The organism is Tellurirhabdus bombi, from assembly GCF_021484805.1.
Classification (GTDB): Bacteria; Bacteroidota; Bacteroidia; order Cytophagales; family Spirosomataceae; genus Tellurirhabdus; species Tellurirhabdus bombi.
Genome location: NZ_CP090557.1, coordinates 286189 through 343859, shown reverse-complemented (window position 1 = coordinate 343859; position 57671 = coordinate 286189). Strand labels below are relative to the sequence as shown.

Annotated in this window: 49 protein-coding genes and 1 tRNA gene (2 of these 50 only partly in view); 26 read left to right on the top strand and 24 right to left on the bottom strand. The window is 48.3% G+C overall.

Annotation, left to right across the window (positions count from 1 at the left end; all coding sequences use genetic code 11):
• From L0Y31_RS01465 to L0Y31_RS01450, 4 genes are all read right to left on the bottom strand, one after another.
• Positions 1–33 carry the beginning of a hypothetical protein gene (locus L0Y31_RS01465; protein ID WP_234735294.1) on the bottom strand. Its footprint begins 246 nt before the window's first position, so 33 of the gene's 279 nt are visible here — the first part of the coding sequence; its start codon is at positions 31–33; its stop codon lies off the left edge, out of view.
• A gap of 1 nt (position 34) precedes the next feature.
• Positions 35–235, bottom strand: coding sequence for a hypothetical protein (locus L0Y31_RS01460; protein WP_234735293.1), 201 nt, complete (start codon positions 233–235; stop codon positions 35–37).
• Positions 236–357: 122 nt separating this feature from the next.
• Complete coding sequence (locus tag L0Y31_RS01455) at positions 358–1602, bottom strand: site-specific integrase (protein ID WP_234735292.1); 1245 nt, start codon at positions 1600–1602, stop codon at positions 358–360.
• A 206-nt stretch (positions 1603–1808) separates the two neighbouring features.
• Positions 1809–1885, bottom strand: a tRNA-Asp gene (locus L0Y31_RS01450).
• Between the two features lie 107 nt (positions 1886–1992).
• Between L0Y31_RS01450 and L0Y31_RS01445 the strand changes: the two genes are divergently transcribed.
• The 4 genes from L0Y31_RS01445 to L0Y31_RS01430 all read left to right on the top strand — a co-directional run bounded on the left by L0Y31_RS01445 (position 1993) and on the right by L0Y31_RS01430 (position 5978).
• Positions 1993–2514 (top strand): DinB family protein, encoded by a 522-nt coding sequence (locus L0Y31_RS01445; RefSeq protein ID WP_234735291.1) that lies wholly within the window; start codon positions 1993–1995, stop codon positions 2512–2514.
• An 11-nt stretch (positions 2515–2525) separates the two neighbouring features.
• Positions 2526–3647 carry a Nif3-like dinuclear metal center hexameric protein gene (locus tag L0Y31_RS01440; RefSeq protein ID WP_234735290.1) on the top strand — a complete coding sequence of 374 codons (1122 nt, stop codon included), beginning with the start codon at positions 2526–2528 and terminating at the stop codon, positions 3645–3647.
• Between the two features lie 18 nt (positions 3648–3665).
• On the top strand, positions 3666–4418 hold the full coding sequence (locus L0Y31_RS01435) for a zinc ribbon domain-containing protein (protein WP_234735289.1): 753 nt from the start codon (positions 3666–3668) through the stop codon (positions 4416–4418).
• A gap of 63 nt (positions 4419–4481) precedes the next feature.
• On the top strand, positions 4482–5978 hold the full coding sequence (locus L0Y31_RS01430) for a tetratricopeptide repeat protein (protein ID WP_234735288.1): 1497 nt from the start codon (positions 4482–4484) through the stop codon (positions 5976–5978).
• A gap of 49 nt (positions 5979–6027) precedes the next feature.
• On the opposite strand, the gene L0Y31_RS01425 is transcribed toward L0Y31_RS01430, so the two are convergent.
• From L0Y31_RS01425 to L0Y31_RS01415, 3 genes are all read right to left on the bottom strand, one after another.
• Positions 6028–6762, bottom strand: coding sequence for a LytR/AlgR family response regulator transcription factor (locus tag L0Y31_RS01425; protein WP_234735287.1), 735 nt, complete (start codon positions 6760–6762; stop codon positions 6028–6030).
• Position 6763: 1 nt separating this feature from the next.
• Positions 6764–7834, bottom strand: a complete 1071-nt coding sequence (locus L0Y31_RS01420) for a sensor histidine kinase (protein ID WP_234735286.1) — start codon at positions 7832–7834, stop codon at positions 6764–6766.
• A 176-nt stretch (positions 7835–8010) separates the two neighbouring features.
• Positions 8011–8652, bottom strand: coding sequence for a histidine phosphatase family protein (locus L0Y31_RS01415; RefSeq protein WP_234735285.1), 642 nt, complete (start codon positions 8650–8652; stop codon positions 8011–8013).
• An 82-nt stretch (positions 8653–8734) separates the two neighbouring features.
• On the opposite strand from L0Y31_RS01415, the gene L0Y31_RS01410 reads away from it, so the two are divergent.
• Both L0Y31_RS01410 and L0Y31_RS01405 read left to right on the top strand, forming a co-directional pair.
• Positions 8735–9157, top strand: a complete 423-nt coding sequence (locus L0Y31_RS01410) for a hotdog fold thioesterase (protein ID WP_234735284.1) — start codon at positions 8735–8737, stop codon at positions 9155–9157.
• A gap of 99 nt (positions 9158–9256) precedes the next feature.
• A complete protein-coding gene (locus tag L0Y31_RS01405) occupies positions 9257–10477 on the top strand; it encodes an isochorismate synthase (protein ID WP_234735283.1) in 1221 nt (406 codons plus the stop codon).
• A 33-nt stretch (positions 10478–10510) separates the two neighbouring features.
• On the opposite strand, the gene L0Y31_RS01400 is transcribed toward L0Y31_RS01405, so the two are convergent.
• The 3 genes from L0Y31_RS01400 to L0Y31_RS01390 all read right to left on the bottom strand — a co-directional run bounded on the left by L0Y31_RS01400 (position 10511) and on the right by L0Y31_RS01390 (position 15622).
• Positions 10511–10663 carry a hypothetical protein gene (locus L0Y31_RS01400; RefSeq protein ID WP_234735282.1) on the bottom strand — a complete coding sequence of 51 codons (153 nt, stop codon included), beginning with the start codon at positions 10661–10663 and terminating at the stop codon, positions 10511–10513.
• A gap of 41 nt (positions 10664–10704) precedes the next feature.
• A complete protein-coding gene (locus L0Y31_RS01395) occupies positions 10705–10902 on the bottom strand; it encodes a hypothetical protein (RefSeq protein ID WP_234735281.1) in 198 nt (65 codons plus the stop codon).
• 133 nt (positions 10903–11035) lie between these two features.
• Positions 11036–15622 carry a translocation/assembly module TamB domain-containing protein gene (locus L0Y31_RS01390; protein WP_234735280.1) on the bottom strand — a complete coding sequence of 1529 codons (4587 nt, stop codon included), beginning with the start codon at positions 15620–15622 and terminating at the stop codon, positions 11036–11038.
• 137 nt (positions 15623–15759) lie between these two features.
• Here L0Y31_RS01390 and tsaD point away from each other — a divergent pair, with 137 nt between their 5' ends.
• The 3 genes from tsaD (at position 15760) to L0Y31_RS01375 (ending at position 18590) form a co-directional block, all read left to right on the top strand.
• The gene (gene tsaD / locus L0Y31_RS01385) at positions 15760–16758 is read left to right on the top strand and encodes a tRNA (adenosine(37)-N6)-threonylcarbamoyltransferase complex transferase subunit TsaD (protein ID WP_234735279.1); all 999 of its coding nucleotides are present in this window, start codon (positions 15760–15762) and stop codon (positions 16756–16758) included.
• A gap of 51 nt (positions 16759–16809) precedes the next feature.
• Positions 16810–17643: an MOSC domain-containing protein gene (locus L0Y31_RS01380; RefSeq protein WP_234735278.1), complete on the top strand. Its 834-nt coding sequence runs from the start codon at positions 16810–16812 to the stop codon at positions 17641–17643.
• Positions 17644–17735: 92 nt separating this feature from the next.
• On the top strand, positions 17736–18590 hold the full coding sequence (locus tag L0Y31_RS01375; protein ID WP_234735277.1) for a hypothetical protein: 855 nt from the start codon (positions 17736–17738) through the stop codon (positions 18588–18590).
• 2 nt (positions 18591–18592) lie between these two features.
• Here L0Y31_RS01375 and L0Y31_RS01370 read toward each other — a convergent pair whose 3' ends face one another.
• Genes L0Y31_RS01370 through L0Y31_RS01360 form a run of 3 tightly spaced genes read right to left on the bottom strand, consistent with a single transcriptional unit; the run spans position 18593 to position 20270 of the window.
• Entirely contained in the window at positions 18593–18823 is a 231-nt protein-coding gene (locus L0Y31_RS01370; protein ID WP_234735276.1) for a helix-turn-helix domain-containing protein, read from the bottom strand.
• Between the two features lie 35 nt (positions 18824–18858).
• A complete protein-coding gene (locus L0Y31_RS01365; RefSeq protein ID WP_234735275.1) occupies positions 18859–19563 on the bottom strand; it encodes a hypothetical protein in 705 nt (234 codons plus the stop codon).
• A gap of 5 nt (positions 19564–19568) precedes the next feature.
• The gene (locus L0Y31_RS01360) at positions 19569–20270 is read right to left on the bottom strand and encodes a DUF2975 domain-containing protein (RefSeq protein WP_234735274.1); all 702 of its coding nucleotides are present in this window, start codon (positions 20268–20270) and stop codon (positions 19569–19571) included.
• 189 nt (positions 20271–20459) lie between these two features.
• Here L0Y31_RS01360 and L0Y31_RS01355 point away from each other — a divergent pair, with 189 nt between their 5' ends.
• The 3 genes from L0Y31_RS01355 to L0Y31_RS01345 all read left to right on the top strand — a co-directional run bounded on the left by L0Y31_RS01355 (position 20460) and on the right by L0Y31_RS01345 (position 27448).
• Positions 20460–22214, top strand: a complete 1755-nt coding sequence (locus tag L0Y31_RS01355; RefSeq protein ID WP_234735273.1) for a phospho-sugar mutase — start codon at positions 20460–20462, stop codon at positions 22212–22214.
• A 267-nt stretch (positions 22215–22481) separates the two neighbouring features.
• Positions 22482–25712, top strand: coding sequence for a SusC/RagA family TonB-linked outer membrane protein (locus L0Y31_RS01350; protein ID WP_234735272.1), 3231 nt, complete (start codon positions 22482–22484; stop codon positions 25710–25712).
• Between the two features lie 29 nt (positions 25713–25741).
• A complete protein-coding gene (locus L0Y31_RS01345) occupies positions 25742–27448 on the top strand; it encodes a RagB/SusD family nutrient uptake outer membrane protein (RefSeq protein WP_234735271.1) in 1707 nt (568 codons plus the stop codon).
• Positions 27449–27511: 63 nt separating this feature from the next.
• Here L0Y31_RS01345 and L0Y31_RS01340 read toward each other — a convergent pair whose 3' ends face one another.
• A complete protein-coding gene (locus L0Y31_RS01340; protein WP_234735270.1) occupies positions 27512–28543 on the bottom strand; it encodes an oxidoreductase in 1032 nt (343 codons plus the stop codon).
• Positions 28544–28590: 47 nt separating this feature from the next.
• On the opposite strand from L0Y31_RS01340, the gene L0Y31_RS01335 reads away from it, so the two are divergent.
• From L0Y31_RS01335 to L0Y31_RS01320, 4 genes are all read left to right on the top strand, one after another.
• A complete protein-coding gene (locus L0Y31_RS01335; RefSeq protein ID WP_234735269.1) occupies positions 28591–29898 on the top strand; it encodes a Gfo/Idh/MocA family protein in 1308 nt (435 codons plus the stop codon).
• A gap of 84 nt (positions 29899–29982) precedes the next feature.
• Positions 29983–30393 (top strand): tRNA (adenosine(37)-N6)-threonylcarbamoyltransferase complex ATPase subunit type 1 TsaE, encoded by a 411-nt coding sequence (gene tsaE / locus L0Y31_RS01330; RefSeq protein ID WP_234735268.1) that lies wholly within the window; start codon positions 29983–29985, stop codon positions 30391–30393.
• Between the two features lie 51 nt (positions 30394–30444).
• Positions 30445–31659, top strand: a complete 1215-nt coding sequence (locus tag L0Y31_RS01325) for an alanine dehydrogenase (protein ID WP_234735267.1) — start codon at positions 30445–30447, stop codon at positions 31657–31659.
• Positions 31660–31664: 5 nt separating this feature from the next.
• The gene (locus tag L0Y31_RS01320; protein WP_234735266.1) at positions 31665–32069 is read left to right on the top strand and encodes a hypothetical protein; all 405 of its coding nucleotides are present in this window, start codon (positions 31665–31667) and stop codon (positions 32067–32069) included.
• A gap of 66 nt (positions 32070–32135) precedes the next feature.
• Here the strand turns inward: L0Y31_RS01320 and L0Y31_RS01315 are convergent, their stop codons facing one another.
• The 7 genes from L0Y31_RS01315 to L0Y31_RS01285 all read right to left on the bottom strand — a co-directional run bounded on the left by L0Y31_RS01315 (position 32136) and on the right by L0Y31_RS01285 (position 43411).
• Positions 32136–33644 (bottom strand): capsule assembly Wzi family protein, encoded by a 1509-nt coding sequence (locus tag L0Y31_RS01315; protein ID WP_234735265.1) that lies wholly within the window; start codon positions 33642–33644, stop codon positions 32136–32138.
• Positions 33645–33843: 199 nt separating this feature from the next.
• Entirely contained in the window at positions 33844–34776 is a 933-nt protein-coding gene (locus L0Y31_RS01310) for a homoserine kinase (RefSeq protein WP_234735264.1), read from the bottom strand.
• A gap of 6 nt (positions 34777–34782) precedes the next feature.
• A complete protein-coding gene (gene thrA / locus L0Y31_RS01305) occupies positions 34783–37257 on the bottom strand; it encodes a bifunctional aspartate kinase/homoserine dehydrogenase I (RefSeq protein ID WP_234735263.1) in 2475 nt (824 codons plus the stop codon).
• Positions 37258–37468: 211 nt separating this feature from the next.
• The gene (locus L0Y31_RS01300) at positions 37469–40879 is read right to left on the bottom strand and encodes a ThuA domain-containing protein (RefSeq protein WP_234735262.1); all 3411 of its coding nucleotides are present in this window, start codon (positions 40877–40879) and stop codon (positions 37469–37471) included.
• A gap of 215 nt (positions 40880–41094) precedes the next feature.
• Positions 41095–42078: a sensor histidine kinase gene (locus tag L0Y31_RS01295; protein WP_234735261.1), complete on the bottom strand. Its 984-nt coding sequence runs from the start codon at positions 42076–42078 to the stop codon at positions 41095–41097.
• Between the two features lie 277 nt (positions 42079–42355).
• Positions 42356–42808, bottom strand: a complete 453-nt coding sequence (locus L0Y31_RS01290) for a hypothetical protein (RefSeq protein WP_234735260.1) — start codon at positions 42806–42808, stop codon at positions 42356–42358.
• Positions 42809–42859: 51 nt separating this feature from the next.
• Positions 42860–43411 carry an RNA methyltransferase gene (locus tag L0Y31_RS01285; RefSeq protein WP_234735259.1) on the bottom strand — a complete coding sequence of 184 codons (552 nt, stop codon included), beginning with the start codon at positions 43409–43411 and terminating at the stop codon, positions 42860–42862.
• A 55-nt stretch (positions 43412–43466) separates the two neighbouring features.
• Between L0Y31_RS01285 and mutS the strand changes: the two genes are divergently transcribed.
• From mutS to L0Y31_RS01255, 6 genes are all read left to right on the top strand, one after another.
• Positions 43467–46115 carry a DNA mismatch repair protein MutS gene (mutS, locus tag L0Y31_RS01280; protein WP_234735258.1) on the top strand — a complete coding sequence of 883 codons (2649 nt, stop codon included), beginning with the start codon at positions 43467–43469 and terminating at the stop codon, positions 46113–46115.
• A gap of 90 nt (positions 46116–46205) precedes the next feature.
• On the top strand, positions 46206–46643 hold the full coding sequence (locus L0Y31_RS01275; protein WP_234735257.1) for a response regulator: 438 nt from the start codon (positions 46206–46208) through the stop codon (positions 46641–46643).
• Positions 46644–46792: 149 nt separating this feature from the next.
• Complete coding sequence (locus L0Y31_RS01270) at positions 46793–48013, top strand: nucleoside permease (RefSeq protein WP_234735256.1); 1221 nt, start codon at positions 46793–46795, stop codon at positions 48011–48013.
• Between the two features lie 84 nt (positions 48014–48097).
• On the top strand, positions 48098–48862 hold the full coding sequence (locus tag L0Y31_RS01265; RefSeq protein ID WP_234735255.1) for an exodeoxyribonuclease III: 765 nt from the start codon (positions 48098–48100) through the stop codon (positions 48860–48862).
• A complete protein-coding gene (gene pnuC / locus L0Y31_RS01260) occupies positions 48862–49530 on the top strand; it encodes a nicotinamide riboside transporter PnuC (RefSeq protein WP_234735254.1) in 669 nt (222 codons plus the stop codon). Before L0Y31_RS01265 ends, pnuC begins: the two co-directional genes overlap by 1 nt.
• Positions 49527–50057 carry an AAA family ATPase gene (locus L0Y31_RS01255; RefSeq protein WP_234735253.1) on the top strand — a complete coding sequence of 177 codons (531 nt, stop codon included), beginning with the start codon at positions 49527–49529 and terminating at the stop codon, positions 50055–50057. Before pnuC ends, L0Y31_RS01255 begins: the two co-directional genes overlap by 4 nt.
• Here L0Y31_RS01255 and L0Y31_RS01250 read toward each other — a convergent pair.
• Positions 50054–50671, bottom strand: a complete 618-nt coding sequence (locus tag L0Y31_RS01250; protein ID WP_234735252.1) for a 3'-5' exonuclease — start codon at positions 50669–50671, stop codon at positions 50054–50056. The genes L0Y31_RS01255 and L0Y31_RS01250 overlap by 4 nt on opposite strands.
• Before the next feature lie 246 nt (positions 50672–50917).
• Positions 50918–51391, bottom strand: a complete 474-nt coding sequence (gene azu, locus L0Y31_RS01245) for an azurin (RefSeq protein WP_234735251.1) — start codon at positions 51389–51391, stop codon at positions 50918–50920.
• 487 nt (positions 51392–51878) lie between these two features.
• Here azu and L0Y31_RS01240 point away from each other — a divergent pair, with 487 nt between their 5' ends.
• From L0Y31_RS01240 to L0Y31_RS01230, 3 genes are all read left to right on the top strand, one after another.
• Positions 51879–53198 (top strand): efflux transporter outer membrane subunit, encoded by a 1320-nt coding sequence (locus tag L0Y31_RS01240; protein ID WP_234735250.1) that lies wholly within the window; start codon positions 51879–51881, stop codon positions 53196–53198.
• A gap of 94 nt (positions 53199–53292) precedes the next feature.
• Entirely contained in the window at positions 53293–54858 is a 1566-nt protein-coding gene (locus tag L0Y31_RS01235; RefSeq protein WP_234735249.1) for a M20/M25/M40 family metallo-hydrolase, read from the top strand.
• 128 nt (positions 54859–54986) lie between these two features.
• Complete coding sequence (locus tag L0Y31_RS01230; RefSeq protein WP_234735248.1) at positions 54987–56165, top strand: cation:proton antiporter; 1179 nt, start codon at positions 54987–54989, stop codon at positions 56163–56165.
• A gap of 6 nt (positions 56166–56171) precedes the next feature.
• On the opposite strand, the gene L0Y31_RS01225 is transcribed toward L0Y31_RS01230, so the two are convergent.
• Positions 56172–56483 (bottom strand): hypothetical protein, encoded by a 312-nt coding sequence (locus L0Y31_RS01225; protein ID WP_234735247.1) that lies wholly within the window; start codon positions 56481–56483, stop codon positions 56172–56174.
• A 258-nt stretch (positions 56484–56741) separates the two neighbouring features.
• Here L0Y31_RS01225 and L0Y31_RS01220 point away from each other — a divergent pair, with 258 nt between their 5' ends.
• Positions 56742–57671 carry the 5' portion of a M16 family metallopeptidase gene (locus L0Y31_RS01220; protein ID WP_234735246.1) on the top strand. It continues 483 nt past the right edge of the window, so only the first 930 of its 1413 coding nucleotides appear in the window; the start codon lies at positions 56742–56744; its stop codon lies beyond the right edge, outside the window.

Genomic DNA, 57671 nt, shown 5'->3' with positions numbered 1-57671 from the left:
AATCGGGTAATAGTGGTAGCTTTCGAATTTCATCTTACCGCCAGTTGTTGTTGACTCCCTTGTTACGTGCCGCCTTGAACTCCTTCACAAACACCCGCACCGTGGCCAGCAGGTAAGACACCAGAAACACTTCTTCGGGACGGGTCAGGACTGAATCACTCAGGCAGGCTCCCAGAAGGAGCAGGAACGCCAGAGTGCAGAAAAAGGATAGGTAGAATTTTTCGAGTAAGTGCATGTTGGTAGCAGTTGTAAGTGATTTGATGATTCAAAAGTAATTAACTTCAAACTAAAATCAAACTATATACAAGTAATTATGAAAATAAAATGCCAAAAAAAGCGGGATTGCTCCCGCAAGTGCTACCAGTTGATGGCGTGTTCAATTCTATTTTCGTCAATCTCCGCGTAATCGGAAATATGCCTTGGAGATTTCAGGCCCATCATCACCGCTACCGTGTCTTTATCAATATGCCAGACATTAAGACACATATAGGCAAAAGTCTTCCGGGCAATCTTCGTACTAAGCCCAATCTTAAGGCCTGCTGCGGACTCCAATAACTTTAACCAGTCATTATTGTCATTCTTATTGACCTTAGGCAAATAATCAACGCCGCCATATTTATCAATAATATCTAGGGCAACAGGGTGTATTTTCTGTTTTGCCATTATACCCGTTTTGCCGCGTTGCTTGTAAATCCAAGGCGACCCGTTGCGTATTTTGATATTATTGCCGGATAAGCCATTTCTGTCAACGTAATGAAAGCCTGTATAGCAACAGAAAATGAATAGATCTCTGACAATTATAACCTTTTCAGCCAATTGCTGATCAGCGAAACAAGATTCAATATCTAATTTGTAAAGCAGATCAACTTCGTCGGGATTGAAATGACGTAAATCTTTTACCTCTTTGCGACTGTAGACAAATTTTGAAATTTGATCCTGTCGAACAAGTCCACGACCTACAGTCTTTTCAATAGCCTCCTTTATAAATATAATATGCCTTGCTACGTGATTCTGACTCATTAAGCCTCCTTTGCCATTGGGTTGACACCGCAACCAGTCACAAAAAAGCAAAGCTTTCTCTACATTGAAATCAGAAGCTAAGAACTTGGGGCGTTTTATAGACTGGACCCAGTTAACAAAGTTTTTTCGCCTGGCTCGGTAAGTATCTCCGGTCGATTCATCTTTAATGTCTTTTTGCTTGTGCTTTATAAGCCAGTCTATAGCTTCAATGAGTTGCAGGTCCGGCCTAGCCGAATCCCCAAGAGCTTCTGTAATGTTATCTAGCGTTAACGGCAGGTTACTACTTGCTAAATTCCGGTAAGCCTTTGTAATCAATGCAGGCATTAATTCATACCCAGCCATAACCAACAAATCCCGCACAACTTCGACATCTGACTCAATCTGACGTAGCTCAGTGTTTCGTCTTTTGGCCCAATCCGTTTTCTCCACGAATCGGCGCAAATTTCCACCCCAAAGTTTCCGATCAATTTGAATACCGGTCGAGTAAACCGATTCTATTTGGCCAGGAATAACAACTGATAGCTTGATAGTGCCGTACTGTTTATCCTTTTTGGACCGAGCAAAGTAGTACAGCAATTCCATTGGTTTTTTAGCATGACAGTAAAATTTAGGTTTAAACCTAGAAGTGTGTCATATGAAGATTATAACAAACAATTGTATTATCGGTCATTTGTGTTGGTATGACCTACGTGAAGCAGACGGGTGACCTAGATTAAGGCTTTTACAGAATGGCCTAAAAAAGAAAAACCCGCTGTGTTTTACCAGCGGGAAAGGCCTCTTTGATGTGTTGGCGGTCCGGACGGGACTCGAACCCGCGACCCCATGCGTGACAGGCATGTATTCTAACCAACTGAACTACCGGACCTTATTTTTGACTTCATTTTGCGTTTCCGTTCTCTGAAATCGTGGTGCAAAGGTAAAGGCTTTTTCTAATATTGCAATACCTTTGTGAGAAAAAACGCAATAATTTTCATGAAAAAGCCGCAAATAGGTGAATATCCAGAGCTGAAATACTTTGCAAATTACATCGAAAAGGTTGATGATGAGAACGTTATTGACTGCCTTAGTCAGCAAAAAAAACAAGTAGAAAATTTATACAAAAAATTGTCGAGCGCTGAATTAATTTTCCGGTACGCTGAAAAAAAATGGTCGCCTAAACAAATTTTAGGACACATGACCGACACAGAACGCATCTTTGCGTACCGGGCTATGTGCATTGCCAGAGGCGAAAAAGTACCCTTACCCGGATTTGATGAAAACGACTACGTTGATGGGGCTAACTTCGATGAGTTGTCCCTTGAAAGTTTGTTGGAGCATTATCACCATGTGCGCTCAGCAACCATTGCGCTGGGCCGTAGCTTGACTGAAGAGGCACAGCTACGCGTTGGCTCGGCCAATGGCCACCCGGTTTCGGCCCGGGCTATGTTTTCGATCATTGCGGGGCACGAGCGCCACCATCTGGATATTCTAGCTGAACGATATGGCTTTCACTAAGAACTGTACCCATGAAAATTAAACAGATAGCGACTTCTCTTGAGAAGTGGGCTCCGCTGGCTTATCAGGAGAGTTATGACAATGCCGGGTTACTAGTGGGCGATCCTGAAACGGAAATAACAGGTGTTCTGGTTACTCTTGATGCCACGGAAGCCGTGGTCGATGAAGCCATCGCAAAAGGTTGCAATCTCATCGTAGCGCACCATCCTATCGTTTTTAAAGGGCTTAAAAAGTTAACGGGCCGCAGCTATGTAGAACGGACGGTGATTAAAGCCATTAAAGCGGATATTGCCATTTATGCTAGCCATACCAACCTGGATAGTGTGGTGGGCGGGGTAAATTTTAAAATTGCCGAGAAGCTGAATCTGGAAAATGTACAGATTCTTGCGCCGAAAAGCCAGGTGCTGATGAAGCTGGTCACGTTCGTCCCGAATGCCAAAGAAGGCGAGCAGTATGCAACGGCCACGCAAAAGGTGCTAGATGCGTTATATGAGGCGGGGGCGGGCCATATTGGCCAGTACAGCCATTGCAGTTTTAAGCAGGAAGGTACGGGTACGTTTCGGGGGGAAGATGGAGCGAATCCAGTGCTGGGCAACGTGGGAGAAGACAAGAAGGCTCACGAAGACCGCATTGAAGTAATTTTGCCTGTTCAGCAGCGCTACTCGGTTCTGAAGGCGCTCAAAAAGGCACATCCCTATGAGGAAGTAGCTTATTATTTAACTTTGCTGGACAATCAAAATCAGGAGGTTGGGTCTGGAGCCGTCGGAGATTTGCCGCAAGCGATGCAAGAGCTTGAATTTCTGGCATATTTGAAGAAATCACTGGCCGTTAATGTCATTCGCTATACACCTTTGCGCGGGCAGAAAGTAAAGCGAATTGCCGTTTGTGGAGGAGCGGGAGGCTTTCTGTTGAACGACGCGATTCGGGCAGGAGCGGATGTTTTTGTAACCGCTGATTATAAATACCATGAGTTCTTCGACGCTGACGGACGCATTGTGATCGCTGACGTTGGACATTATGAGAGCGAACAGTTCACTAAAGAATTGATTTCTCAGTATTTATTGAAAAAAAATCCTAATTTTGCGGTAATTTTATCCGAAGTGATCACTAATCCGGTGAATTACTTCGCATAGCAGCAAAACCTTCGCGGAATGGAACTTACGATTGCTCAGAAACTAGAAGCACTTCTTAAATTACAACAAATTGACTCACAGCTAGATGAGATAAAAAAAATCCGTGGCGACCTGCCCGAAGAAGTTCGGGATCTGGAGGACGACATTGCTGGCTTCGAAACTCGCATCGGAAAATTCAACAACGACATTCAAACGCTCGATGAAGAAATCGATCGGAACAAGAATGCAAAGAAGGATTCCGAGAAGCTGATTACCAAGTACAAGGATCAGCAGATGAACGTTCGGAACAACCGCGAATACGATGCGATTTCGAAAGAAATAGAACTTCAGACGTTGGAAATTGAACTGGCTGATAAGAAAACAAATGAGTCGGCGTTCAAAATCCGGAATAAGCAGGAGGAGATCAAGGCAACGCAGTCTGCGCTCGATGAGCGTAAGGCGGACTTGAAAGCCAAAATGCAGGAATTGAATCAGATCACCTCTGAAAGCCAGGATGAAGAAAAAGCCCTGATCGACAGCCGTGACCAGCAGGCAACGCATATCGAAGAACGCTTGTTAAAATCTTACAACAAGATTCGGGATAACGCCCTCAACGGCTTGGCGGTAGTGATGGTGAAGCGGGGTGCGTGCGGCGGTTGCTTTAACGTGGTGCCACCGCAGCGTCAGGCTGACATTCGGGATAAAAAGAAGATCATTGTCTGCGAACATTGCGGACGGATTTTTGCCGATGTGGAAGGCGCTCCTGAGCAGGTTTCGTCGGGCCGCCGGTAGACTCAAAAGATACGTCAAAAGGCTGTCAGCAATGGCAGCCTTTTTTGTTTGCTTGTGCGTACGATGAGAAGATTAATTGCTTTCCTGCTCTTTTGCCTTGCGGGAGCTATATCGCCTGTTCTGGCTGCTGATTTTGAGTTTACGCCTGCTCTCCAGCGTGCTTATGCGGATATTCTAAAGCTGAAAGTTCAAGGAGCACAGCGTGTCATTGCGCCGGAAGTAACCCGTCGAAATGGCGTGGCGCTCTATCTGGACAATTATGCCGACATGATTACGCTTTTGATCTCTGATGATCGGAAGGCTTTTGCGCGTTTCGAAGCGCGGGAAGACCAGCGTTTGGACGCCCTTCGTAATCTGGATGCTAATTCGCCCTGGCAGCGTTTGTTACAGGCAGAAGTACGCCTGCATTGGGCGTTTGTCAAGCTAAAGTTCGGGCAGGAGGTAAGCGCCTCCTGGGATATCATTCGGGCCTATCGCCTATTGGAGGAAAACCGTAAAAAGTTTCCAAATTTTTGGCCTACCTATAAATCATTAGGGGTACTGCATATTTTAATTGGCTCTGTACCAGAAAGCTATACCTGGGTGACAAACCTGCTGGGGTTGAAAGGAAATGTGAAGCAAGGCATTCAGGAAATTCAGATGGTGGCTCGCAAAGATGCTCTTTTCCGTACGGAAGCCCGCTTGATCGAGCTGCTTGTTCAGGCTTATATCTTGAAATTTGATAATGCGGATGTAACGAACTTAAAGCAGTTTGTGAGCGAAAATCCGGACAATCTAATGCTGCATTTTTTCGCCACAACAATCCTGATGAAGGATGCACGCAGTGAAGAAGCCCTGCCTTATTTGCTAAACCGGCCCACGGGACCCGACTACCTGCCGTTCCCTTTTACGGAATACCTGAAAGGGGAAATTTTCCTGCAAAAAGGGGCTTTTCAACAGGCTAATCAGCACTACCGGCTTTTCCTAGGCCAATACAAGGGCCTTAATTTTCTGAAAGATACCTACTACAAACAGTTTCTATGCTTCTGGTTAACCGATAACCCGGGGGACGATGCGGCGAGCGTGCAGTTGCTGCGTCAGGTTTCCAACGTGGGCGCATCGGTGGTGGAAGGCGATAAAGCAGCCCAAAAGTTTGCGGATTTGTATTTCAAAAAAGGCGTATCGGCGAACCAGAAAGTCTTGATGCGCTCCCGGCTGGCTACCGACGGGGGGTATCTGGATACAGCTTTGGCTGTGCTGCGGCCTTATACGGAAGCAAACTTCTCGTTATTGGCTGAAAAGGCGGAATTTAATTACCGAAAAGGCCGCATTCTGCAACGTCGTGAGGAGATGGACGAAGCCATACCTTTGTTTGAGCGTGCCATTGCGTTGAGTGAAAAGAGCCAGCTTTCGTTTGGTGCCACGGCGGCTTTGCAACTAGGCTACGTCTATCAGCAGAAACGGAACGTATCGCAGGCGCGTCGCTATTTCCAGAAAGCCATTAGCTTTAAGAAACACGAGTACAAAAACAGTGTGGATAACAAAGCCAGGGCGGCTCTGAATGAGATTGGAGGCGATTAAAGGAGCAAAGCACACTGTTCAGTTCACTAAACAATGTGCTTTGAAGGTATTAAAGGCTCATCAGTTCTTTAAACCGAATGGCCTGCCGACGGCTGATTTCAATTTTATCGCCACCACGAAGGTTAACAAGCAAGCCCCCGCTGAACCAGGGTTCAATTTTTTCAATCCATTGCAGATTAATGATGTGCTTGCGGTTAGCGCGGAAAAACGTGTTGGGGTCCAGGCGATCTTCCAGGCTGTTCAGCGACTTCAGAACGAGTGGCTTCTGGTCGTCGAAATGCAGGCGAACGTAATTACCCATTGACTCGAATAGCCGCACCTTACCCAACTTGACAAACCAGCATTTTTCGCCATCCTTAACAAAAACCTGATCGTTCTCGCCCAACATCCGGGTGTTTTCGCGGGGGATAGCTTCTGGCTCCGTGTGCTGATGCTGGTTCTCTTCAACGCGGTGAATGGCCTCCGATAACCGGGGCAAATCAATGGGTTTCAGCAGGTAATCCAGCGCATTGTATTCAAAAGCCTTGATGGCGTATTCGTCGTAGGCAGTCGTGAAGATTACCTCAGGCGACTTTCCTTCAATAGATGATAGGAGCTCAAAGCCATTCTTACCCGGCATCTGAATATCCAGAAACAGCAACTCAGGCTGTAGTTCATCAATCAGTTTCAGGGCTTCGTCGGCGTTGGGTGCTTCACCGATGATTTCAATTTTGGGGAAGTTGTCCAGCAAGCGGCGCAGTTCATTCCGGGCTAACCGTTCGTCGTCTACAATAAGGGCTTTCATGCTAACTAGTTACTTTCTGTGTGTCTGTTCTTTTTAAGATGCTGTCTGATTGCATGGGCATAACGACATCGGCGCACACCACATCGGGCGTTTCCTGCCGGATCCGAAAACTGGCTTCGGGACCGTAGAGTAGTTCCAGCCGCTGGGATGTATTCTTTAACCCAAATCCATTGGATGCTTCTGTGTCGCCCAGTGCGCCTGTATTTCGAATGCGGATGTGAAGAAGATTGTCTTCCAACCAGCTTGTCAGTTCCACAAATCCACCGCCAATGGCCTTCTGAACGCCATGTTTGATGGCATTTTCGACGAGCGTTTGCAACATCATGGGTGGGACCTGCAAATAATGGGTTTTGGGGTCAACTTTCAGGCGCGCGTTCAAACGGTCTTCATACCGGACTTTTTCCAACTCCAGATAATCTTCAACGGTCTTTATCTCTTCCCGTAATTCAACCGTTTTGCGGCGATCAGCCAGCAACGAGTTGCGCAGGATGTTGGAAAGTTGCGTAATGCCCTGCTGCGCTTTAGACGGGTTTTCCAGCACCAGCGCCCGAATGCTATTCAGGGCGTTAAAGACAAAATGCGGATTCAATTGCGACCGAAGCACTTTCGCCTCGGTTTCCCGGATGGACGTTTTCAGCAGGATTGTTTCAATGGCCGCGTTCCGATTCTGCTCCGTATAGAGGTAGACCGTGTAACTCAGCACCCACGCCAGGATACTTTTCCCCCAGGATAATAAATAACCCATGATGATCAAAGGCTCGTGCACCAGCGTTTCTGGAACCAGAACGTGGTCAATCGGTAAATTGACCATCGTCATAATGGCCGACAGCACAAAAACCGATGCAAGAACGCGTGGGATTAACTGGATAAGAGGCAGCCGCACCCAATTCCACCGCTGAATCATAAGGCGGTAAAGGTGAGTCAGAATAATTCCTAACAATATATTGGCTAAAGCCAGAAAAAAATATTCCTGGACAAAGCCATATTCAAGTGTATAAGCACCAAATTCAAACATCACGAGTGAGGTCCACCCGATTATTTGACATAACCAATAAGTCTTCCTTTTCGACATCGTCTACATGACTCTCAATAAAAGTTACTAAAAGTCGAAGATACAATTTTTTGGATGTATGTAGGCGTTTATTACACCGGTGGGGAATTTAGAGGGTAAACGAATCATGCACAAGGCGTAATGAAAAAAGCCACTTGGATAGCTTTAAATTACGCCTTGTGCATGATTTATTTGCATCAAGCCTGGGGAACAACCAGCGTCATCAGGTGCGTGCTGTCGTTGGAGACTTCAATGGTAAACTCAGAGGTTTCGTATGAATAGGTCAGAATATACAGGCACAGGTTGCTGTGTTCAAACTGATCCATGGTGGAAAGCGGTTGGCCAATTAACCAGGGCAGCAGAATCCGAATGGCTCTGCCGTGCATGGCTACCAAAACCGTACTTTCTTCGGGACGGGAAATGATGAGATCGATAACGGGCTTCTGCCGATGCATGACATCCTCCGGGCTTTCGCCCTGCTCGGTTGGCATGTCCGTGTTGCCGTTGTTCCAGTTATTAATCAAATCCCGGTAGTATTCGTTATCGAGGCTATTGGGCATTTTGCCTTCACGCAGGCCCCAGCTAATCTCGTTCAGCCCTTCGTGGCTTTCGTAGGCAATACCTGCTTCAATAAACTGCTCGACGGACTGGAGTGTGCGTCTGAGTTTCGAGGTATAAATCTTATCGAAGGCAATGTGCTGGTAAGCCTGATAAAAAGCTGCCGCCTGGGCACGACCCATCGCGTTCAAATCAGCATCAACGCCACTGCCTTGTACTACCCCCCGGCGGTTGTAATCCGTTTCTCCGTGGCGAATCAGGTATATTTTTTTTTGTTTCAAGCTGTTACTTTTGCTGACTAAGTTGAACCGGAATAAAGGCCGGCTGAAAACGAGGGCAAAATTACGAAAAAATAAGCACAAGATGAAGCATAAATGGACATTAGAATCACTTAAACCCTTTCATAACAAATCAATTGTAACTCTTTTGGGGATTGAGTTTACCGAAATCGGGGAAGATTTTATTGTTGCCCGCATGCCCGTTGATGAGCGAACGCACCAGCCTTTCGGACTTTTGCACGGAGGAGCCTCGGTTGTGCTGGCCGAATCACTGGGGAGTATTGCTTCTTTTTTGTCCCTGGAAAATCCAGAAGAGCAGCGGGCAGTGGGCGTTGAAATCAATGCCAATCACATCCGATCCGTGCGCGAAGGCTGGGTCTACGGCAAATGCACGCCCATACACCGGGGCCGTACTACCCATGTCTGGGATATTCGCATCACCGACGAAGAAGACAGGCTGGTATGCATCAGCCGACTAACCACGGCCGTTGTAGATATTCGGAAATAATCCTAGACCTTAACTATAAACTAGAAAAATTTCTGGCTCATGGGATAAAAACGTGAATCGACTTGTTATCCCTATATACTCTACTGTTTTTTGTAGTAAATGAAAAGTCGCCAAACTTCTTCAACGATCGTTACCACCGTACCCACTCCGCATACGCTTTGGCAGGCGGCCTGTTCATCGGGCTTTGCTGCCGCTCTCTGGCGGTTGCCAAACCAAAAAAGCAAAGAACTTCTTGTTGATACATCGGGTAAAGTAGAAGCCGCAGCCATGGATTTTGATGAGCTGCCAATGGGCTTTGCCGTTAGCCCGTTTATCAATTCTGAAAACCAGCAGACGCTTTTTCTGAAGGCTGATTTATACTGGCAGTTTGGAGAAGAAGGGAGTCTTCAGAATGAGCAAAGTCGCTACGCCGCTGATCATCCTGTGGTTGCTCCTTTCTGGAAAAAAGTGACGCAACCGCTCAAGCCTACACCGTCAGCTGATAAATCGGGATTGACGCCGCCTACCATTCACGACCAGGAACGCTACGAGGAAATCGTGCAGCGCGCGGTGCGGATGCTGGGTCGGGGCGAGATGCGCAAGGTGGTGCTTTCGCGGACTAAAGCCATTCGTTTTGCGCAGTATCCGGATGTGATTGATCTCTTCAACCGGCTTTGTCTGGCCTATCCAACGGCTTTTGTTTCGGCGATTTACCTGCCCGACCGTAACCAGATCTGGCTCGGTGCCACGCCCGAACGGTTGGTTAGCCAAGATGTAAACGGTATTTTCCGAACGGTAGCCCTGGCCGGAACCCAGTCGGCGTATGATTCAGAAGGGCGGCTCAAACGACCTTCGGAGGCGCAATGGACGCAGAAAGAAATTGAAGAACAAGCCCTGGTTTGTCGGTATATTATTAGCTGTTTCAAAAAAATACGGCTCCGTGAATTTACGGAAGAAGGACCAAAAACCGTCGTAGCGGGCAATCTGCTGCACCTGAGAACGGATTTTTCGGTAGATACACAGGCCGTTAATTTTCCGCAACTGGCAACCGTGATGCTGCAACTGCTGCATCCGACTTCGGCAGTTTGTGGAATGCCCCGCGACCAGGCTATTGATTTTATTCTGGCAAACGAAGGCTATGACCGTGAATTATATAGCGGTTACCTCGGGCCGGTGAATGTGCGGCACGAAACCAATCTATTTGTTAATCTGCGCTGCATGAAACTGGAAGGACGGGAAGGGTTGCTGTATGCGGGAGCGGGCATCACAGAAGACTCGGTGCCAGCCAAAGAATGGCGCGAAACGGAGCTTAAGTGTCAAACTTTATTAAACGCTTTATAATGGAAAGGGTCGCTTCGAAGCGACCCTTTTCGTTTACTCTCCTTCTGCTGGTGCATTCGGCGCTTTATGATCGTCGGTGCCCCGGGTACCGCGCGAGCTGGCAGCGGAAGACTGCGTTTCGCTATCGGGTGCCGTATCTTCGGGATTTTCCTGGTTTTCTTCGTTCGGTTCCTGTTGGGATTCCATCGTGTTGGTGTTTATGGGTTATTATCCAGTAACGAGCTTATTTATTCATCTTCAAGGTCTTCGTCGTCGATGAATTCTTCGTCATCATCATCCAGAGCTTCTTCATCTTCTAGATCCAGATCATCATCATCATTTGGCGCAGCAGCAGAGCCACCGTACCCACTGTTTGCCATATCACTTGGATAATGCGCCCCTGTTGTAGGCTCTTCGGTCAGGTCGTTATTAAGTTCAGTTGCCATGATCGTTTTAACGTAAATACAGAATGAAAATAAGCGTACTTGGGTAAGTATCACTAAAACTGAGCAGCCTACTGAAAGTTTGAAAAGAGTGAGAAATTAGAGCAAGAAAGCCCAATGGTTGAATCTATAGAGATCACAAGTCGAGGTCCTGCAAAAGCGAAGCGTCGCTGGAGGCAGAAGAGGTGCGGCGGGGCGTGTTCGGCTGCGCTGAACGGATACCGGGTTGGGGCGGTTCCGGTTGCTTTCCAAAGAGGGTATTGAAGGAGCGCGTATACTGAACACTCATGCCACCACCCGTCGTAAACGTACCCGGCCCGATGGTGCTGAGCGTGGCCAGCTGGTTCATCTGGTTGCGGTTGTACATCTTCAATTTTACCTTGCCATCGGGCGTAACCCAATATTCCAGCGTCCACTCACCCAGAAGACTAGCGGCATTTGTCTGGTTCTGACCGTACGTAAATCCACCGTCCCGGCTTATCCGAAAACGGTCGTTAAAGCGGTAGGAGAGCCGCACCTGCAGGTTATTAACCAGGTTTTGGTCCAGGCCATTCAGTGAGACGCCAACGTCGAGGTTTTTGTCTAAAGTGGAAGCCAGACGACTTAACTGGTTGGAAATAAGCTCGCTTAAACTATTAGTTACGCCAGAACCAACCACAGTGCCCCCCGTTCCTGTAGTAGCAGGATCAAAGAAACCACCATCAGGTGGCAACAACTGGCTGAACAACAGAATACTACTTACCTGTCGGCCCAGTTCCTGTTCGTTGCTTTTAAGCCGCGATTCAAAAGCGGTAACCGCCTGCCGGAAATCAGGCTGCTGCGGATATTCCTTTACTTTCAGATCATACGCAATCTCAGGAGCCAGTAAACGACCTTTCAGATCAATCAGCAAATCGACGGGGTAGCGGCGGTTCTGGTCAAGCGCATTAGCAGTGGTGGGCGTTGTCTGAAGCAGGGGTTTTAGCGAAGCAAACTGCGTGTACGCCGTCTTGACGTTAACCATTGCTTCGTAAGGATCGCCGGTCCAGGTAATGCGGCTATCATTCAGAATCTGGAATTTCTTGTTAATGATGTTTTCAAAGGTAAACGTGTATTCGCCGCGCTCAATCTCATACGTACCCGTCATGGTAAAATCCCCTTTGGTATCGATCCGCATTCCAATCTGGCCGTTTCCGTAGGCTTTAATAATATCGCCGGTCTGCCGGTCGAGTTGGATTTCGCAATAAGCATCTGGCGTGATGGATAGGTTAAAATCCATCTTAATCCCCGACATATCGACCTCTGGGTGTTTGGTGGTGTCAACGGGCGCTTTTACGTTGATAAAGCGGATAAGACTTTCGTCGCTGACACTTACCGCTTGGTCAAGCGGAATGAAAATGCGTGTTCCCCGGTTGCTGGTTACGTCAGCCTTGATGCTTAGGTTATCAACGGGACCGGAAAGGTTGACACGGCCCGTTGCAATCGCCGTTCCGTAAAACAGTTCATTGTCTTTAGCGGTCGTATTCAGGATTTTGAAATTCTTCATTTCTGCCGTCAGATCAAGCTGGAAATAGTTGTAATCCGGAAAATACACCCCGCCCCGTAGAATGGCTTTGTTGCCATCCGGGTCGGTTAGCTCCATGCGCCGGGCCCGAATCTCGTGTTCTTCGAAATAAATTTTATCCTCAAAGGCAATGTCCGCCTTCAGGTAGTCAATGCGTACCCGACCGCCTTTGACATCAATAGAACCGTTCATCAAGGGACCTGTTGGCTTACCCGAAATTGTCACGACACCGGCGGCTGAGCCTGCCAGATTGGAGAAATAGCCTTTTGTAAACGGCTCCAATAAGCGCAAATCGGCCCCGTTCAGGGAGGCTTTCAAATTCAGCGGGGTTTCGGACGATTTGCTGGGGTCGTAAAAACCAGTCACGTTCACTACATCCCGATTGTACCGATTTATTTTTGCTTCGATATTGACGCGGTTGGATCGATCCAGTACACTGCGGTTGGTGACATTCCCGACCAGAAAATTATTGTACTTTAACGAGTCAATCCGCATCTGACCGTCCAGTAGCTTCAGGCCATAAAGGTCGCGCAGGCTGGCCGTTCCGTTGGCGGTTCCGGAAATGTTGGTGTTTAAAACCGGATTCAGGGTTTGCAGCAAAAAATTCCGTGCCTCAACTTTTAGCGTTTGCGCGGTATCTCCCGAAATATTCCCACTGGCGGCGATGAATTGATTCTGGTTGGAAATAGCGAGGTTATTCACATACACATCATTGCCCACAATCCGAATCAGATTATCCGGCGAAACAGTCCAGAGGCTGTCCAGCAGCCGGAACCGCGAATTACGAAGCTCCAGATCAATGGCATCACCCTTGAAGGTAAGCGAACCATTCAGGTTGGCGCGGTTCGTACTGGATACCTGCTTCAAACTACTGGTAAAATCAATGTGATTAACATCCCAGGAGGCTTCCGCTTCCAGCCCTTCTGTAGGCGCCAGCGGCCCTAATTGTTGCCGTTTGGCGTTGAAAATGAGCGATGCCAGAACGTCCGGCGAATTGACGAATTTGGACGTGTTCAAGTCAATGGACGATTTGTAGAAAGCATAATCGTCCACTTTCAGGGTATCGACAAAGCCATTCAGCGTAAGCAGCGATGTCCGCCCAACCGTAAACCGACCGAATAGGTGCGTATTGGGCGAAATGTATAAATCTGGGTAAAGAAAATTAAATAACGGCTGAATGTTTTTAAGCAGCAGGGCGTAATCGATGCTGTAAGGCGCGGCCGTTGTGGGCCGTTTGTTGCGGTAATAAGTGGCCATTCCGGCGGCATCTCCCGCAAAATTCAGGCTATATTCCTTAACGAGTCGCTGAAGGTCGTCCACGGCCTGGGTTACTTGATAATCACCCAGCAACGTTCCCCGCAGCAAATCGGAGTCGATGGTGAGGGTGCGCTCCCGGCCTTCCAGTTCGGAATAAACGGACAGGGTATCTACAATCAGGCTCCGTTTACCCAGTGTCAGATAGCCGTTCCGAAAGCGGGCCGTGCCAACCAATTCATCCAGTTTGTTCCCGATTAGCTGGGCGTCGATTTCACTGTGAATGGTGAGCGAATCGCCCAGAAAACCCAACGCCCGCAAGTCGGCTCGTTGCACCAGCCCGTGGACATCAAATTGATTCTTTTCCCCACGCAGGTCAAATTCTCCGTCAAGGTTGATGGAAAGATTGGTATCCCGCACGCTAATGTGTCCATCAAAATACGACTGTTGGAAGTTTCCCCGGACAGCCAGATTGCGGTAATTATATTCTTTAAATCCGATGCGGTTAAAGCGACCATCAAGATCCAGACGACCGGTAGCAAGCGTTAGCCCACGCCCGTTGAATTTAGCTTGTCCGTCAACGCGTTGCACGAGTTCCTGCTCGTCGAATAGCTCACCGGCGTTGAAATCACTAACCCGCAGATCGCCGCTGTAAGATGTCCCGTTATCTCCCGCCAGCTTGAGCGCTAATTCACCCGCAACGGCTCCCAGCGCGGTCTTGAAGGTGCCTTTGGTTTTGAAATCGGTGAACTTGCCGACGTAGCTAGCATTGAAGTCCAGAATTTTCAGCTTCTGCATAACCCGGTCAAAATCCGGGTCAGAGTAGTAGGGCTTGAGGTCAGCGAGCTGAACGGAAGAAGGCTTAAATTGGAAATCAACCGTGGTGCGGTCAACATCCGGCAAGCCTTTAAACGCAATGTCGCCCACCAACCGGCTGCCTTTGCCAAACTGAATGTCGGCGTTTTTAAATTTAAAATTCCGCACCGTTCCGACAAAGTCGCCCTGTGCTTTGGCCACGTCAAAATTCCTAACAAAGTAGTCTGTAAATGGAATCAGGTCCTGCGCCCGCACCGTCGAATTCCGCAGGTTGACCCGCATGGTCACCTCGTCGTTAAATTCATTAAAGGCCGAAAATTGCTTGTAATCAAAAATGAGTTTGTTGCGAACCGTAGAGCCGTTGATGTGCGCGTACAAATCGTCTAGCCGCATCTGCTTGGCGCAGTACAGAAATTTAGTATTGATCTGGTGGATACGCAGTTGCGCCTGGCGGTCGATGCCTTTCAGTCGGCTGACATCCATCGAAATGGTATCACCTAGCAGCAAAAAATTCTCCAGTCGGGAGCTGATATTATTAATCGTGAAGTGATTATAATCAAAAACGCGCCCCTTCATTTTTCCCTCCCGGGGGTCATCGTAGGTGAATTTACCCTCGAGAAGCGTGGCTTTGCCAATCGTAAAAGGTACGTTCTGGTTTGGAATGGACGGCTTGGTTGTATCGCTGAGCAGTTCGTTGATGCGGACAATAAACTCGTCAATATTCAGATCACCGGTTTTAGCGTTTTTTTTCAGTTTGACATCCGGACGATAAAGCAGGACCTCGTCCAGATGAACGTTGGTTGAGAGGTTATCGATAAGGGTTTTCAGGTCGAAGTTGACTTCCAGGCGTCCAACATCAATCATCGGTTGCTGGTCACGGTTCTGGATGCTGACCCCTTCGAGCGAAAGTGTATCGAACCAGCGGATGGCAACGCGCTCAATCCGGACCGGAAACTGTAGAACGGTCGATACTTTTTTTACCGCGTACTGGGCAATTTTCGTCTGTATAACCGGTATTTGCAACCCAATAACCACTGTTCCTAACAACAGCAAAACCACGATAAGCGTGTAAAGCAGTGTTTTAAGGAATATAGTGATGAAAGAACGCATTTACGGCAGACGAACGAATAATTAAATAAGGTACAACGAATTAATGAATAATAATGCTCAAAAAGTATGGTTTAGAGAATACAACTTAGGCAGTGGTTTAAATAGCATTGATTTTTATTATCCGTTACCTTTGTAGAATGATTATTTTGGCAATTGAGTCGTCCTGCGATGAGACATCGGCGGCTATTTGTGTTAACGGTAAAATCCAATCGAATGTTGTAGCTACGCAACTCGTTCATGAACAGTATGGCGGTGTTGTGCCAGAATTGGCTTCGCGCGCGCACCAGCAACGAATTGTACCCGTGGTAGAACAGGCATTGGCCGATGCAAAGATACAAAAAAACGCGCTAAGTGCCGTGGCTTTCACGCGGGGGCCGGGTTTGCTGGGCGCTCTGCTGGTGGGTGCCTCGTTCGCCAAGGCGCTGGCACTGGCGCTGGACATTCCGCTGATTGAAGTGAACCACATGCAGGCGCACGTGCTGGCGCATTTTATTGAAGCCCCCGAACCTAAATTTCCGTTTCTGTGCCTGACCGTTAGCGGAGGACATACGCAGATTGTGCTGGTGCGCGATCACCTGAGCATGGAAATCATTGGGCAGACTGGCGATGATGCCGTAGGGGAGGCCTTTGACAAAACGGCCAAGCTCCTGAATCTACCCTATCCGGGCGGCCCCCTGATTGATCGGTATGCGCAGCAGGGAAACCCACTCGCGTTTAAGTTTCCATTGGTCGAAATGCCGGGCCTGGATTATTCATTTAGTGGCATTAAAACGGCAATTCTGTATTTTCTGCGCGATCAGACAAAGCTTAATCCCGCCTTTATTGACGAAAATCTAGCTGATATTTGTGCCAGCATTCAATACACCTTGGTTCAGATTTTATTGACCAAGTTACGGCGGGCGGCGCGGGAGACCGGAATCCGTGAAATTGCGCTGGCTGGGGGTGTATCGGCCAATTCCGGCTTGCGGAAAGCCCTGACCGAAATGGGCGAAAAACAAGGTTGGAACGTCTATATCCCCCGCTTTGAATACTGCACCGACAATGCGGCGATGATTGCGATGGCGGCTCATTTTAAGTACCTGAAAGGCGATTTTACATCGCAGGAAGTAAGCCCCCTGCCCCGCATGGAATTTTAATATTTTTCGCGCAAACCCCTATCTTTGCTGCCGATAAATCCCACCATACTTATGCCTGTTCTAAAAGAAATTCGCATTTATCCCATCAAATCGCTGGGAGGAATCGCGCTGTCGGAAGCCATTGTTGAAGAACGCGGGTTTCGCTATGACCGCCGTTGGATGCTGGTGACCCCGGAAGGTAAATTTCTGACGCAACGGACGATTTTTCCCATGTCGCTCATTGATGTGGCCCTCACCGATTCATCGCTGCGCGTCTGGCACCGGAATGAGCCTGCCAATGCATTGGAAGTGCCCCTCGACCTAATGACAACCGAAATCTTATCGGTGACCGTGTGGGACGATACAATCCTTGCTAATGTCGTGAGTGCCGAAGCCGACCAGTGGTTTAGCCACGTGCTGGGGTTCCCCTGTCGGTTAGTGCGGATGCCGGAGACAACACATCGGACTGCCGATCAAGACTATGCCCAGCCGGGCGATGTAGTCAGTTTTGCCGATGGATATCCGTATCTGATGATCGGTGCTTCATCGCTCGAAGAATTGAACCGCCGCATTCCGGAAGAATTAAGCATGACCCGCTTCCGACCCAACCTGATTATTGAAGGCAGCCAACCACACGAAGAAGATACCTGGAGCCGGTTTTCGATTGGTGATATTGCGTTTCGGGGCGTAAAACCCTGCGCCCGGTGCGTGCTAACCACCATTGATCCGGCAACGGGCGAAAAAGGAAAAGAGCCGCTAAAGACGCTGGCAACCTATCGACGGGCCAACGGGAAAATATATTTTGGGGAAAATTGCATTGCGGATGTAACGGGTGTTCTGCGCGTTGGCGATGTCATCAACATTACCGAATACAAAGAGCCACGACTCGCTTTTGAACCGGCTTAAGACAATTAATGGCCGGATTGGTTATTGAATTACACGACTTCCCTCAGGAACATTAGCTGTAGAGGCGACCGGGCGGAAGTTTGAGTTTACAGATGAGTATCATTTATAAAATACAGGAACGACTTCTACAGGCACACTGGCTGAGTCTGGATGTGGCGCTTGGGGCGGTGGTATCGCACCGCATGGCGGCCCGCCTGCCCGACGGACACCAGCCCGAAGCCTGGGCAATTCCTCTTTTACTGGCTTTTTGTGTCTTCATTATTTATGCTGCCGACCGGCTGCTGGATGTGGCTACGTACCAGCCCGCTCGGGGTCCGCTGACGCCGCGCCATCGCTTTCATGGCTTATTGAAAAACTGGCTGGTTCGCATTCTGATTGGGCTGGTCGTTGTGTCGGCTGTTTTGCTATTCTGGCTGCCCAAACCTGTGCTTATTTTAGGTGTTATTTTAGCCATCATTTGTGGGTTATACATCTGGGGCGTGGCTCGTTTGCCGGCCCTGCATCCAGCTCTGATCTGGAAAGAGCCGATTGTCGGGGTGGTTTATGCCGCCGCCATCTGGGGCTGTGCCTGGGTAATGAAACCAGTAATTAGTTGGGGAGAAATTGGGTTAGGCGTTGCTTTTTTAGCGATTGCGCTGCAAAATATCCTTCTTTTTTCCCTCATGGAATTTTACGAATACCCAGAAAGCAGTTTTTCGATGGCTACCATCTGGGGGGCCGAGCGAACCGATGCGACGTTGCGGATTTTGATGAGCATCGTCCTGCTATTGACGCTGGCAGTTTTCCTTTTTGCAGACGATCATTTTACGCAGCGGGCGGCAGTTATCGAAGGGATTATGAGTGCCGTGTTGTATACCATCCAGCGCTACCCAACTTATTTTCTGCGTAATAACCGCTACCGCTGGATTGGCGACGGCGTTTTCTGGCTTCCCTTCCTAATCTTATAGTTTTATGCCTGCTCAACCGGCTCGGCGGGCTCTTCAACGTATTCCAGCAGGTCGCCCGGCTGGCAGTTCAGGGCTTTGCAGAGGGCTTCCAGCGTTTCGAAGCGGATGGCCTTGGCTTTTCCGGTTTTCAGGATCGACAAGTTGGCCAGGGTGATGCCAACTTTTTCGGCTAATTCCGTAAGCGACATTTTTCGCCGGGCCATCATGACATCAACGTTTACAATTATGGGCATGGTCGGTGGTTAGATCGTTAGCTCACTTTCTTCTTTCAGCTGGCTTTAAATTCTTGCCAGGTCCGGTAACGGAAGTGTAAATAATAGTCTTTACCCGAGGAAAATTCGGCATCCCGGTGCACGAGAACATTGGGTATTTGCTGAATCGTGTATTGCCAGGGCTTTGGCGCAATATCCCAATCCATAAAATCAGCTCTGCTATCATTCGGAAAAGGGACGCTACCACTCGACATCCGTAATTGAAACCCAGATGAAGCATTAGGCTCCAGTTTGTAATACCGCTTGGGCGTTCGTACGATGTAAATCTCTGGTTCAACGCGCAAGATAGAATCGATCTCCGCTTCTTGCTGCTTTTTTGACATCAGCAAACTGCTGGCGATCAATTGCTGGATGCTATCGGGTTCCTGTAGCAATGAGTCTTCCGGTTTTTCCCAGATGACATGGCTGTTGGAATCCAGTAAAGTATAGGTATCATCTTGGAGCAAAAGCTTATACGGAAAACTGTTCGACTTATCCCGAAGGGTGAGCCAGGGAACCATATCGTTTGATCTGCCAGCTGAATCGTGCAGGATTCGGGAACCGTTGGTGGGCAGAACGTATTTACTTAGCTTCCAACGCCAGAGACCCTCACTCCACAGTGGGCTGATGATGATCAAAAAAAGAATGCCAAGAAAAAAGCTAGCCCCATAGAGAGTCCGAAAAATGTAGTGCAAGAAGTTGATTAGGCGATTGGTCTTCATGGCGTTTAGATCGTTAGCTCGGTTTCGCGTTGCAACGTAAGACCATACAGAAAAATATGGCTTAAGGCTAGCAGGATTAGGCCAGTCAGCGGCAGAAGCCAGTTATCCGGGAAAACGAATGGAATGCCGATGGGCATGAAAACCTCGTAATTGTGTTCTTCAAGATAGCGAGTGAGGTAGTAATGGTTGACATTGGTAAAGACACTACTGAGCAGAAACAGACCAACCAGCGTCCAGCCCAGCGTTTTGATCCGCTTTATCTGAATAACGCTAAATACCTCGCCTTCGGAAAAGTCCTCGAAAAGTCGTCTAAGTAGGTAAGTAACCCGTAGAAAGCCGCCCACGGTCAGTAGAAAAAAGAAGACCACGAAGGCCTGAACAAAGCGAGGAAGCTGCAAGAACTCCTGAAAACTGCTTACCTGAAACTCGACATTGTATTCATTCTGCTGGTTTGGTACAGTTAGGTCAGCGCTTGGGTGATCGCTAATCTGTAGCCTGGATTTGCCAGGGGAAAAATGGTCATCAGCCTGGAGAATACCCCGGTAAGGTATGTCGATGGTAAACCGGGCATTGCCCTCTTCCTTTTCGCTCTGGCCCCAATGAAGCAAAGTAGGAACGACTAGAAGGGCGAGTGTGGCACCGATGGTCAGGTAATACAATCCTGAAAAAACGTTTCGTAGAAAATTGATCAGACGGCTGGTTTTCATAAGGGTAGAGGCATTATTCGTACTAGCAAAGTAGAACAAAATACTTTAGCTTAGCAATAAAAATTTATTGTTATTCGATAAATATTTTCTGTCTTAAAAGAATAGCTATACTTCCTTATTTATTGGATTTGGCAACCTGAAAGAAGAATGTAACTTTGGCGAACATATTAAACGCAAATCATTTTTCGTATGTCTACTGCGATTGACTCCTCTACGCAAGAAAAAATAGACCGTTGGCTAAACGGTAATTACGATGCTGATACCAAAGCGGCGATTCAAAAATTAATTGATGGTAACGAGTCAACAGAACTAATTGATTCTTTCTACAAGGATCTGGAGTTTGGAACCGGTGGATTGCGGGGCCTCATTGGCATTGGTTCCAACCGCATGAACCGCTATACGGTCGGTGCAGCCACGCAGGGATTGGCCAACTACCTGAATCAGGCGTTTACGGGCGAAGCCATCAAAGTAGCCATTGCGCACGATAGCCGCCGGATGAGCCCGGAATTTGCCCGGATCGCCGCCAATATTTTCTCGGCCAACGGCATTGAGGTTTATCTGTTCTCCGAACTGCGGCCAACGCCGGAATTGTCATTTGCCATCCGTCAGCTGGGTTGCCAGAGCGGTATCGTGGTGACTGCTTCGCACAACCCGCCGGAATATAACGGCTACAAAGCGTACTGGAACGACGGTGGTCAGGTGGTAGCGCCACACGACAAAAACATCATTACCGAAGTCAACAAAATTACGTCGATTGACGACGTCAAGTTTGAAGGCGATCCGTCGAAGATTCACGAAATTCTGGAGGAAATCGATTCGGTATACGTCGAGCGGATCAAATCAAATGCCGTCAATCCAGACGTAATTGCCCGGCAGAAAGACCTGAACATTGTTTATACACCGATTCACGGAACAGGTATTACGCTGGTGCCGCGCGTGCTGAAAGCGCTGGGTTTTGAGCAGGTTTCTATCGTTGAGGAACAGGCTACGCCCGACGGTAATTTCCCAACGGTGGTTTACCCGAACCCCGAAGAGCGCGATGCCATGCGTCTGGCGTTGGAAAAAGCCGAAGCCATCAACGCGGATCTGGTCATGGCGACCGACCCCGATGCCGACCGCGTTGGTGCCGGAGCGCGGAACCACCACGGTAATTTTGAGTTGCTGAACGGCAACCAGATGGCCAGCCTGATTATCTATTACCTGCTTCGGGCCTGGAAAGATGCCGGGAAACTGACGGGTAAGGAATTTGTTGCCAAGACGATTGTGACCACGGATCTCATCGATAAAATGTGCGAAACATATGGCGTTACGTGCTACAACACGCTGACGGGCTTTAAATACATCGCACAAGTTATTCGTGAGCTGGAAGGGCAGCAGCAGTTTATTGGCGGTGGTGAAGAAAGCTACGGGTATCTGATCGGTGATTTCGTTCGCGATAAAGATGCAATTGCTTCCTGCGCCATGATTGCTGAACTGACTGCTTACGCCAAAGACAAAGGGCTGAGCCTGTTCGACTTGTTAATGGAAATGTATCAGGAATATGGCTTCTACTACGAAGGACTAGTCTCCATTACCAAGAAAGGTAAAAGCGGGGCAGAAGAAATTCAGCAGATGATGGCTGATTTCCGCAGCAATCCGCCGAAGGAAATTGCTGGTTCGGCGGTGGTTCGGGTTGATGATTATAAGGCCTTGACCCGCAAAAATCTCCAAACGGGCGAAACGACAGCCATTGAATCTGGAAAATTAGGTATCGAATCATCCAACGTATTGCAGTTCTTCACGGCAGACGGATCGAAAATTTCAGCGCGTCCTTCCGGTACGGAGCCGAAAATCAAGTTCTACGTGGGCGTTAGCGAGCCTTTGTCTAACAAGGAGGATTTTGATGCAGTATATACTCAATTGAAAGAGAAGGTACAGAAAGTAGCTGCTGATTTGGGTTTATAAGCCCTATGTAGTAGTTAACGTACTATTAACTAAAAGGCTACAGCCATTATGGCTGTAGCCTTTTTTGTTTTACAGTGATCTATGAAATATAAATATTTTGCTAAAAATTTTACATTTATAAATTTAGAATTCTATCTTGCTTTAAAATAAATAAGTATTTACACTCAATAAATACTGGTATTTGAGTTTGTATCCTAAAAACCCTTAACTCCTCTTTACATTATGAAGTATTATTACTGCGTATTAACTCGTGCAGGAGGCGTAGCCATGTTGACATGGCTGTTAGCTTTATCAGCCTGGGCACAGGATCGGAAAATTACAGGGAGTGTATCGGACGGTGCGGAGAAAAGTCCGCTGCCAGGAGTCAACATTCTCGTAAAAGGTACTCAGATTGGCGCGTCTACGGGTTCAGACGGTCAGTTTACATTAAACGTTCCGGCAGGGCGGGACATTTTGACGGTATCGGCCATTGGCTTTGTTACCCAGGAGGTAGCCTTGGGAAACCGAACGAATTTGGCGGTTGCGCTGGTAGCGGATACAAAAACGTTGACCGAAGTAATCGTAACTGGTTATGGTGCCCAGTCCAAGCGCGACATAACGGGAGCGGTAGCCACAGTCGATATGAAGGAAGCGCTGAAGGTTCCGGCTACCAATGTTGCGCAGGCTCTGCAAGGCCGCGTAGCCGGGGTGACCATCGGCAATGATAACTCACCGGGCGGGGGCGTTATGGTGCGGATTCGCGGATTTGGGACCATCAACGATAACTCACCGCTCTACGTAATTGACGGCGTTCCGACCAAAGGAAACCTGAATACGCTGAATCCCAACGATATTGAGTCACTACAGGTCTTGAAAGATGCCTCCGCAGCCTCTATTTACGGAGCACGGGCCGGGAATGGGGTGGTAATCATTACGACAAAAAAAGGAAAGTCAGGCAAGCCTAAACTGACCTATGATGCCTACTACGGCACCCAGCGGCCCGGCAAATTCCCAGACTTGCTGAACACCCAGGAATACGCCAGTTTAGTGTGGGAGTCGCGCCGGAACGCGGGTAACCTGGTTAACGGCAACCCGAAACACGCGCAGTTTGGCAATGGAGCTACACCGGTAATTCCCGATTATGTTTTCCCGGATGGCGCAATGGAAGGCGATCCCCGGTTGGCTAAAGATGCCAACGGAAACTACGCGAACTACACCACAAACGTGGACGGCTCTGACTTCAAAAAAACGCAATGGCTGATTACCAAAGCCAACAAAGAAGGGACAAACTGGTTTGACGAAATTTTCGCTTCGGCTCCGATTCAGAACCACCAGATTGGTGTATCAGGAGGCAACGAAAATGGCCGCTATGCCATGTCAGCGAATTACTTCAATCAGGAGGGAATTATGCGGTATACATACTATAAGCGCTATTCCATCCGGGCCAATACGGAGTTCAACGTATCAAAGCGCATTCGGGTAGGAGAAAACTTGCAGATTGCTTACGGAGAACGCGTTGGTGGGGGTAATTCTACTCAGAGTATTACAGCCAATAACAACGAAAGTAATGCTGTTTCTTTCGCGTATCGGATTCAGCCCATCATTCCTGTGTATGACGTTGCGGGTAATTTTGCCGGAACTAAAGGCGGTGACCTCGATAATGCCCGTAACCCGGTTGCCCTCCTGTATCGCAACAAAGACAACGTGGGAAAAGAAATGCGACTTTTCGGCAATGCTTACGCCGAGGTTGACATCCTGAAAAACCTGACCGCTAAAACTAGCTTTGGGGTTGATTACAACATTTATAACATTCGCGCCTATACACCCCGTGATATTGAGTCGTCGGAGGCTGCCACTGCCAACTCTATGTTTGCCCGGAATGAGTTCAGTTACAACTGGACCTGGTATAACACACTGGCATACAACGGCGAAATCAATTCCGACATTCGCTATAACTTGTTGGTCGGTACGGAAGCCATCAAAAACAATTTTGAGTTTTTCCGGGCTGATCGGAGCAAATTTGCTAACGATGATCTGTACAATCGCTACCTGGATGCCGGTAATGCTGGTACGCAGACTAACAGCGGTGGCGGTTCTGACTGGCGATTAGCGTCGGAATTTGCGAAAGCCAGCTTTTCTTTATTTGACAAGTATCTGATTGATGGAACCATTCGCCGTGACCGTTCGTCGCGTTTTGCCAAAGTAAATCGGGTGGCTTACTTCCCGGCGGTGTCCGTGGGCTGGCGTATTTCGCAGGAAAACTTCTTAAAACCAGTTACCTGGGTAAATGACATAAAATTGCGGGCTGCTTACGGCCAAACGGGTAATCAGGAAATTGGTAACTACAACTCCTATCTGATTTACGGAACAAGCCCAACCACGGCTTTCTATGACTTAAATGGGTCGCGGACTTCATCTATTCAGGGATACGAATTACAGCAATTTGGTAACGCCAACGCCAAGTGGGAAACTACAACGTCGGTAGACTTTGGGGTGGATGCTTCCTTGTTCAAAGGTAAACTGGACGTAACATTCGACTGGTTCAATCGGGTGACTTCCGACGCTTTGTTCCCGGTTGAGGTGCAGTATACGCAAGGTCAGGCGACCAACCCGTTCCAGAACATTGCGTCGTTCCGGAACCGTGGTGTCGAGTTGGGCCTGAACCACAACGGAGCCCTGATGAATGGGGACTTTACTTATAGCGTTGGGGCCAATATCTCAACCTACCGTAATCTGGTAACGCGCACGGATGGAAACCCATCCACCCAGTATTTCGGCTTCACGCCACGGATTCCGGCCATGACGGTGACGCAGCAGGGTTATCCAATCTCGTCTTTCTTTGGGTATGTCATTGATGGTATTTTCCAGACAGACGAAGAAGCGGCGCAGGCACCGGTGCAGTTTGGCGGGGGCTTGAACAACAAAGCGGGGCAGTTCCATTTCCGCGATCTTAACAAGGACGGCATCATCAACGCCAGCGACCGTCAGGTGATCGGCAATCCACACCCGAAATTTGCTTACGGCCTAAATCTGAATGTAGGTTACAAAAACTTTAACCTGACGATTTTCGGCCAGGGTGTATACGGTAACCAGATTTTCAACTACAACCGGTACTGGACTGATTTCCAGACGTTCGCCGGTAATCGTAGCCGCCGCATGCTGGAAGATTCATGGCGCCCCGGCAAAACCGACGCCAAGCTGCCGCAGCTTCGTTCGAACGACAATATCAGTTCCAACCCATCAACGTACTACCTGGAGCCAGGCTCGTACCTGCGGGTGAAAAATATCCAGCTATCGTATAACCTGCCAAAAGGATTGATGTCGCGTTTAGGCCTAAGCAACGCAATGGTTTACGTACAGGGTCAAAACTTATTCACCGCGACGAAATACTCCGGTCTGGATCCAGAAGTTAACCTGCGTGATTCAGGAGGAACGGGCAACGACCGCCATATTGGTGTGGACGAAGGGGCATATCCAGTTTCTAAATCCATGTTGGTCGGCCTGAATCTGGCTTTTTAATTAACCCGCTTAACTTTTGACGAGTCATCATGAAAAAACATACGTTATTAGCTGTTGCCCTGACAATTGGTTCATTAACAGCGTGTAAAGATAGTTTTCTGGACGTGCAGCCCAAGGCGGTGCTGGGTGCGCAAAATTTTTACAACAGTACCGGAGTCAATTATCTGCTGGTTGGAGCCTATTCCCTGCTAGACGGTTGGGGTTCGGGCGGCACGAGCTACCATTCGGGAGTTAGCAACTGGGTTTTTGGGAGCGTCTCAGCGGATGATGCTTACAAAGGATCAACTACGGGTGACCAGCCGGATATTTCCTACATTGAATACAAAAGTATCCAGCCCGACAACGGTTATTTCCGGGGTAAATGGCGCTCCGTTTATGATGGGGTAGCGCGCTCCAACGACGTATTACAGGCCGTTGAAAAAGCCACGGATATGTCGGCTACCGATAAAACCCAGGTGCAGGCGCAGGCCCGTTTTCTGCGGGCATATTATCACTTCGAAGCCAAAAAAATGTGGAACATGGCTCCGTATATTGATGATAAAACCTATAATCCAACGGATCTAAATAGCACGAAAGTACCTAATGATAAAGACATCTGGAGCAATATTGAGGCCGATCTAAAGTTCGCTGCTGAAAATTTGCCAGCCAAACAGTCGCAGGTAGGACGAGCAACCAAATGGGCGGCCACGGCGATGTTGGCGAAAGCCTATGTTTTTCAGAAAAAGTGGACGGATGCTAAACCCCTGCTGGAATCTATTATTGCCAGCGGTCAGTATAAGTTGATGGACAAGTACCACGACAATTTCCGTACGGTCACCAACAACAATACTGAGTCGATTTTTGAGGTGCAGTTTTCGGTCAACGACGGAACGGGCGAAAATGGGAATAATGGCGATGTGCTCAATTATCCATACGGTGGCCCAACGACTTGCTGCGGATTTTTCCAGCCGTCACAGAACCTGGTGAATGCCTTCAAAACCGATGCAACGGGGCTGCCTTTGGTGGATACGTTCAATAATTCGGATATCACCAGCGATCAGGGGCTTGAATCAACGCAGGCATTTACGCCTTATACAGGAGCACTGGACCCGCGCCTGGACTGGACGGTAGGCCGTCGGGGAATTCCTTTCCTGGATTGGGGAGCTATGCCGGGTAAATCCTGGGTGCGCGATCAAGGAAATGGTGGGCCATACGTGGCTAAAAAGCACCTTTTCTACAAGTCTGACGTTGGAACCAATACCTTTGCGAGCAACAACCGTCTTAACGCCAATAACTTCCGGATGATTAAGCTGTCGCACATTTACCTGTGGCTGGCAGAAGCTGAAGTTGAAGCCGGAAGTCCGGAAAAAGCGCGGGAATACGTCAACGTCATTCGGAAACGCGCATCCAATCCAGATGGTTTTGTAAAAACCGATGCTGGACAACCGGCCGCTAATTACGTGATTGGTTTGTATACGCAGCCTTGGTCGGACAAAGTGGCGGCCCGTAAAGCCGTGCAATTTGAACATCGTCTGGAATTTGCGTTGGAAGGACACCGCTATTTTGACCTGGTTCGCTGGGGAATCGCCGCCGAAACCTTGAATGCATACATGCAGAAAGAATCGGTGATGCGGACTTATTTTAAAGGGGCTTCCTTCATCAAAGGCAAGCACGAATATTACCCGATTCCATTGCAGGAAATTCTGAACAGTAAACTGGATGGTAAAGAAACCTTGAAGCAAAACCCCGGCTACTAAGAAATAGAGCCAGCTAGAAAGCCAGAACAGTCGGCATAGACCGACTGTTCTGGCTTTTGAGGATTAAAAAGAGCAAATTTTTCCGCTCTGGGTACTTTCTAGCGCCAATTCCATAATTCGAATAACCGCAATGGCCTGTTCGGGTTGAACTTCCTGGGCTTGTTCGCCCCGAATAGCTTTTGCCAAATTGTCGTAAAAACGGTGATAATTACCCGCCTGACTCGTGATGGTCTGCTGGCCGTCGGCGGTCGTCAGCGTACCATACTGACTTTCGGGTTCAATTCCCCAGTCGGGTGTGTTGGGTAAGATATTTTTCCGTTGGGTTTCTTCCTGAATATCCAGACCGTGCTTGATAAATGAGCCTTTCGTTCCGTGGATGATATACCGCAAGCTGTTATCGGGTGCCAGCATGGACGATTTCAAAATGACCCGTTTATCGGCGTAAAATAATTTAATGTCGAAGTAGTCATCGAGGATACCGCCCTGCCGAATTACCCGGACATCGCCAAAAACAGCTTCAGGAATCCCGAAAAGCGCCACCGCCTGATCAATCAGGTGAGGGCCCAGGTTAAGGAGGTTGCCGCCGCCATCGGGATCTTTTTCTTTCCAGCTATTCAGGATTTCGGGACGATAACGGTCGAAGTGGGCTTCGTATTCCACAACATCTCCCAAAGTTTGCTCGGCCAGAATATGCTCAATGGTCAGAAAGTCAGCGTCGTAGCGGCGGTTTTGGTAGGGAATAGCGACTAAACCTTTTTCTTTAGCCAAATCAAGGAGCTGGCGGGCTTCTTCACTGGTGTTGGCAAAGGGCTTTTCGATCAGAACGTGTTTCCCCGCCTCCAGCGCCGCTTTGGCGTAGGAAAAGTGCGTGTCATTGGGTGAGCCGACAATCACCAAGTCAATCTCAGGATCACTAAAAAGCTCTTCGTGACTGCGCACTGTAATGATGGATGGATCAAAAAGCTGGGCTTCGTTCCGGGTCCGTTCAACTACCTTAACGAGGGTAAAATTAGGGTTGGTGCTTAGAAACGGAGCGTGGAAGTAGCGCCCTGATAATCCAAAACCAATCAACCCGACCTTAATTGTTTGTGCCATGCGGATTTATAGTAACTTGTACGACTTTAACTTTTACCTTTTGAAAAATGCAGACTGACCATTCCCAATCCCGAAGACAATTTCTCAAGAGTTCTACTGCGTTAGCTTCCTTCTTCATTGTTCCCCGCTATGTTCTGGGAGGGCCGGGCTATCTGGCTCCTAGCGATCAAATCAGTTTAGGCTTTATCGGTTTAGGTAGGCAGTCCGGCGGATTGCGGCGCAATTTTCAGCAAACAGGGCAAGTCCGTATTCCGGTCGCCTGCGACGTTGACCGCACGAAGATGGTGAAATTTATTACTGACGTCAAGGCCGCAGCGGGCGTAACGCCTGCCGCCGGCACCAACAACACCGCTGAAAACTGCAAACCATACGATGATTTCCGGGCTGTGTTAGACCGTTCTGACGTTGATGGTGTGGTCATTGTGGCGCCGGATCATTGGCACGCGGCCATTGCTGTGCGGGCAGCAGAGGCCGGAAAAGATATTTATTGCGAAAAGCCCCTTTCGCTCACGGTTGCGGAAGGGCGGGCGATGGTAAAAGCAACCCGCAAGTACAAGCGTGTTTTTCAGACCGGTAGTATGCAGCGGTCGTGGAAGGAATTTCGTCAGGCAGTCGAGTTGGTACGAAGCGGAGCAATTGGCGAAGTAAAAACGGTGAAAGTTAATGTGGGTGGCCCACCGGAAGCCTGGAATTTAACCGCAGAAACTTTACCGAACGGCCTGCATTGGGATATGTGGTTAGGCCCTAATCCAGTTGATCGGCCTTATAACAGCCAGCTCGCTCCCCCCTTAGGAGCCGACTATTGGGCACGCTGGCGCAATATTAAAGAGTTTGGGGGCGGTGGCATGACCGATTGGGGGGCACACATGTTCGACATTGCCCAGTGGGGGCTAGATATGGATAAGTCGGGACCTGTGTCCTTGACGCCGCCCAGCGACAACAGCGGCAAAGGCCTGGTATATACCTATGCCAATGGCGTGAAGATGATCCACGAACCCGTTCAGGGGGGCCAGTTCTGCCATTTTATTGGCACAGAAGGAGAAGTAAAAGTAGGACGGGGAAGCTTGATAACGACGCCGGCCAGCCTGAAAGATAAAGTCATTGCCGAAAGTGACCGGAAGATCTATCACAGTGAAAACCACTACGTTGATTTTCTGAATGCGATGCGTTCGCGAAAACCACCCGTCTGTGACGTAGAAGTAGGCCACCGCACGGCTACGGTGTGTAACATTGGTAACATTGCGTATGAACTAAAGAGGCCCTTACGCTGGGATCCGAAGAAAGAGAAATTCGTGGACGACGATGAAGCAAACAAATGGCTTAGCCGCCCTCTCAAAAAAGAATGGAAGGTATAAGTGTCCTTTTTTGGGTTGGTAAAAGCGCGTTAAAGTTTGCTACAGAAAACGCTATCTTTGCGCCTTGAAAACAAGCCAGACGATATGCAGTTAATTGTTCAGCACCTCAGTGAACTGGATGCGGCGGCGGAACAGTTGCTTCAGCTAGGGCAGAACCATCAGGTATGGTTGTTTGAGGGGGAAATGGGGGCGGGGAAAACAACGCTCATCAAAGCTTTGTGCCGGCAGATGGGGGTAGTGAACGTCGTGCAGAGTCCAACCTTTTCAATTGTTAATGAGTATGTTACAAATGATGGAAAACCCATCTATCATTTTGACTGTTACCGACTTCGAAACGAAATGGAGGCGTTCGATATTGGAATTGAAGAATACTTCGATTCAGGAGCGACTTGCTTTGTCGAATGGCCCGAACGCATTGCTGGCTTGTTACCGAGTGATGCCTGGACAATCCACTTACGTGTCGAAGAACAAAATCGAATCATAGAAACACTTTAAGTGAAGAGTTAAGCGGGCGAAACCTTAGCTCTTACTTTTCAAATAGCCTGTATGGTTACCGGATTTGACGCATTGGCCAAACAAACGGCCCTGTACCCGCAAGAAGCACCTGTGAAAGACAAGAAACAGGCAAGTAGCTTGTTAATTGGTTTACCGAAAGAAGTTTCTTTGCAGGAAAAGCGCATTGCATTAACCCCCGAAGCAGTGGCTATCCTAATCCGAAATGGCCACGAAGTGCTGGTGGAGACAGGAGCGGGAGCGGGGGCTAAACTGCTCGACCGCGATTACTCCGAAGCCGGGGCGCAAATTGTCCAGTCGTCCAAAGAAGTCTACGAAGCAAATCTGATTCTGAAGGTAGAGCCCCTGGTGGAGCAGGAACTGGATCACATTAAGCCGGGAAGCACGCTGATTTCGGCAGTAAATTTGCCCAATCATGACCGGGCTTATTTCGAAAAGCTAAACCAGAAAAAAATAACTGCTCTTGGCTACGAATACATCCAGGATCGGGTGGGTGGTATGCCCGTTATTCGGGCGATGAGTGAGATTGCTGGGAATACGGTCATGTTGGTAGCCGCCGAATACCTTAGCAGTGCCAACAACGGTCGAGGACTTATTTTAGGCGGTATTACGGGCGTACCTCCAACAAAAGTGGTGATTCTGGGGGCCGGTACGGTCGCTGAATACGCTGCCCGAACGGGTTTAGGACTCGGAGCCGAAATCAAGATATTTGATAAATACATCTACAAACTTCAGCGGCTCAAGTACGCCATTGGGCAGCACGTCTACACGTCTATTATCGAATCGGATACTTTAACCGAAGCCGTCCAGCGCGCTGACGTGGTGATTGGAGCCATGCGTGCCGAAGATGGTGTTAGCCCGATTGTGGTGACGGAGGATATGGTGATGAAAATGAAGCCTGATTCAGTGCTGATTGATGTATCGATTGACCAGGGCGGAAATTTTGAAACCTCGCAGATGACGACGCTAAAAGAACCCGTCTTTAAGAAGCACGACGTGATTCATTACTGCGTTCCTAACATTCCGTCCCGGGTTGCACACACGGCCAGTTTAGCGCTGAGTAACATCTTTTTACCCTTTTTGCTACAGACCGGAACGATTGGCGGCATTGAAGAAATGATGTATGCGAACCGTTGGTTTATGAAAGGTGTTTATAGTCATAAAGGCTTATTGACGAACATGTACATTGCCAAGAAATTTGGCATGCGTTACAAAGATTTAAGCCTATTATTAGCCGCCAGAATTTAAAATCAATGATTCACCATAGTAACGAAAATACCCTCCTTGACGATGCCAATTCGCCGGACATAAACCGGAAGTTGATGAGTCAGGTGTCAACCGATTTTGTGAAGGTTGCTGATCAGCTCCGCGAGGCATCGTATCAGATCCGTAAGCGGGGTTTTTCTGAGCATCCAGTTTTTGTGGCCGCTCGCCACGCCGTTGAATTAGGCCAGTTATTGATTGGGAAAAAAGAGCTGGCCAATGAATGGGATTATCGCGCCTCGCTTCTGGACGAATTCATTCAGCGGCAGTTGATTGGAGGCGAATCCATTGACTTGTTTAAAGAGAATTACAAAAACCCGGACGAGTATTGTTGCTTGTTCGTGGTTGAGAATGACTTTGCTGGGTTTATTTTTATTCCCTTCCCGGAAGACTGATCCAATAAATAGTCAAAAAGGCGTGTCAAATTGTGTATTTTGCAATTTGACACGCCTTTTTTATTGTTAATTTCTAATCCGGTATTTATAATATTCCCAGGTTTTCCGGATGCCTAAGTACATTCCGGTACTATTTTCGTAAAGTTTGCCTTGATCCGTAGCAATAGTCGCTGTGGCAAGCCAGCCGTTGCGGGCCGAAATAGGCACGCCCAGCTTCAGAGCGGTTGAAAACTGCCAGATGTTATCCGGAAACGGTTTGTCATAAACTCCTGCATTCAGGCTGTAAGAGCAACGAAGAGCAAATGTGTTACCTTGCCCGAAGCTGCCTGATACGCCCAGATGAGCTACTTTGACCCGGTTATTATTCGTGAAGTTATAGCGAGGTAAACTAGGGTACGTGTCGTTTCCCGGCGGTATAAATGGCGTTCCCAGCGTTTGGCCCTGATAAGCCCATCCACTCTGGTACTGGCTGTGGTTGAAGTAATTGTCCCGACCTCGATTGTCCGCCAGATCACCAAAAACCTCGCCGCCCTGGCTCATGGTTGTTAAATATTCCACTACTACGTCCTGAATTCGGAATGCCGTCGATGCAGGTTTTAAATTGTGCAAACGTAGGCCATGCAGGCCATCCTGAATGTTGATTAGGTAATATAGCGATCCATCTTCGTAAATACTTTGCCGGTACAGAAAAACCGAGTACTGCTTGGCTAGTGTTAGTTCTAAACCTACATCAATCGTACCCAGGTGATTGCCAATCCGGTGTTCGCGATCAAATGGACTAATTCGGGTGGTATCAACAACTGAGCGGTAGCCCAAACTGGAACCGGTTACGATGTCGCCATAGTCTTTAAAACTAGAAGGAAGTTGCCCGTTTCGCGCCAATAGTTCGGGTAAAACATTCGTCCGGCCACCCCACTGGACTTGATGGTTAAATCCAGCATAGAATTTGACCGGCCAGGTTGGCTTACCAAAGCGGCCATACAGCGTTTTTTGGTGTAGAAAATAATTCTGAATGATGTTGCCACTATTGCCAAACCAGCCATGCGCGTAAGAGCCCCGGATAGCAACCACCCCTTTGGTAAAGGGAATAGCGGTGTATTCTGGCAACGAAAGCTGGATTTTGGGAACAGGCAACGCATTGCTGGAGATGGAATAAGGGCCAATACCTAAAGTGGAATCGGCAAGCCCGGAAACCTCCCGTCGGCGCCCAGCCATGAGTTCAAAGGCGCCTAATCGCCCTTTTATATACGCTTCGGGCAATACCCAGGTGATCGTTTGTGCACCTGCATTGGCAACTGCTTCCACGCCGTATCCCCAACCAATAACCCTTTTTTTCTTTAGGCGAGCAGAGAGTGTATTATGCCAGGAGTCCATCTGAATCCCCGCTCTCAAAGAAGCACGAGGAATTTCCTTGGGAACAATGCCAAACTGGTTGGCCTGCATCCAGAAAGGAGTGCGGCTGTCGGTAGCATAGTAGCCACCAACTTCAGTAAAAATTTTGGTAGGTTTAGTTTCCATCACCGGCTGGGCAAAAGCCAAAGCCGGGCATAGCACTAATAGTAGCAGTCCTCTCATAGGCGGCGGTTACAATGATTAATAAGCAATAATCAGCTGCGAGTGCACCGGGAGGTAGTGCTGTTAAAACGTTAAATGACAGAGAGATAGATTAGTTTCTCTGGTTAAGATTTTAGTTTTAGGGAGGAGTAAATGGGTAAAAGCTTCAAAATATACCTGAATATATACTAATTATATTAAAGTTTAATAAAAACAGCACTTAACCAATTATTTTGGGTCCCTGCTGATTTATTTCTGAAACGTAAACTTCACTACCTATGCCAGCACTCGCAAATGCATTCTGCATTTTATTTCCGACGTTGGTAGCGGTGTTCTGGTCACAACTTAAAGCAAAAATTGATGGACCGGACCCGGAAATACTACAACCGAGCGCTCCGGCGTCTAAGGCGGCCTGTTTTACCTCCTTAAATTGAGGAATCAGGATGGCGCGAATCGGCTCAATAATTACATCAACGAGAGAGCGGCTGATCAGGCTATAATCCGGCTTCATCAAACCGGCAATTAACCCGGCTACATTCCCCATTTGCGTAATGGTGTTCTTCATAGACACCTCATTTTTTAGAATGTAACGGGCATCTTTGGTATTCACTTCAATATCGGGATGAACAATCGTAGCAAAAAGCTGGTGTGGCGTATCGATGGTGATAATATCCAGTGGGTTGTAACTACGAACCACCACGAAGCCGCCCATCAGGGAGGGGCCAACATTGTCGGCATGAGCTGAACCGCAGGCAATGCGCTCGCCTTCCATCGCGAATGGAAGCAAATCGATGCGTTCCAGTGGATTACCCAGCAGCTCATTGATGGCAAAGACACCCGCTACGGCGCTCGCTGCACTAGAACCCAAACCGCTGCCGAGCGGCATTTTTTTGTGAAGGATCAGGTCAACACCAACATCGTCGCGGCCAATGTGGGCCAGGTAAGATTGAATCGCAATACCGGCTGTGTTGCGGGCTGCTTCGCGCGGCAGGCGACCTTCGTCACCAATAATATCCAGGATACGAACACCTGGCTGAGCGCTCTGGCGAACAATGAGTTCGTCGCCGGGACTATCAACCGCAAAACCAAAAATATCAAATCCGCAGGCAACATTCGCCACGGTGGCAGGTGCAAACACTTTTATGGATTCCATGAAAAATTAAGCTAAATAACTCCCGATGCTAACAACATCGGCAAACACTCCAGTTGCTGTTACTTCTGCACCTGCACCCGGGCCTTTGATCACTAAAGGCCGATCTTTGTAACGTTCCGTGGTAAAAGAAACAATGTTATCGGCTCCGGACAGCGCGTAGAAAGGATGCTCCGGCCCAACAGCTCGTAATTCAATTGTTACCTTGCCGTTTTCAAGCGTGGCCACGTAGCGAAGTTTCTGATTCTGATCTTCAGCCTTAGCCAGCAAACTTTCAAAATAGGCGTTGCTATTCTCCAACTCCTCAAAGAAAGCCGGAATGGAAGGCGCCAAAATGCAGTTCTCAGGCAGCAAATTGTTGATCGTTACATCGGAAGGTTCCAGCGGGAAACCAGCCTCACGGGCAAGAATCAGAATTTTCCGGGCGACATCCATGCCGCTCAAGTCTTCGCGCGGGTCTGGTTCGGTATAGCCTTTTTCTTTGGCTTCACGTACAATGGCCGCAAAAGAAACTGGCTTGCCATCTTTTCCCGTTTCGAAATTATTGAAAATGAACGAGAGCGTACCAGACAGAATCGCTTCGATTTTCAGGAAGCGGTCGCCGGAGGTCATCAGGCCCTGCAAGGTATTGATAATGGGCAGACCCGCACCGACGTTGGTTTCGTAGAGGAATTTAACACCCCGTCGAAGCGCCGTCCGCTGCAAACGCCGGTATTCTTCGTAAGAGCCGGAATTGGCCACCTTGTTTGGAGTTACTACCGACACGTTGGCATTCAGGAGGGATTCGTAAAAATTAACGATGTCTTTATCCGATGTGCAATCGATGAAAACGCTGTTCGGCAGGTTGTAGTTTTTCATCTGGTCGACAAAGGCGGGTAGGGAGGTCGTTACGCCTTCTGTCAGCAACCGACCCTGCCAGTCGTCGAGCGAAATCCCTTTCGGATCAAGCAGCATTTTCTTGGTATTCGTAACGCCAACCAGACAGATTTTCAGCAGCTTTTCATTTTTCAGGAAAGCATTCTGTGCGTGAATCTGCTTCAATAAAGTACGGCCAATCAGGCCCGTACCCACCAGGAACAAATTCAGAATGCGGGCTTCGGATTGGAAGAAAACGTTATGAATTGCGTTAAGGGCTTTGGATAGGTTATTTCGATTGATAACAACCGAAATATTAATTTCCGACGAGCCCTGCGCTACGGCAATAATATTAACCCCGTTTTTACCCAGTACCGAAAACAGTTTCCCGGCGATACCGGAGCTTTTTTTCATGCCTTCACCGACCACGGCAATGATCGATAATTCGCGTTCGATGCTTACGTTGTCGATATGGCCCTGCTCAATGTCAGCTGCAAACTCAGCGTTTAGAATCTCGCGGACATACTCGGCGTTGCGCGGATCAATCGCGAAACAAATGGAGTGCTCGGAAGAGGCCTGCGAAATCAGGATAACACTGATTTTGTGAAGGGCCAGAACGCCGAAAACCCGCGCTGATACCCCCGCCACTCCAATCATCCCCGACCCCTGAATATTGACCATAATCACATCGTCGATGGACGAAATACCCGTAATGGTGTAGTCGCGGCGTTCGGCAGCTCGGCTGATGACCGTACCCGTGTGATCAATGTTGAATGTATTGAGAATTCGCAGCGGAATGTTCCGCGCAAAGGCCGGTTGCAGGCTGGGCGGGTAAATCACTTTAGCGCCGAAGTGGCTCAGTTCCATCGCTTCGGCATACGTAATCGTCGGAATATTAAACGAGTTGGCAACCTTGCGCGGATCGGCAGTCATCATACCATCGACATCCGTCCAGATGTCGATGATGTCGGCATTGAGCGCCGACCCCAGAATCGACGCGGTAAAATCAGAGCCGCCCCGGCCCAGCGTGGTCGTTTCGTTCTTTTCGGTTGAGCCGATAAAACCGGTTACAATGGGCAGGTCCGTTGTTTTCGAAAAATAATCGTTGATTAGCTGGTTGGTCAGCGTATAATTGACCTCCGCCATGCTAAACTGGCTGTCTGTTTTGATCAGGTTACGGGCGTCGCAGAACTGGGCCGGCACACCCCGGCTTTTCAGGCATTCGGAAACCACCGTGCACGACAGCCGTTCGCCAAAACTCATAATCAGGTCCATCGTCCGGAGTGATAATTCCCGGATCAGGGACACGCCCCGCAGCAAGTCTTCCAGCTCGTTAATAATGCCCCGAATCGTGGCAAATACTTTGCTTTGCTCTTTGACCGGAATAAGGGCTTTGATCACATTGAAATGCCGATCCTCAATGCGCCGGACAAGTTCCATGTAATCGGTATTGCTCTCTGTAGCCATCCGCCCAATTTCAATTAACTGGTTGGTAACTCCGCTCATCGCCGACAGAACAACCGCCCCAACAGGCTCATTTTTGCTGCGGTGACGTTCAATAATATGAATAACTTGCTTGATGCTTTCAACCGATCCGACGGAGGTGCCGCCAAATTTCAATACGTTCATGTAACGATGGGAACTGATTGTCTATGAATTAATTGTGCGCAAGCGGCAGAGTGAATAATGGGTATTCAATCTTTGGCTGGCTATCGATTTGTTGGCTGAAGTGTGAAGAGCCACAAATATAGGGAAAAGCAGGCGGTAGGATATAGATTTAGCAATAAAAAAGCCGCTGCAATGCAAGGATTACAGCGGCTTGAGTAATTACTGAAAAAAACTACATGGCGTTGGCGTTGAACTGGATCCAATCTACCGCAAAGAGTGGCTTGTTCCCCGCCGCCGGATTGATGAATACGAAATACAGTTTTCGCGCGGCGGTGGCGGTTGTTTTCAAGTTTACACTAAGGGGAGCCGTCTGATCCGCCGTCACATCGCCCGTTCCCAATAGTGGGCCGGTCGGTGCATCAAGGCGAACCTCCAGTTTTCCTCCCGCCATGGTTTTCGCATTTGCCAGGGCTTTTATGCTCAAATTATGGATATTGGTCAAATCAATATCGTTAAGCGTAAAATAACCATTGTGTTTGGTACCCAACACGACTTCTACCTTAGCTTCGTTGCTTTTACGTACATCTTTGCCTTCGTCGAACGTGCTGGCCAGTACTTTAGAACTGCGTAGCGCAATGGTTTTGGTTCCCGTCTGCGGACCAACCACGGCACTTCCTTTGTCGGTGTAACTAGCCGAGAAAATATAAGAACCGTCTTTTGGCGAAGCTTTTGTAACATATGCTCCTTTAACAGGTTGTTTATCAACGGCTTTTTTATCGGCGAGGGCCAAAATATACTCAACCATTTCTTTGGCTTCATCTACTTTCAGCTGCGGATGGGCGCTCATGGCCTGTTCACCCCAGACACCACCACCACCTTTGATTACTTTCTGCGCCAGTCTGCTAACGGCTTCGCTGCGGCGTTCCTTGGAATAGCGCTCGGCAACAGCCATGTAAGCGGGTCCAATTGACTTCTGATCAATGGTGTGGCAAGCCTTGCAGTCGCTGAGTTCAATAAGTCGTTTGCCCGTCGCCTGACCAACGTTCATCTGGTGGCCCTGGGCCAGCATCGTTTTGTCGAAGCCCTGAAGGAAGTTAACCGTCATGGTAATATCCTCTGGACTAATTTTACCACCAGCGAGGCTACCGTCTTCTTTATCCGATACTTTTACTTCGTATTCAACGGGCTTGTTATCGAAGTAAAACGTCTTATTTCCTTTTAAGGCTAGCTCTACTTTGGGTACTTCATTCCCAACTTTGATTTCCAGCTCTTTCGTTTGCACATTGCCAGCGGCATCGGTTACTTTCAGGACAGGGCGATAAATACCCGGTTTTGCATAAGTAAAGGTTGGGGCGGCCTGGGTGCTTTTGGGCAGACCTTTGCCGAATGTCCATTCGTACTTAATCGCATCACCGTCGTAATCCATCGATCCCTTTGCGTCAAACTTAACAGCCAGCGGAGCGGCACCGATCGTTTTGCTGGCGGTCGCAACAGCAACGGGCTTGCGGTTTCCGGCATTGTAAGTGATGTGCGAAAGGCGGGCGTCGTCATTCTGGGCAAACCATTTGTTACCATATTCGATCACATAAAGCGAGCCGTCGTTGGCAAACTGCATGTCAATCGGGTGGCTGAACTTTTCGGAAGGCATGAAGCGCTCCATCTGAACAAAATTGCCCTCTTTAGTCATGGTTACCGGATTGATCCAGTCGCGTATCCAGTCGTAGGCAAATAGTTTACCGTCGTAATAACGAGGAAATTTTACAGCGCTGTTTTTGTAATCATCGTAATAATAAACCGGACCAGCCATCGCATTCCGACCCCCTTTGCCAACAATCTCACCAAATTCCGGCGAGGCAGCGTACGGGTAGAAAATAAACGCTTTTTGAGCCGGTGGCAGCTCCCGCAAACCTTTAATCCGCTGAGAATAATTGATGGGTTTCGCCGGATCGTTGTAAGGACCGGATGTGCTATCGGCAAAATTGAACTGGCGGTAAGGCTTGTTGTCGGCCACAAACAAAGGCCAGCCAAAATAACCCGCTTTCCGGGCCTGGTTTACTTCATCGTGGCCGCGGGGACCGTAGCGATCATCGTTTTCGCCCGCATCAGGACCCACTTCGCCCCAGTACAAATAGCCAGTACGCTGGTCAACCGAGATGCGGTAGGGGTTACGGTTACCCATCACGTAAATTTCCGGACGGGCGTTGGGCGTACCTTTCGGGAACAGGTTGCCTTCTGGAATATCGTATTTGCCGTTGTCGAGCGGTTTAATCCGCAGAATTTTACCCCGCAAATCCATCGTATTGCTGGATGTAACCAGAGCACTGTAGTCTTCGCGGCCCGGACGGTCATCGGAAGGGCTAAATCCCTTGGATTCGAATGGGTTCGTATCGTCGCCAGTTGACAAATACAGGTTTCCCTGCTTATCCCATGCGATGGAACCCCCTGTGTGGCAGCATCCAGTGCGTTTTACGGGAACAGTCAGCAGCACTTGCTCCGTGTTGAAGAGCAGGGTGTCTTTTACGTCATCGTATTTAAAGCGCGACAGGTGCTGCGCCGTATCACCCGATACCGGAGAATAAAACAAATAAACCCACTTATTTTCATTGAATTTTGGGTCGATGTTGATTCCCATCAGACCGTATTCGAATTTGGTAAAAACAGGCATATTGGCTACCAGTTTAACCGCCTTCTTTTTAGGGTCCCAAAGTTTCAACGCCCCTTTGCGCTCAGTGAACAGAACTTTGCCATTGTCCAGAACAACTAGCTCGGTTGGTTCGTCCAGCTTCTCGGTAAGAATATCTTTTGAAAATCGGTTTTCTTCTGGAAAAGGCTCCGACTTGGCTTTTGAATAATCCAACGTAGACGCCATTGCGTACTGGATTCCACCCAGAACGTGTTGCAAAAAGAGAGGTTCGACAAACGAAGCTTCCGTGTGGCCCAAGCCTGTGTAAAACGTGCGGCCACCGTCAAATTCGCGGTACCAGGCAATCGGGTGATTGTCTCCATTTTTCCCGCCTTCGTAGGTCTTTTCGTCTAATTTAGCCAGGACTTTCAGGCCCGGAACGATGTTTTTGTAGTTATACCACTCATCATAACGCTTCCAGCGATCGGGCAGCATTTTGGTTGAAGCATGGTTTTTGTCCACTACCTCGATTTCGGCATTTTGCTGTTTAGGATGGCTCAGGAAATAGGCACCCGCGAGTTGGTTGTACCAGGGCCAGTCGTATTCGGTGTCCGCCGCGGCGTGAATGCCAACAAAGCCGCCACCCGCCTGGATGTAACGTTCAAAAGCATTTTGCTGAGCATCGTTCAGGATATTTCCGGTGGTGCTCAGAAAAACAACAACATTGTAACGTTTCAGATTGGTTTCGGTGAACTTAGAAGCGTCTTCGGTCGTATCAACGGCGAAGCCATTTTCCTGCCCCAGTTTTATTAACGCTTTTTTGCCATCTGGAATCGAGGAGTGCCGGAAACCGGCCGTTTTGGAGAAAACCAGGATGCGCGTCGAGGCGGTCGTACTGGCTGCAACCCCTTTTTTGGGAGTTTGGGCAACCGTCCAACCGGCAGAAATGAACAACCAACTAACCAGCAGCAACAAACCGTGACGCTGGTAGCCGTTGAAGCAAAGATTTCGGAATAACATAAGTTAGTAAAAGAAATTGGTTAAGAACGAAGGATTATAGTTTGAAACATCTTCATGGCCTTTGACCAAAAATCAAATGTACAAAAAAGCGTCGTTCTATGACCCAAAAGCAGGATATTAAAGACCGTAAAAAATGAAGAATTAACCCTGAATAATGAAATTATTTCAAGAGGTATTGGTCTCTGGCGCTTAACGGAGAAAAAGTAAAAAGAAAACTAATTATTGGAGATGGATTCCTTGCGCAGCACCCAGGTAAAGCTCGAATTGCCGGTGGGTTGCGGAATGCGGATGCTGAAGGTGCTGCCCTTGCCTAATGTACTGTCAAGGTCCAGTTTCCAGCGGTGGGCTTTGATGATTTTACGCACGTAACTTAAGCCCAGCCCAAATCCCTTGACACTGTACTGGTTGGCCGATGGGACCCGGTAAAATTCATTGAATATATTGGCTTTGTGTTCGGGGGCTATCCCAATGCCGTTGTCTTCGACCATAATAATCAACTGCTCATCAAGATTTCGGGTAAGCAGTCGAATCTGCGGATCGGTTGGGCTGTATTTAAGTGCGTTGTCTAATAAATTACACAAAACATTCGTCAAATGCAGCCGGTCCCCCTGGATAATGGCTGCCTCAGCAGCCAGGTGCAGACTTACGTAATTTTCGTGCCGTTCCGCAATGGCTTTAATGAGGGCGTGTACATCAATCGTTTCCAGACGCAAGGTAAATGTTTTCTGCTCCGCCCGGGCCAGCGTCAGCACCGTTTCGACCTGCTGTTGTAGGCGTTGAGTTTCTTCCTGCACCATTTTCACGTATTTCGACATCCGTTGGGGCTGCTCTTTCAGGCGGGGCAGCGAAAGCATGTCGGCGGCCAGCTTAATGGTTGAAATAGGCGTCTGAAATTCGTGGGTCATGTTGTTGATAAAGTCCCGTTGCTGATCCATCGCGTACTGCTGCTTCAGCAAGCGGTACAGAACGTAGCCAAAGAAGCTGATCAACAGAATAACCAGCAAAGGGGCCAATATCCAACTATCCAGCTGGTAGAAAATAGTGTGATGTTGTTCGGGGAATTGCGCAGCAAAAGCCGGGGAGGTGAGAACTTCCCGTAGCGCATAAGCACTTTGAAGCCAGTAAATTTGTGTTGCAACGATACTGATTATGGCCAGAATCGACAACACCACCAGAACACGAATAGTCTGTCTTGACATAACTCAGACTGGTTTTGGTAGACTAGAACTAAATAATGATGCCAATTGAGCCTTCTGGTAACGCCTAACAATGAAATAGTTAGTAAACGGTAAGAAAAGCAACTAGAATCATGATCGCATGGTTCTAGTTGCAAAAAGCCGTTGGTACTTACGTGGGTAAATCCGAGAGACTATTTAATTGTCGGACAGACTTCTGTAGCTATTATGCATACAAATAACTGAATAATAGCGCAAATGACCAACTGATAGTTTAATAAGAAGCAGTTGGATAGAGCAATCAGGCATCCCCTGAGGTGTCAGTCGTAGAGTTGGCAGAGGTCGATGGGGTTGCAGAACGACTACGGGAAGCGGGGCGGCTGGTGCGGGTATTAGCTGGCTTATCGGCAGAGCTTGTGACACTAGCTGGTTCTGTATCAACTGGGCTTTGGGTAGTTACAGTTTGGTTGTTGGTTGCCAGAGCTGGTTGCGTATTTTTAGCCTCAACGGGCGTGCTCTTGGCCTTTTTTGCCGATTTTTTAGCCTTGACGCTTTGCTTTTTCTTGGTCTTTTCTGCCTTTTCTTTGCTCTTTTTCTCTGCTTTTTTATTCAGCTTAAGGATTTTCTCCGCTAATTTTTTAGCTGAGCGTTCAACAGCTTTTACTACCTTTTTGGAGGCTTCACCTGCTTCGCTGAGCTTGGCAGTCAGGGTGCTGGATAGGTCAGAGGCCAGCTTTTTTTTGCTATTCTTCATAGTCTGGAAAAATTGAAAATTGTATAAACAAGCGCATAAATTTTAGCTAAATCAAAAAGACTCCGTTACTAATTTGTTATGTTTTGACCAGAATTCCCAGCAAACAATACCAGCGCTAACGGCCACATTAAGGGAGTGTTTGGTCCCAAATTGAGGAATCTCCAGGACCAGATCGGCGGCGGCCACCACTTCGGCCCGCACACCGTTAACTTCATTACCCAACACAAATGCGACCTTTTTGTTAACAACAGGCTCGTAATTATGCAGTAGAACGCTGCCTTCTGCCTGTTCAATCGCTACCACGATCCAGCCTGCTGCCTGCAATTCCTGAACTAGACTGACCACATCCGCCGCGTATTCCCAGTCAACCGATTCGGTGGCTCCCAGTGCCGTTTTGGTGATGTCGCGGTGGGGCGGCTGTCCGGTAATACCGCATAAATATAGTTTTTCGGCCCGAAAAGCGTCGGCTGTCCGAAACACAGACCCCACGTTGTTCAGGCTTCGGATATCATCCAGAATCAGGCAATACGGAAATTTAGGCGCTTCTTTGAAATCGTCAACCGAGAGACGGTTTAGCTCATCAAGGCTTATTTTTCTGGGCATTTTTTGGTAAATTTGACTTTGTTTCTGTACAAATCTGCGGAAAAAATCTGATAGAATGGCACGTCCTTCCTCTTCTGATACACCAATAAAAAAGAAAGCTGAAACCCCCCTTAATCGGCAATACAACCAGATAAAAGCGAAATACCCCGGTGCACTGCTTTTATTCCGCGTGGGGGATTTTTACGAAACGTTTGGCGAAGATGCCATTAAGGCCAGCCGCATTCTGGGCATTACGCTCACCAAACGAAACAACGGGGGCGCCAACGAAGACCTGGCTGGGTTTCCCCACCATTCGCTGGATACCTATTTACCCAAGCTGGTTCGGGCGGGCGAGCGCGTGGCTATTTGCGACCAGCTGGAAGATCCGGCGCAGGCGAAAGGCATTGTTCGACGGGGCGTAACTGAGTTGGTGACGCCCGGCGTTTCGTTCAACGATAATGTGCTTGATACGCGGCGAAATAATTACCTGGCTGCCGTTCACTTCGCTAAAAATGAGACGTTTGGGGTAGCCTTTCTCGACGTTTCTACGGGCGAATTCCTGACGGCGCAAGGTTCAAAAGCGTATATCGACAAATTGCTGCAAAGCTTCAATCCGGCGGAGGTTTTGTACTGCAAACGAAACCGGAAAGAGTTTACGGAGATTTTTGGCGACAAATTCCATACCTATACGCTGGAAGACTGGGCCTTTACGTACGACTTTTCCTATCCGTTGCTCATCCAGCATTTTCGGACTAGCTCGTTGAAAGGGTTTGGCGTGGAAGGGCTGGTGGATGGCATCGTGGCGGCGGGGGTGCTGCTGCACTACCTGCACGAAACCGAGCATAAAGAAGTTGCGCATATCCTCCGGCTAACCCGGCTGGAAGAAGATAAATACGTTTGGCTGGACCGGTTCACGATCCGAAATCTGGAATTGATTCAGGCGCAGCAGGAAGGGGGGATTCCGCTGATTCAGGTGCTTGATCAGACCGTGACGCCCATGGGTGCCCGCCTGCTTCGAAAATGGCTCATGCTCCCTTTAAAGGATAAAGTCCTGATCGATGAGCGTTTGAACATGGTCGAGTTGCTCAAAGAGGATGCCGAGTTGCTGGATGCGCTGGTGTTGCACCTGAAGCAAATCGGCGATCTGGAACGATTAATGTCAAAAGTGGCCGTTCGGCGGATTAACCCCCGCGAGATGGTGCAGTTGAAACGGTCATTGCAGCACGTTCTGCCGATTAAGGAACTGCTGATTACGGGCATCAGCCAGAAGCCCAATGCGTCGTCACTACGGAAGTACGCCGACCAATTAAACCCGGTCACGTTTCTGCTTGAACGCATCGAAGCCGAGTTGCGCGATGATCCACCAGCGTTGTCTAACCAGGGCGGCATGATCAAATCGGGCATCAACGCCGAACTGGATGAATTGCACGCGCTGGCCTATTCGGGTAAGGATTATCTGGTGCAGTTGCAGAATCGGGAAATTCAGCGGACGGGTATTAATTCGCTCAAAATTGCCTACAACAAAGTTTTCGGATATTATTTAGAAGTAACCAATGCGCACAAAGACCGCGTGCCGGAAGACTGGATTCGAAAGCAAACGCTGGTCAATGCAGAACGCTACATTACCCCCGAACTGAAAGAATACGAAGAGAAAATCCTGAATGCCGAAGACCAGATTTTCGCCATTGAACAGCGCATGTTTTCGGAACTCGTGCTGGCAGCTAGTGAATACGTGATACCCATTCAGCAAAATGCGCGGGTGGTGTCGGTGCTGGATGTATTGGCCTCGTTTGCCCGTATCGCCGAGAAGTTCCGGTATACCAAACCCAATATTACGGATAGCCACGTTCTGGACATCAAAGACGGTCGCCATCCCGTGATTGAGCAGCAGCTGCCTCCGGGCGAACCTTACGTTCCCAACGACATTTACCTGAATGATGAAAATCAGCAAATTATCATCATTACGGGACCCAATATGGCGGGGAAATCGGCCTTGCTGCGGCAAACGGCGCTTATTGTACTGATGGCGCAAACCGGAAGCTTCGTGCCTGCTTCTGCGGCGGAAATCGGGCTGATCGACAAAATTTTCACCCGCGTTGGGGCCAGCGATAACCTCTCACGGGGCGAATCGACGTTCATGGTTGAGATGACCGAAACGGCCAGCATTCTCAATAACCTCAGCGAACGAAGCCTGGTGTTGATGGACGAAATTGGCCGGGGAACCAGCACCTACGACGGGGTTTCCATCGCCTGGTCGATTGCCGAATACCTGCATAACCATCCGCAATATCGCCCCAAAACGCTTTTTGCCACGCACTACCACGAATTGAACGAACTGGCAAACGATTTTTCACGCGTCAGGAATTTCAATGTAGCCGTCAAGGAAGTGGGCAACAAAGTGATTTTTCTGCGCAAGCTAAAAGAGGGCGGAAGTGAGCATAGTTTCGGGATTCATGTGGCGCAGATGGCCGGGATGCCCGCCGAAATTGTGAATCGCGCCAACGAAGTATTGAAGCAGTTAGAAAAAGACTCCATTCAGGAAATGAACCGGGATAAGCTGCGCGAAGTGCCAAAGCCAAACAACGAAATTGCGCTCAAAATTTTTGAAGCCGGTGATCCAAAGGCCGAGATGATCAAAGAGAAATTACGCAACATCGATGTCAATCGGTTGACGCCCATCGAAGCGTTGCTGAAGTTGAATGAGCTGTTGAAGCTGGCGGAATGATGCTGTTTTAATCCTACTTTAAGGTCAAGTTTAAGCGGTTTTAATGAGCATTGTCTTATTTTGCTCTCAGTAACCTGTCCAACAGCCCACATGAAACGGAAGCCTTTTAAAATATACGTAGCTGACGACGACGAAGACGACTGCCTGTTAATCAAGCATGTATTTGAAAATCTTCAGCCTACTTGTGAGCTTTCGTTTTTTAAAGATGGGGATAAGTTACTGATGACACTGTTGACTTCCAAGTTGGATGATTTGCCCAGCCTTATTCTGCTGGATTTGAACATGCCGAACATGGATGGGTATGAGGTGTTAAAAACAATGCGCTCGCACGCCCTGCTGAAGCAAACTCCGGTTCTGATGCTAACAGGATCGAACATGGAGGAAGCCATACGGAACTGCTATAGTCTAGGAGCTAACTCCTACATGACTAAGCCGAGTAGCTACTCAAAATTGACAGAACTGCTGACTACAGCGCATCAATATTGGTTTAAAACTGTCTCTGTGCCAAGTATGGTACGGACTTTTTAGGAAGATTACGTTTTCATAGTGTGTTTGTTGGAATATTTAAAGCTGTCCGGCCATTTGGCGACGTGGGCGGCTTTTTTGTTGGTAGATAGGTCGCGAAAAAGGCTAAAATCCGTAAATTAAGACCCGAATTACCTAACTAGATGTAATCAATGGACCTCTCTAAACGAGTTAGACTTTCTGTCATGATGTTTCTCCTGTTTTTCACCTGGGGAGCATGGTACGGACAGATGAGTAAGTACCTTTTTACCCAGTTGAACGCCACGGGCGATCAGGTCGGAAATGCTTATACGGCTTTTTCGCTGGCCATGCTGGTAGCGCCTTTTTTCATTGGCCTTATTGCTGACCGCTATTTTGCGGCGCAGAAAGTGCTGGGCGTTTTGAGCCTGGCGGGAGCGGCCATTTTATTTTTCCTAACCCAGACGGATAATCCCGACGACTTCTTCTGGTTAATTCTGGTTTATTGCCTGACATTTGCTCCGTCTATGTCGTTGACGAACTCCATCGCGCTACAGCATATCGACAACCCGGAACGCGATTTCCCCGGTATTCGGGTGCTGGGAACAGTGGCCTGGATCGTGGTGACGAACATTGTGGGTTACCTGAACGTAGGTGATAAAGTAACGATTTTTCAGATAGCGATGGGATCAGCCCTGGCGCTGGGTCTTTTCGCATTTACCCTGCCTGATACGCCTCCGAAATCCAGCAGCAGCGCTTCAATTGGCCAGATTCTGGGTCTGGACGCCCTCAAACTCTTTAAAGATCGTTCATTCGCCATCTTCTTTTTGTCGTCAGTACTAATCTGTATTCCACTGTCTTTTTATTACGCGATGGCCAACCCCGCGCTGACGGATTCGGGCATGACGAATGTCGAAAATAAAATGTCGCTTGGGCAGGCTTCTGAATTCTTCTTTATGTTATTACTGCCGCTGGCTTATGCGCGTTTGGGTGTGAAGAAAATGTTGATTGTGGGCTTGATTGCCTGGATTATGCGCTTCTTTTTGTTCGGCTACGGCGATGCGGGCGCGGGTGAGTGGATGTTTTATATTGCCATTCTGCTGCACGGCGTTTGCTATGACTTCTTCTTTGTAACGGGGCAAATTTATACCGATAGTCGGGCGGGCGAGCGGATTCGCTCATCGGCGCAGGGATTGATTACCATTGCTACGTATGGCATCGGCCTGGGAATCGGTTCGAAAATTTCCGGCCTCATAGCGGACTTTTATACGGTCAACGGCGTTAAGGACTGGACCAGCATCTGGCTCGTTCCAGCCGGAATAGCCGCTGTGGTACTGGTAGTATTCATGCTGATGTTTACTGATAAAAAGCAGACTAAGTCGCTGGAGCACGAACCCGTGGCAGGGCCTTTGTAAACATTAACGAGTTAAATCGACTAAAAAGGACACTGCTTTTGCCGGGTCCTTTTTAGTTTTATGCAGATTTAGACAACACAGACATTGAAAATTCTTACTTATAACGTCAATGGAATTCGCTCAGCCATAAGCAAAGGGCTAATTGACTGGCTGAGTGTGCACCATTTTGACATGCTTTGTTTTCAGGAAGTAAAGGCAACGCACGATGTGGTGGATCTGGCCCCTTTTGAGAAGCTGGGGTATCATTACCACTGGCACGCTGCCGAAAAGAAAGGGTATAGCGGCGTCGCTACGTTTTCCAAAATTGCTTCCAGTCACGCTGTTTATGGCTGCGGTCTAGCGCATTATGACTGCGAAGGTCGGATTCTTCGTACTGATTTCGCCGATCTAACGCTCCTTAATTGTTATTTTCCATCCGGTACGACGGGTGAGGTTCGGCAAAAGGTCAAAATGCAGTTTCTGGACGATTTTTTTGATTACGTACAGGAATTACGAAAAACCCGCCCGAAAGTTATTGTTGTCGGCGATTACAACATTGCTCATACGGAACGGGATATCCATGATCCGGTGCGAAACAAGTATACGACAGGGTTTCTCCCCGAAGAACGCGCCTGGATGACCAAATGGTTTGCCAGCGGTTTTGTCGATACGTTTCGGTATAAAAACCCTGACAAGATAGAATACAGTTGGTGGAGCTACCGCGTTGGAGCGCGGGCCAATAACAAAGGCTGGCGCATTGATTATATTGCCGCTACCGATAACTTAAAAGACAACATTATTGCCGCCGGACATTACCCCGATATTGTTCACTCTGATCACGGGCCGGTTTACCTTGAACTGGCCGTCTGATGAAGGAATTGTTCGATATCAATACGATTTTTTTCACGGTGCTGGGCTATCCCATGAGCTATATTGAGTTCTTCGGGACAACGGTTGGTGCCGTAGCCACCTGGCTGTCAGCCAGGGCGGATATCTGGAGTTGGCCCATCGGGTGTCTGGCCACCGTGATTTTCTTTTTTCTCTTTTACCAGATACAGCTGTATCCGGACATGTTTCTGCAAATTTTCTTTTTCATTACTAACCTGATGGGCTGGTGGAAGTGGTCGCATCCTCAAAAGGGGCAGGAAGACCAGCAACAGGAGTTGAAAGTAAGCCAGTTATCAACCAATAATTTTTTGGTCATTCTGGTAACTGGCGGTTTGGCTACCGTTCTGTTTGGGTACAGCGCCGGACGGCTGCACGAATGGTTTCCGCTCCTTTTCAATATGCCCAGCGCTTTCCCTTACCTGGATTCGTTCACGTCGGTGATGAGCATTGTAGCAACCTTTCTGCTCATTCAGAAGAAAGTAGAAACCTGGTATGTCTGGCTGCTGGTTGACCTGATCAGTGCGTACATGTATTTTGTAAAAGGCGTTAAAGTGGTGGGCATCGAGTATGCCGTTTATTGCCTTATCGCTTTAGTTGGGGCTTATAATTTTACGCGCGAATACCGCAGTTATCGCCACGTTACTTCATGAGAAACGATGTAAAACTGGTTTGTTTATACGGACCGGAAAGCGTTGGAAAAACGACGCTGGCTAAAAGGCTGGCCGCTCATTACAAGACAATTTTTGTGCCTGAAGTGGCTCGCGACCTGATTACGTCGAACGACTTAACCCCCGATGATTACGTCCGTATTGGCCATGCGCAAACCGAAGCCGTTGTAGCAGCCATTCCGCAGGCAAATCGGGTGCTCATCTGCGATACAGACGTCATTACCACGCAATTATACGCGGAGATTTATCTGGGAAAAGCCCCTGAAATACTGGATGAATTACAGCAGCGACTGATCTACGACCTTTATTTTTTGCTGGATATTGACGTGCCCTGGATCGCGGATGGGCTGCGCGACCTGGGACACCGCCGGGAAGAAATTTTTCTGAAGTTCAAAGAAGGGCTCACCGAGCGGCAAATTCCCTATATTCTGATTTCTGGTAACTGGGAAGAAAGATGGACGACCGTAACCACCCAGATTGACCAGCTCTTGGTAGACGTGTCCAATTAGATGGATAATTTCATGCCATCGCCGAGCTTGAAAACTTCCTTGAGGCATTTAGCCGTCAAGACGGCATCTTCCAGCGCGTTGTGGTAGTCGCCTTCCCGCTCAAAACCGAAATAACCGGCAATGGCTTTCAAACTAAGCCCCTTTGGCGCGGTTTTACTATTTTTCTGTAAAATACGGAACATGAAATAGCCTAACGTGTGTAAATCGACGAGCGTACGTGAATAAGGCCATTTCATTTTTTCCAGGCGGTAGGCTTCGCGTAGGAAGTTGATGTCGTTGATCACGCTCTGTCCGCAAATAACTACGTGGCGCAGGTAAGGCGTTTTGTCCAGTTGGCCGGCTGGCAAACGGATGTTCAATTGCGTAAGTATCCAGTCTTCCAGCTCTGGCAAGACATCATAAATCATGGGCGCATCCTCTAGGTCCTGCAAGGAAAGGTTGTGTATTTTTTCAGAAGAGCTCGAAAACGCTTCTTCGTTTTCTGGGTAAACATTCGTCAGGTATTGGCCTTTTTCGGTCCAGTCATCGTCGAAGAGAACCGCTCCAATCTGAATAATTTCATTCCAATCGGGTTCAGGGCCCGTCATTTCGATATCAAGAACAAGAAAAGGCATACTAGTAAAATGGAGATTAAATAGCCATGTAAGTTAAGTCAATTGCAACTATTGTTCCCAGTTTTCTCATTTGAAGATATAATTTGAAAAATAATGCACTTATTTTTCAAGTAGGAAACAAATCAACCGTGGTCGGCGTTTTATAGATGTTGTTAATGCAAAAGCCCCGATGAACGTCCATCGGGGCTTTTTGATTTTATAAGGCTTCTAAATCGAAAGATGCACTTCTTCAGGCTTAGGGGCGGATTACTCCACAACAAATTTGCCCTGCATCAGGCCATAGTGACCAGGAAAGCTACAGATGTAACGGTAGGTTCCTTTTTTTGGCGCTGTAAATTCAATTGTATCACTTTCGCCGCCACCCAGTAATTTAGTGTGGGCGATAATTTTAGCCGCTTCAGACTTAGGAATGTATTCATTATCCTTAGCCGAGTTGGCTTTAGAGGCAAATTCAGCGATATCAACCCCTGGCTTTAGCAAGACGAAATTGTGACCCATCGCCATTTTAGCAAACTTGCCCACATGCTTCAGGGTTAATTTCACTTTTTGCCCCGCTTTTACTTTCAATTCTTTCTTGTCAAACTGCATGGCATCATTACCTGTTAGGGTCAGCACTGCCGTCCCTTTGGCCCCAGACTGAGCAAAAGTAGGCATTGAGGATATGAATGATACCCCTAACAAGACAGCCACCAGCAATACACAAAACTGAACATTTTTCATTTATCTATTTTTATTTAGTTTAAATAAATGCGATTTACATATTCAGTTTCTTAAAAGCAACTGAAGCTTTTGAATTTATGGTTAAGACTAACTAATCAACTGGCTGTTTTGCTGGATAACCTGCATTTAACAGATTTATATTAAAAACAGACAATTAAATCGTGACTTTTTACAAGGATAAATCAGGGATTTAAGTATTATTTTTGTTAGAAAAGAATTGATGATTAAGCATTTTCACTGTACTTAAGAAATAATACCTGTCTCTGATTCATTCTTTAAGTAGTACTATTTATAGTCAAATACTCAGCTAGTCAGAACAATAAGTAGTTTTCGGAGCACGGCTAAGAATCTACAATTCGGTCGTCTCTCAGAATAGCAAAAAGACAGAGAGTGCTCAAACAACGCAGAAACACCTTATAATTACTGCACAATGAATAGTAAAGTCTATTGTCGTTTAGTAAAATCGGTTACAATACATTGTTGTTTATTGGCATGCTTTTATGCATTTACATATTCAATTGGGCGAGCACAATCAATTGATTTACAAGGCTGGCATCGGTTCAACGATCCAACGCTTGATTCATTGATCAGCCAGGGGGTGCGCGAGAATGCAGATGTGAAAATTGCCATTAGCCGGATCGAGGAGGCTCGTAGACGCGTGCGCATTGCCGAATCTTTCTTACAGCCATCGGTTCGGTCGGGGATTAGTGCAACTACCCAGAGTCTGGCACCGAACCGTCCGTTTCAGCTGGCCACGGTAAGTGATGCGCAGCGGCAGCGTTTTCAACTCAATACCTTCCAGGTGCTACCTGTCGATGCTAGCTACGAACTCGATTTGTTCAAACGGATACGCAATACCATTGCGGTAAATAGCTACCAGGCGCAGGCAATCGAAGCCGATTTTCGGGCCGTTCGGCTTATTGTTGCTTCAGAAATTGCCCGCCTGTACTGGCAAATTCGTTCAAACGACGCAGAGCAAATTATCTTTCGGCGCAACATCAACAGCCGTGATACAACCGTGTCCATTATTGAAAGCCGGTATAAGGCAGGACTGGTGAACCGGCTCGATGTTTTACGCGCCCAGACCGATTTAGCCAACTTGCGAACCCAAATTCAGGCGCTGGAACGTGTCCGGGCTGAACTGGTCAACGGTCTGGCCCAACTGCTTGCTCTCGAGCCCGCTACCTTTTTGCTTGAAAAAAGCGACCTGCCTACTGCCTGGCCTGTAGTTCCGTTCACCGCTATTTCGGCTGATTTGCTGCGCCGTCGGCCTGATCTGCAATCGGCAGAGCGGCAAAACCAGGCGGCTGGTGCAAACGTCAGCGTAGCGCGGGCTGCCCGCATGCCCCGGCTAGCTCTAAATGGCTCATTAGGAACGATTTCCGGACAGATTGGCCCCTTGCTTTTGCCGGGTAGCTTTACGTACCTGTTAGGAGCCAACGCGTTGATTCCCCTGTTTGAAGGGGGGCGGAACCGCCAGAATGTGGCCTTAGCCAACCAGCAATTGACAACGTCGCAGGCGACGTACCAACAACGCTTTCAGGTAGCGCAGCGCGAAGCCGAAGTCGCGCTGGACAATCTGGTAAATCTACGCTTGCAACTGGATGCCCAGGCGCAGGCACTGACGCTGGCCCGGGAAACGGAGCGCTATAACCGTGAACTCTACGTGCGGGGCTTAACAACGTATCTGGAAGTGCTGGACGCGCAACGGACCATTCTGGCTTCGGAGCAGACTTTTGTGCAACTGCGCGGCCAGGAGGCTCTCCAGACGGTTGCTCTGCTGCGGGCGCTGGGCGGCGATTTTTAGGAAAAACTGGATTCGCCAGTTAAGTTGCCTAATGGCCTGAAACAGTTATAAAATTTGTTATTTTAGCGTGTTTTTATCTTAACCAATCACTTTCATGAACAAACGATTATTTCTTTTAGGCCTGATGACCAGCATGGCTTCGGTTTCTTTTGCGCAGCAGGAAAAGCTGGATGCCGCAATGACTCAGAAGATTCGGGAAGAAGGGCTAAACCGCTCTAAAGTAATGGATATTGCTTTCTACCTAACCGATGTAAACGGGCCACGGTTGCAGGGGCCGGGCTTTATGAAAGCCGCCAACTGGAGCAAAGGAAAGCTGACTGAGTGGGGCTTGCAGAATGCTCGTCTGGAATCGTGGGGTGAGTGGGGTAAAGGCTGGGAGGTAGAACGTTGCTACCTGGCAATGACAGCCCCTTACTACAAACAAATTATTGCCATGCCCAGAGCGTGGAGCGGCAACACGGATAAATTGTCACAAGCTGAAATTTTCTTTATTACCGAAACGGATACGACTTCTCTGGAATCCTACCGCAGCAAACTCAAAAATAAAGTTATCCTGATTGATCAAACGTATACGATTCGGCCAACGTATAAAGCCGACGCTTCGCGGTTTACGGAGGAAGAGCTTTTGAAAATGGCGAAGGAGGAAAGCGCTTCTGGTGGCCGTGGTCGCGGGAACGATTCAACGTACCGGACCATGATTCAGTCCATGCGCGCTCGGAATGCGTTCAACCAGAAAATGCGGAAAGTAGCGAAGCAGGAAGGTGCCGTGGCGATTCTGACAACAACGCAGAACAGTGTAGACGGAACGCTATTTGTAAGCGGCGATTATGCCAATGCTTCAGGAAATAACAACGACAACCTGGCGGACATTAACATTGCGGTAGAAGATTATCTGTCGTTGTGCCGGTTGATGAAGGCTAAAGTGCCGGTGAGACTGGAAGTGGATGTAAAGACAAAGTTTCATTCGGCAGACACAAAAGGCTACAACGTCCTGGCCGAAATTCCGGGTACTGATCCAAAGCTAAAGAGTGAAGTAGTGATGTTGGGTGCCCACCTTGATTCGTGGCATGCTTCGACGGGCGCTACCGACAACGCGGCGGGTTCTGCCATTATGATGGAGGCCGTGCGCATTCTAAAAACCCTGAACGTGAAGCCACGCCGGACCATTCGGATTGCCTTGTGGAGCGGTGAAGAGCAGGGCCTGCACGGATCTAAAAACTATGTTACCAACCATCTGGTTGAGAAAGGATCCGCGAAACTGACGAAAGAAGGCGAGCAGTTGTCGGCTTATTTCAACGTGGACAACGGAACGGGAAAAATCCGGGGAATCTATAACCAGGATAACAAAGCTGCCGGCGCAATTTTCGCGCAGTGGTTAGAGCCGCTTAAAGATTTGGGCGCTACGACGGTGGCCAGCCGCAGCAGCGGAGGGACCGATCACGTTTCCTTCGACCGCGTAGGCCTGGCCGGTTTTGGCTTTATTCAGGATGCCATCGAATACAGCACCCGCACGCACCATACCAACATGGACTCCTACGATCACCTGCTGGCCGACGACCTGAAACAGGCCGCGACGGTTGTGGCTTCGTTTGTTTACAACGCCGCCATGCGTGACCCGAAAATTCCGGTAAAAGCGCCCGCTATGGAAGCGAATCGCTAAACGTATTTTCCTTTATTGGGTATCTTTTCAAGGTCTGCGGAAACGCAGACCTTTTTGTTTGCCGTTGGCTATGCGCAGTAGAAATTTGTTAACTTGCAAACCGCCGTTTCGCTTGCGGCCTGTTTTGCATGGATACTTCGTATTTAATCATCATACTGAGCTTGTCCGTTTTACTGTCGTATGTGTTTGACTTACTCAGTAGCCGGTATAAAACGCCCTCCGTTATTCTTTTGCTGGCTTCTGGGATGATTGTCAGGCAATTGACCAATTATTTCGATGTTCAGATTCCTTACTTAAGTCCCATTTTATCGACCTTAGGCACACTTGGCCTTATTCTGATTGTGCTGGAAGGGGCGCTTGAACTGGAGCTATCCGGTGAAAAGCTCCCGTTGATTCGGCGGGCTTTTTTCGCGGCTAGTTCGACCATTGTGCTGACCTCTCTGGCGTTGGGTGCCCTGTTTTACATTTTGCTGGAAGAGTCTTTCTTTAAATGTCTGGTAACGGCCATGCCCTTTTCCATCGTCAGCAGTGCGGTGGCCATTCCGAGTGTGAAGAACCTGCGGCCAATCCGGCGGGAGTTTATCGTCTACGAATCAGCCTTTTCGGATATTCTGGGCGTAATGATCTTTAATTTTCTGATTTACAATACGTCGGGTGGGTTGTGGTCGGTCATGGCTTTTGCCAAAGACACGGCCGTTATGGTGGTTATTTCGCTAATCTGCTGTTTTTTCCTGCTTTACCTGATTAGTAAAATCAACCATCACATCAAGTTTCTGCCGATCATCTCGGTCCTTTTTCTGGTCTACGCAGTGGGCAAAATATACCACCTTTCGTCGCTGCTGCTGATTCTTGTTTTTGGCTTGTTTCTGAACAATACCGAATTGTTTATCCGTGGGCCGTTGAACCGCGTATTGAAAAACGAACTCTTTGAAAAAGAGCTGGACCAGCTGAAAAACCTCACTGCCGAAAGCGCCTTTATTGTCCGAACGTTCTTTTTTCTGCTCTTCGGCTATGCCGCCGATATTGAAAGTCTGGTTGACACAGACGCGCTCATTGTCAGCTTTTTAATGCTACCGATTGTCTTTGGGATACGCTATGCCATCCTGCGTTCGCTGATTCGCGGAAATCTGGCGCCGTTAGCCTACGTAGCCCCGCGTGGGTTAATTACCATGCTACTTTACCTGAGTATTCCCGCAGAAATGAAACTAACCGGCTTTCGCGAAGGCATTTTGATCCTGGTGATTGTCTTTACGGCTCTGGTGATGATGGCGGGCGTGATTAGCTATCGAGAACCGGAAGAGGATTAACTAAGCTTACAGATAATTCCAGAAACCATACCATTTTCGGTCCTGCCAATAAGTCAAATTGCGCTCGTTATCAAAGGCTTCCCGCTCAAAACAGATGTTCCGGTAGGCGGTGTAATGATCCCGGTATTGCCAGTAACGGATCAGGTATTCCAGCAGATACCAGAGGTAAAAAAGAACAATTCCCAGCTCCAGTTGCTGCCGTAGGTGAATCCGCTCGTGGTGAATCAAAATCACGCTTGGCTCGGGCATCCGCACCAAAACCAACGGAAAAAGCGCCATACCCTCAACCCACAAAAACGGAACCCGAACGATAATCATCTTTTAAAATACCTTCTTCTAGTGGTGTAACAGATATTTTGGAAAAGGAGTTTGCCTGCGTTTTTTGACGCTTTCTTCTCTGGATTATACGATCATTGGCGCTCCTATAAGTAACGCAAAGCGGATAAATAAGGCTAGCCGTCTATCGCTTCATGCAACCTTTTATGGAATTGGGATCATACCTACTTTTTATACTGAATCAGCTCTGTTATTTTTGATAGATTACCTCCATAACTACTACATAATCACCTCTTCAGTATGAAAAAAACCGTGCTCTATGTTGCGTTAAGCCAGTGCCTGTTTTGGTCGGCGGTTGCGCAGACTCCGAAAAAGCCGGCACCTAAACCCGCCCCTAAGGCGACAGCTGCCCCGTCGGGCTCCACGACCCAGGGCCGAATTAAATTTACAGAATATGATCTGCCAAATGGCTTGCATGTGATTCTGCATCAGGATAATACGACACCGCTGGTGGCGGTTACGATGATGTACCACGTTGGGTCTAAGAATGAACAGCCGGGACGGTCAGGGTTTGCGCACTTTTTCGAGCACCTGATGTTTGAGGGTTCTGACAATATCAAGCGGGGCGACTACATGAAAATTGTCAAAAGCGCGGGGGGCCAGCTAAACGCCAACACCTCCAACGACCGGACATTTTACTATGAAGTACTGCCATCGAACAAACTTGAGTTAGGCTTATATCTGGAATCGGAGCGCTTGCTGCATGCCAAAGTAGACCAAACGGGCGTAGATACGCAGCGGGAAGTAGTAAAAGAGGAGCGCCGCCAACGCTACGAGAACCAGCCTTACGGATCTTTCTTTCCAGAAATCCTGAAACGGTCGTATACGGTTCACCCGTATAAATGGGCACCCATCGGCTCTATGGAAGACCTGAATGCGGCCAAGATCGACGAATTCAGAAGATTCTACAAAGAATTTTATATCCCCAATAACGCCATTTTATCGATTGCGGGAGATATTAACGTAGAAGATACTAAAAAGCTGATTGCCAAATACTTCAACGAAATTCCGCGCGGTCCTAAAACGCCTTACCGTCCAACGGTAAAAGAACCAACGCAAAGCAAGGAAGTCCGGGATATTGTATACGACAACGTGAGCTTGCCGGGCGTATTCCAGGCGTATCACATGCCAGCCCAGGGAACGCCCGATTCGTATGCCCTTGATGTGCTG

What these genes read in the sequence shown, in the direction of transcription:
- L0Y31_RS01235 (WP_234735249.1), top strand. Translation starts at nt 53,293, where the DNA reads ATGAACAAACGATTATTTCTTTTAGGCCTGATGACCAGCATGGCTTCG.
- L0Y31_RS01365 (WP_234735275.1), bottom strand. Translation starts at nt 19,563, where the DNA reads ATGAAGACCAATCGCCTAATCAACTTCTTGCACTACATTTTTCGGACT.
- tsaD (WP_234735279.1), top strand. Translation starts at nt 15,760, where the DNA reads ATGATTATTTTGGCAATTGAGTCGTCCTGCGATGAGACATCGGCGGCT.
- L0Y31_RS01225 (WP_234735247.1), bottom strand. Translation starts at nt 56,483, where the DNA reads ATGATTATCGTTCGGGTTCCGTTTTTGTGGGTTGAGGGTATGGCGCTT.
- mutS (WP_234735258.1), top strand. Translation starts at nt 43,467, where the DNA reads ATGGCACGTCCTTCCTCTTCTGATACACCAATAAAAAAGAAAGCTGAA.
- L0Y31_RS01285 (WP_234735259.1), bottom strand. Translation starts at nt 43,411, where the DNA reads ATGCCCAGAAAAATAAGCCTTGATGAGCTAAACCGTCTCTCGGTTGAC.
- L0Y31_RS01375 (WP_234735277.1), top strand. Translation starts at nt 17,736, where the DNA reads ATGAGTATCATTTATAAAATACAGGAACGACTTCTACAGGCACACTGG.
- L0Y31_RS01455 (WP_234735292.1), bottom strand. Translation starts at nt 1,602, where the DNA reads ATGGAATTGCTGTACTACTTTGCTCGGTCCAAAAAGGATAAACAGTAC.
- L0Y31_RS01425 (WP_234735287.1), bottom strand. Translation starts at nt 6,762, where the DNA reads ATGAAAGCCCTTATTGTAGACGACGAACGGTTAGCCCGGAATGAACTG.
- L0Y31_RS01295 (WP_234735261.1), bottom strand. Translation starts at nt 42,078, where the DNA reads ATGTCAAGACAGACTATTCGTGTTCTGGTGGTGTTGTCGATTCTGGCC.
- L0Y31_RS01430 (WP_234735288.1), top strand. Translation starts at nt 4,482, where the DNA reads ATGAGAAGATTAATTGCTTTCCTGCTCTTTTGCCTTGCGGGAGCTATA.
- L0Y31_RS01270 (WP_234735256.1), top strand. Translation starts at nt 46,793, where the DNA reads ATGGACCTCTCTAAACGAGTTAGACTTTCTGTCATGATGTTTCTCCTG.
- L0Y31_RS01315 (WP_234735265.1), bottom strand. Translation starts at nt 33,644, where the DNA reads ATGAGAGGACTGCTACTATTAGTGCTATGCCCGGCTTTGGCTTTTGCC.
- L0Y31_RS01340 (WP_234735270.1), bottom strand. Translation starts at nt 28,543, where the DNA reads ATGGCACAAACAATTAAGGTCGGGTTGATTGGTTTTGGATTATCAGGG.
- L0Y31_RS01360 (WP_234735274.1), bottom strand. Translation starts at nt 20,270, where the DNA reads ATGAAAACCAGCCGTCTGATCAATTTTCTACGAAACGTTTTTTCAGGA.
- tsaE (WP_234735268.1), top strand. Translation starts at nt 29,983, where the DNA reads ATGCAGTTAATTGTTCAGCACCTCAGTGAACTGGATGCGGCGGCGGAA.
- L0Y31_RS01310 (WP_234735264.1), bottom strand. Translation starts at nt 34,776, where the DNA reads ATGGAATCCATAAAAGTGTTTGCACCTGCCACCGTGGCGAATGTTGCC.
- L0Y31_RS01325 (WP_234735267.1), top strand. Translation starts at nt 30,445, where the DNA reads ATGGTTACCGGATTTGACGCATTGGCCAAACAAACGGCCCTGTACCCG.
- L0Y31_RS01445 (WP_234735291.1), top strand. Translation starts at nt 1,993, where the DNA reads ATGAAAAAGCCGCAAATAGGTGAATATCCAGAGCTGAAATACTTTGCA.
- L0Y31_RS01420 (WP_234735286.1), bottom strand. Translation starts at nt 7,834, where the DNA reads ATGTCGAAAAGGAAGACTTATTGGTTATGTCAAATAATCGGGTGGACC.
- L0Y31_RS01255 (WP_234735253.1), top strand. Translation starts at nt 49,527, where the DNA reads ATGAGAAACGATGTAAAACTGGTTTGTTTATACGGACCGGAAAGCGTT.
- L0Y31_RS01275 (WP_234735257.1), top strand. Translation starts at nt 46,206, where the DNA reads ATGAAACGGAAGCCTTTTAAAATATACGTAGCTGACGACGACGAAGAC.
- L0Y31_RS01345 (WP_234735271.1), top strand. Translation starts at nt 25,742, where the DNA reads ATGAAAAAACATACGTTATTAGCTGTTGCCCTGACAATTGGTTCATTA.
- L0Y31_RS01460 (WP_234735293.1), bottom strand. Translation starts at nt 235, where the DNA reads ATGCACTTACTCGAAAAATTCTACCTATCCTTTTTCTGCACTCTGGCG.
- azu (WP_234735251.1), bottom strand. Translation starts at nt 51,391, where the DNA reads ATGAAAAATGTTCAGTTTTGTGTATTGCTGGTGGCTGTCTTGTTAGGG.
- L0Y31_RS01390 (WP_234735280.1), bottom strand. Translation starts at nt 15,622, where the DNA reads ATGCGTTCTTTCATCACTATATTCCTTAAAACACTGCTTTACACGCTT.
- thrA (WP_234735263.1), bottom strand. Translation starts at nt 37,257, where the DNA reads ATGAACGTATTGAAATTTGGCGGCACCTCCGTCGGATCGGTTGAAAGC.
- L0Y31_RS01300 (WP_234735262.1), bottom strand. Translation starts at nt 40,879, where the DNA reads ATGTTATTCCGAAATCTTTGCTTCAACGGCTACCAGCGTCACGGTTTG.
- L0Y31_RS01370 (WP_234735276.1), bottom strand. Translation starts at nt 18,823, where the DNA reads ATGCCCATAATTGTAAACGTTGATGTCATGATGGCCCGGCGAAAAATG.
- L0Y31_RS01400 (WP_234735282.1), bottom strand. Translation starts at nt 10,663, where the DNA reads ATGGAATCCCAACAGGAACCGAACGAAGAAAACCAGGAAAATCCCGAA.
- L0Y31_RS01350 (WP_234735272.1), top strand. Translation starts at nt 22,482, where the DNA reads ATGTTGACATGGCTGTTAGCTTTATCAGCCTGGGCACAGGATCGGAAA.
- L0Y31_RS01355 (WP_234735273.1), top strand. Translation starts at nt 20,460, where the DNA reads ATGTCTACTGCGATTGACTCCTCTACGCAAGAAAAAATAGACCGTTGG.
- L0Y31_RS01250 (WP_234735252.1), bottom strand. Translation starts at nt 50,671, where the DNA reads ATGCCTTTTCTTGTTCTTGATATCGAAATGACGGGCCCTGAACCCGAT.
- L0Y31_RS01380 (WP_234735278.1), top strand. Translation starts at nt 16,810, where the DNA reads ATGCCTGTTCTAAAAGAAATTCGCATTTATCCCATCAAATCGCTGGGA.
- L0Y31_RS01230 (WP_234735248.1), top strand. Translation starts at nt 54,987, where the DNA reads ATGGATACTTCGTATTTAATCATCATACTGAGCTTGTCCGTTTTACTG.
- L0Y31_RS01405 (WP_234735283.1), top strand. Translation starts at nt 9,257, where the DNA reads ATGAAAAGTCGCCAAACTTCTTCAACGATCGTTACCACCGTACCCACT.
- L0Y31_RS01290 (WP_234735260.1), bottom strand. Translation starts at nt 42,808, where the DNA reads ATGAAGAATAGCAAAAAAAAGCTGGCCTCTGACCTATCCAGCACCCTG.
- L0Y31_RS01435 (WP_234735289.1), top strand. Translation starts at nt 3,666, where the DNA reads ATGGAACTTACGATTGCTCAGAAACTAGAAGCACTTCTTAAATTACAA.
- pnuC (WP_234735254.1), top strand. Translation starts at nt 48,862, where the DNA reads ATGAAGGAATTGTTCGATATCAATACGATTTTTTTCACGGTGCTGGGC.
- L0Y31_RS01410 (WP_234735284.1), top strand. Translation starts at nt 8,735, where the DNA reads ATGAAGCATAAATGGACATTAGAATCACTTAAACCCTTTCATAACAAA.
- L0Y31_RS01395 (WP_234735281.1), bottom strand. Translation starts at nt 10,902, where the DNA reads ATGGCAACTGAACTTAATAACGACCTGACCGAAGAGCCTACAACAGGG.
- L0Y31_RS01320 (WP_234735266.1), top strand. Translation starts at nt 31,665, where the DNA reads ATGATTCACCATAGTAACGAAAATACCCTCCTTGACGATGCCAATTCG.
- L0Y31_RS01440 (WP_234735290.1), top strand. Translation starts at nt 2,526, where the DNA reads ATGAAAATTAAACAGATAGCGACTTCTCTTGAGAAGTGGGCTCCGCTG.
- L0Y31_RS01335 (WP_234735269.1), top strand. Translation starts at nt 28,591, where the DNA reads ATGCAGACTGACCATTCCCAATCCCGAAGACAATTTCTCAAGAGTTCT.